The sequence below is a fragment of the Paraburkholderia edwinii genome, assembly GCF_019428685.1.
GTDB lineage: Bacteria > Pseudomonadota > Gammaproteobacteria > Burkholderiales > Burkholderiaceae > Paraburkholderia > Paraburkholderia edwinii.
The window spans coordinates 346,029-403,699 of record NZ_CP080095.1; the positions used below are offsets into that span (position 1 = coordinate 346,029).

48 protein-coding genes and 1 pseudogene (2 of these 49 cut by a window edge) are annotated in these 57,671 nt (G+C 62.2%); 40 read left to right on the top strand and 9 right to left on the bottom strand.

Annotated features, from left to right (window positions below; genetic code table 11):
• Nucleotides 1–588, bottom strand: the 5' portion of a protein-coding gene (locus KZJ38_RS01470; protein WP_074262960.1) for a response regulator transcription factor. Its footprint begins 99 nt before the window's first position; the window shows 588 of its 687 coding nt (coding positions 1–588); the start codon lies at nucleotides 586–588; its stop codon lies off the left edge, out of view.
• 108 nt (nucleotides 589–696) lie between these two features.
• On the opposite strand from KZJ38_RS01470, the gene KZJ38_RS01475 reads away from it, so the two are divergent.
• Nucleotides 697–921 (top strand): DUF3717 domain-containing protein, encoded by a 225-nt coding sequence (locus KZJ38_RS01475; protein ID WP_219800060.1) that lies wholly within the window; start codon nucleotides 697–699, stop codon nucleotides 919–921.
• A gap of 98 nt (nucleotides 922–1,019) precedes the next feature.
• Here the strand turns inward: KZJ38_RS01475 and KZJ38_RS01480 are convergent, their stop codons facing one another.
• Nucleotides 1,020–1,340 (bottom strand): 4a-hydroxytetrahydrobiopterin dehydratase, encoded by a 321-nt coding sequence (locus KZJ38_RS01480; RefSeq protein WP_425518293.1) that lies wholly within the window; start codon nucleotides 1,338–1,340, stop codon nucleotides 1,020–1,022.
• Between the two features lie 187 nt (nucleotides 1,341–1,527).
• Here KZJ38_RS01480 and KZJ38_RS01485 point away from each other — a divergent pair, with 187 nt between their 5' ends.
• Complete coding sequence (locus KZJ38_RS01485; RefSeq protein WP_219798469.1) at nucleotides 1,528–2,025, top strand: Lrp/AsnC family transcriptional regulator; 498 nt, start codon at nucleotides 1,528–1,530, stop codon at nucleotides 2,023–2,025.
• A gap of 36 nt (nucleotides 2,026–2,061) precedes the next feature.
• Here KZJ38_RS01485 and KZJ38_RS01490 read toward each other — a convergent pair whose 3' ends face one another.
• Together KZJ38_RS01490 and KZJ38_RS01495 are read right to left on the bottom strand one after the other, a co-directional pair.
• A complete protein-coding gene (locus tag KZJ38_RS01490) occupies nucleotides 2,062–2,598 on the bottom strand; it encodes a class IV adenylate cyclase (RefSeq protein ID WP_219798470.1) in 537 nt (178 codons plus the stop codon).
• A 329-nt stretch (nucleotides 2,599–2,927) separates the two neighbouring features.
• A complete protein-coding gene (locus KZJ38_RS01495) occupies nucleotides 2,928–3,827 on the bottom strand; it encodes a LysR family transcriptional regulator (RefSeq protein WP_219798471.1) in 900 nt (299 codons plus the stop codon).
• A 184-nt stretch (nucleotides 3,828–4,011) separates the two neighbouring features.
• On the opposite strand from KZJ38_RS01495, the gene KZJ38_RS01500 reads away from it, so the two are divergent.
• The 27 genes from KZJ38_RS01500 to KZJ38_RS01630 all read left to right on the top strand — a co-directional run bounded on the left by KZJ38_RS01500 (nucleotide 4,012) and on the right by KZJ38_RS01630 (nucleotide 35,540).
• Entirely contained in the window at nucleotides 4,012–5,535 is a 1,524-nt protein-coding gene (locus KZJ38_RS01500) for a CoA-acylating methylmalonate-semialdehyde dehydrogenase (RefSeq protein WP_246641602.1), read from the top strand.
• 88 nt (nucleotides 5,536–5,623) lie between these two features.
• Nucleotides 5,624–7,354 (top strand): GMC family oxidoreductase, encoded by a 1,731-nt coding sequence (locus KZJ38_RS01505; RefSeq protein WP_219798473.1) that lies wholly within the window; start codon nucleotides 5,624–5,626, stop codon nucleotides 7,352–7,354.
• Nucleotides 7,355–7,634: 280 nt separating this feature from the next.
• The gene (locus tag KZJ38_RS01510; RefSeq protein ID WP_219798474.1) at nucleotides 7,635–8,414 is read left to right on the top strand and encodes an ABC transporter ATP-binding protein; all 780 of its coding nucleotides are present in this window, start codon (nucleotides 7,635–7,637) and stop codon (nucleotides 8,412–8,414) included.
• Nucleotides 8,411–9,169 carry an ABC transporter ATP-binding protein gene (locus KZJ38_RS01515; protein WP_219798475.1) on the top strand — a complete coding sequence of 253 codons (759 nt, stop codon included), beginning with the start codon at nucleotides 8,411–8,413 and terminating at the stop codon, nucleotides 9,167–9,169. The genes KZJ38_RS01510 and KZJ38_RS01515 overlap by 4 nt, the downstream gene beginning before the upstream one ends.
• A gap of 98 nt (nucleotides 9,170–9,267) precedes the next feature.
• Entirely contained in the window at nucleotides 9,268–10,482 is a 1,215-nt protein-coding gene (locus KZJ38_RS01520) for an ABC transporter substrate-binding protein (protein WP_219798476.1), read from the top strand.
• Nucleotides 10,483–10,620: 138 nt separating this feature from the next.
• Nucleotides 10,621–11,505 (top strand): branched-chain amino acid ABC transporter permease, encoded by an 885-nt coding sequence (locus tag KZJ38_RS01525; RefSeq protein WP_219798477.1) that lies wholly within the window; start codon nucleotides 10,621–10,623, stop codon nucleotides 11,503–11,505.
• Nucleotides 11,505–12,476, top strand: a complete 972-nt coding sequence (locus KZJ38_RS01530) for a branched-chain amino acid ABC transporter permease (protein ID WP_219798478.1) — start codon at nucleotides 11,505–11,507, stop codon at nucleotides 12,474–12,476. Before KZJ38_RS01525 ends, KZJ38_RS01530 begins: the two co-directional genes overlap by 1 nt.
• Nucleotides 12,477–13,103: 627 nt before the next feature.
• Nucleotides 13,104–14,258: an ABC transporter substrate-binding protein gene (locus tag KZJ38_RS01535; RefSeq protein ID WP_219798479.1), complete on the top strand. Its 1,155-nt coding sequence runs from the start codon at nucleotides 13,104–13,106 to the stop codon at nucleotides 14,256–14,258.
• A gap of 161 nt (nucleotides 14,259–14,419) precedes the next feature.
• The gene (locus tag KZJ38_RS01540) at nucleotides 14,420–15,592 is read left to right on the top strand and encodes an ABC transporter substrate-binding protein (protein ID WP_219798480.1); all 1,173 of its coding nucleotides are present in this window, start codon (nucleotides 14,420–14,422) and stop codon (nucleotides 15,590–15,592) included.
• 337 nt (nucleotides 15,593–15,929) lie between these two features.
• Nucleotides 15,930–16,985 (top strand): branched-chain amino acid ABC transporter permease, encoded by a 1,056-nt coding sequence (locus KZJ38_RS01545; protein WP_219798481.1) that lies wholly within the window; start codon nucleotides 15,930–15,932, stop codon nucleotides 16,983–16,985.
• 4 nt (nucleotides 16,986–16,989) lie between these two features.
• Nucleotides 16,990–18,774 carry a branched-chain amino acid ABC transporter ATP-binding protein/permease gene (locus KZJ38_RS01550; RefSeq protein ID WP_219798482.1) on the top strand — a complete coding sequence of 595 codons (1,785 nt, stop codon included), beginning with the start codon at nucleotides 16,990–16,992 and terminating at the stop codon, nucleotides 18,772–18,774.
• Nucleotides 18,775–18,779: 5 nt separating this feature from the next.
• On the top strand, nucleotides 18,780–19,547 hold the full coding sequence (locus KZJ38_RS01555) for an ABC transporter ATP-binding protein (protein ID WP_219798483.1): 768 nt from the start codon (nucleotides 18,780–18,782) through the stop codon (nucleotides 19,545–19,547).
• A gap of 230 nt (nucleotides 19,548–19,777) precedes the next feature.
• A complete protein-coding gene (gene mnmG, locus KZJ38_RS01560; protein ID WP_219798484.1) occupies nucleotides 19,778–21,760 on the top strand; it encodes a tRNA uridine-5-carboxymethylaminomethyl(34) synthesis enzyme MnmG in 1,983 nt (660 codons plus the stop codon).
• A complete protein-coding gene (gene rsmG, locus KZJ38_RS01565) occupies nucleotides 21,757–22,476 on the top strand; it encodes a 16S rRNA (guanine(527)-N(7))-methyltransferase RsmG (RefSeq protein ID WP_219798485.1) in 720 nt (239 codons plus the stop codon). The genes mnmG and rsmG overlap by 4 nt, the downstream gene beginning before the upstream one ends.
• 111 nt (nucleotides 22,477–22,587) lie before the next feature.
• Nucleotides 22,588–23,358 (top strand): ParA family protein, encoded by a 771-nt coding sequence (locus tag KZJ38_RS01570; RefSeq protein ID WP_219798486.1) that lies wholly within the window; start codon nucleotides 22,588–22,590, stop codon nucleotides 23,356–23,358.
• 41 nt (nucleotides 23,359–23,399) lie between these two features.
• A complete protein-coding gene (locus KZJ38_RS01575) occupies nucleotides 23,400–24,293 on the top strand; it encodes a ParB/RepB/Spo0J family partition protein (RefSeq protein WP_219798487.1) in 894 nt (297 codons plus the stop codon).
• Between the two features lie 12 nt (nucleotides 24,294–24,305).
• Entirely contained in the window at nucleotides 24,306–25,454 is a 1,149-nt protein-coding gene (locus KZJ38_RS01580; protein WP_219798488.1) for an SLC13 family permease, read from the top strand.
• A gap of 279 nt (nucleotides 25,455–25,733) precedes the next feature.
• Nucleotides 25,734–26,327, top strand: a complete 594-nt coding sequence (locus KZJ38_RS01585) for an ATP synthase subunit I (RefSeq protein ID WP_219798489.1) — start codon at nucleotides 25,734–25,736, stop codon at nucleotides 26,325–26,327.
• Between the two features lie 155 nt (nucleotides 26,328–26,482).
• A complete protein-coding gene (atpB, locus tag KZJ38_RS01590) occupies nucleotides 26,483–27,334 on the top strand; it encodes a F0F1 ATP synthase subunit A (RefSeq protein WP_219798490.1) in 852 nt (283 codons plus the stop codon).
• Between the two features lie 80 nt (nucleotides 27,335–27,414).
• Entirely contained in the window at nucleotides 27,415–27,684 is a 270-nt protein-coding gene (gene atpE / locus KZJ38_RS01595) for a F0F1 ATP synthase subunit C (protein ID WP_007180033.1), read from the top strand.
• A gap of 143 nt (nucleotides 27,685–27,827) precedes the next feature.
• Nucleotides 27,828–28,298, top strand: a complete 471-nt coding sequence (locus KZJ38_RS01600) for a F0F1 ATP synthase subunit B (RefSeq protein WP_219798491.1) — start codon at nucleotides 27,828–27,830, stop codon at nucleotides 28,296–28,298.
• Between the two features lie 2 nt (nucleotides 28,299–28,300).
• Nucleotides 28,301–28,840, top strand: coding sequence for a F0F1 ATP synthase subunit delta (locus KZJ38_RS01605; RefSeq protein ID WP_219798492.1), 540 nt, complete (start codon nucleotides 28,301–28,303; stop codon nucleotides 28,838–28,840).
• A 70-nt stretch (nucleotides 28,841–28,910) separates the two neighbouring features.
• The gene (gene atpA / locus KZJ38_RS01610; protein WP_219798493.1) at nucleotides 28,911–30,452 is read left to right on the top strand and encodes a F0F1 ATP synthase subunit alpha; all 1,542 of its coding nucleotides are present in this window, start codon (nucleotides 28,911–28,913) and stop codon (nucleotides 30,450–30,452) included.
• A 93-nt stretch (nucleotides 30,453–30,545) separates the two neighbouring features.
• Nucleotides 30,546–31,433 carry a F0F1 ATP synthase subunit gamma gene (gene atpG / locus KZJ38_RS01615; protein WP_219798494.1) on the top strand — a complete coding sequence of 296 codons (888 nt, stop codon included), beginning with the start codon at nucleotides 30,546–30,548 and terminating at the stop codon, nucleotides 31,431–31,433.
• Between the two features lie 124 nt (nucleotides 31,434–31,557).
• Nucleotides 31,558–32,952 carry a F0F1 ATP synthase subunit beta gene (gene atpD / locus KZJ38_RS01620; RefSeq protein WP_219798495.1) on the top strand — a complete coding sequence of 465 codons (1,395 nt, stop codon included), beginning with the start codon at nucleotides 31,558–31,560 and terminating at the stop codon, nucleotides 32,950–32,952.
• 131 nt (nucleotides 32,953–33,083) lie between these two features.
• Entirely contained in the window at nucleotides 33,084–33,509 is a 426-nt protein-coding gene (locus KZJ38_RS01625; RefSeq protein WP_075155344.1) for a F0F1 ATP synthase subunit epsilon, read from the top strand.
• A 306-nt stretch (nucleotides 33,510–33,815) separates the two neighbouring features.
• On the top strand, nucleotides 33,816–35,540 hold the full coding sequence (locus KZJ38_RS01630; protein WP_219798496.1) for an AMP-binding protein: 1,725 nt from the start codon (nucleotides 33,816–33,818) through the stop codon (nucleotides 35,538–35,540).
• Nucleotides 35,541–36,352: 812 nt separating this feature from the next.
• On the opposite strand, the gene KZJ38_RS01635 is transcribed toward KZJ38_RS01630, so the two are convergent.
• On the bottom strand, nucleotides 36,353–37,222 hold the full coding sequence (locus KZJ38_RS01635; RefSeq protein ID WP_219798497.1) for a transporter substrate-binding domain-containing protein: 870 nt from the start codon (nucleotides 37,220–37,222) through the stop codon (nucleotides 36,353–36,355).
• Between the two features lie 416 nt (nucleotides 37,223–37,638).
• Here KZJ38_RS01635 and hemE point away from each other — a divergent pair, with 416 nt between their 5' ends.
• The 3 genes and pseudogenes from hemE to KZJ38_RS36330 all read left to right on the top strand — a co-directional run.
• Nucleotides 37,639–38,733: a uroporphyrinogen decarboxylase gene (gene hemE, locus KZJ38_RS01640; protein ID WP_219798498.1), complete on the top strand. Its 1,095-nt coding sequence runs from the start codon at nucleotides 37,639–37,641 to the stop codon at nucleotides 38,731–38,733.
• 478 nt (nucleotides 38,734–39,211) lie between these two features.
• Entirely contained in the window at nucleotides 39,212–41,602 is a 2,391-nt protein-coding gene (locus KZJ38_RS01645; protein WP_246641604.1) for a primosomal protein N', read from the top strand.
• A 181-nt stretch (nucleotides 41,603–41,783) separates the two neighbouring features.
• A pseudogene (locus tag KZJ38_RS36330) lies at nucleotides 41,784–41,927 on the top strand (putative sulfate exporter family transporter); the annotation flags it as partial.
• A gap of 391 nt (nucleotides 41,928–42,318) precedes the next feature.
• Here the strand turns inward: KZJ38_RS36330 and KZJ38_RS01650 are convergent.
• On the bottom strand, nucleotides 42,319–42,468 hold the full coding sequence (locus KZJ38_RS01650) for a hypothetical protein (protein WP_219798500.1): 150 nt from the start codon (nucleotides 42,466–42,468) through the stop codon (nucleotides 42,319–42,321).
• A 315-nt stretch (nucleotides 42,469–42,783) separates the two neighbouring features.
• Between KZJ38_RS01650 and putA the strand changes: the two genes are divergently transcribed.
• Nucleotides 42,784–46,800, top strand: a complete 4,017-nt coding sequence (gene putA, locus KZJ38_RS01655; RefSeq protein ID WP_219798501.1) for a trifunctional transcriptional regulator/proline dehydrogenase/L-glutamate gamma-semialdehyde dehydrogenase — start codon at nucleotides 42,784–42,786, stop codon at nucleotides 46,798–46,800.
• Nucleotides 46,801–46,889: 89 nt separating this feature from the next.
• Nucleotides 46,890–48,038 (top strand): branched-chain amino acid ABC transporter substrate-binding protein, encoded by a 1,149-nt coding sequence (locus KZJ38_RS01660; RefSeq protein WP_219798502.1) that lies wholly within the window; start codon nucleotides 46,890–46,892, stop codon nucleotides 48,036–48,038.
• Nucleotides 48,039–48,196: 158 nt separating this feature from the next.
• Here KZJ38_RS01660 and KZJ38_RS01665 read toward each other — a convergent pair whose 3' ends face one another.
• Nucleotides 48,197–49,351, bottom strand: a complete 1,155-nt coding sequence (locus KZJ38_RS01665; protein ID WP_219798503.1) for a porin — start codon at nucleotides 49,349–49,351, stop codon at nucleotides 48,197–48,199.
• A gap of 207 nt (nucleotides 49,352–49,558) precedes the next feature.
• Entirely contained in the window at nucleotides 49,559–50,494 is a 936-nt protein-coding gene (locus KZJ38_RS01670) for a LysR family transcriptional regulator (protein ID WP_219798504.1), read from the bottom strand.
• 696 nt (nucleotides 50,495–51,190) lie between these two features.
• Between KZJ38_RS01670 and KZJ38_RS01675 the strand changes: the two genes are divergently transcribed.
• Nucleotides 51,191–51,790: an FUSC family protein gene (locus KZJ38_RS01675; protein ID WP_246641605.1), complete on the top strand. Its 600-nt coding sequence runs from the start codon at nucleotides 51,191–51,193 to the stop codon at nucleotides 51,788–51,790.
• A 59-nt stretch (nucleotides 51,791–51,849) separates the two neighbouring features.
• On the opposite strand, the gene KZJ38_RS01680 is transcribed toward KZJ38_RS01675, so the two are convergent.
• The gene (locus KZJ38_RS01680) at nucleotides 51,850–52,254 is read right to left on the bottom strand and encodes a GFA family protein (RefSeq protein ID WP_219798505.1); all 405 of its coding nucleotides are present in this window, start codon (nucleotides 52,252–52,254) and stop codon (nucleotides 51,850–51,852) included.
• 210 nt (nucleotides 52,255–52,464) lie between these two features.
• Here KZJ38_RS01680 and KZJ38_RS01685 point away from each other — a divergent pair, with 210 nt between their 5' ends.
• The 5 genes from KZJ38_RS01685 to KZJ38_RS01705 form a co-directional block, all read left to right on the top strand.
• Nucleotides 52,465–53,547 carry a LacI family DNA-binding transcriptional regulator gene (locus KZJ38_RS01685; RefSeq protein WP_219798506.1) on the top strand — a complete coding sequence of 361 codons (1,083 nt, stop codon included), beginning with the start codon at nucleotides 52,465–52,467 and terminating at the stop codon, nucleotides 53,545–53,547.
• Nucleotides 53,548–53,792: 245 nt separating this feature from the next.
• Nucleotides 53,793–54,638 (top strand): hypothetical protein, encoded by an 846-nt coding sequence (locus KZJ38_RS01690; protein ID WP_219798507.1) that lies wholly within the window; start codon nucleotides 53,793–53,795, stop codon nucleotides 54,636–54,638.
• A gap of 447 nt (nucleotides 54,639–55,085) precedes the next feature.
• Complete coding sequence (locus KZJ38_RS01695; RefSeq protein ID WP_219798508.1) at nucleotides 55,086–55,976, top strand: LysR family transcriptional regulator; 891 nt, start codon at nucleotides 55,086–55,088, stop codon at nucleotides 55,974–55,976.
• 157 nt (nucleotides 55,977–56,133) lie between these two features.
• On the top strand, nucleotides 56,134–56,919 hold the full coding sequence (locus tag KZJ38_RS01700) for an SDR family oxidoreductase (RefSeq protein WP_219798509.1): 786 nt from the start codon (nucleotides 56,134–56,136) through the stop codon (nucleotides 56,917–56,919).
• Between the two features lie 33 nt (nucleotides 56,920–56,952).
• Nucleotides 56,953–57,671: the 5' portion of a ribonuclease activity regulator RraA gene (locus tag KZJ38_RS01705; protein WP_219798510.1), read on the top strand. It continues 10 nt past the right edge of the window; the window shows 719 of its 729 coding nt (coding positions 1–719); the start codon lies at nucleotides 56,953–56,955; its stop codon lies beyond the right edge, outside the window.

The window sequence follows — 57,671 nt, forward strand, 5'->3', positions numbered from 1 at the left end:
ATAGACTTCGATCGCGGTGTCGCCGAGATCGCCGCCGAAGTGCGTGAGGTGATCCTGCAGTTGCGCCTTGCTGACCACGCGGCCATGACGCAGCAGCAGCATTTCGAGCACCGCGAATTCACGCGGCGACAGTTCGAGCGGCTTGTCGTCGTTGAAGATGCGGCGATCGACACCCGACAGGCGCACGCCGCCGAGCGAGACTTCCGGACGCGGCATATCGCCGTGCGGGCCGCTGCGGCGCATCACGGCGCGGATACGCGCCTCGAGTTCGGCCGGTTCGAACGGCTTCAGCATGTAGTCGTCGGCGCCGGAATTGAGGCCTTGAACACGGTCGTTCAATTCGTCGCGGGCGGTCAGCACGATAACCGGCGTATGCCGGTTGCTCTGACGAAAACGCGACAGCAACGTCATGCCGTCGATGCCGGGCAAGCCCAGATCGAGGATCACGAGTTCGTGGCGGTTTTGCGTGAGAGCCTGTTCGGCGAAGATGCCGTCGTGGACCATGTCGACCGTAAAGCCGGCTTGTTCGAGGCTGCTTTGGATGCCGCGTGCAATCGGACGGTCATCTTCGATCAGAAGGAGTCGCATGGGTTTCGCTCAAGTACAATGGGTTAGGCATGTCAGGCACGCGGTTCGCCGGTGCGCCTGCTACACAGGAGGCCGCCGCATGCCGCGGCGGGGATGATCACGAAAGTCATGTCCGATATCACGATCAACGAACTCGAAGCCGCGATCAACTTCTGGCGTGCCCGTTCGCCTTCAGCAGGCGACGAACTCGTTCTGTGCAAGGAGGCAAGCGCGCTCTCCAAGCCGTATGCGTTGATGATTGTACAGCGACACCACACGGTATCGCAGGAAGCGCTTGATGAGTCTGCACGTAATGCGTGGAATTCTTACGTTCGCCTTAAGGATGGCCTGTAGAAGTGAAGGTTTGGTGGCCTGAATACCTCCAAAAGCCTTTCATTTCATGGGCCCGCGGGTTATTTGCTCGTTACGCTAAATAGTTCGACCGATTCGGTTCATGCGCGATTCGCGATGCTATCGATGAAGCGCGCAAGTTCGACATCGCGTTGCGTCACTCCGTTCACATCGTGCGACGACAGCGTGATTCTCACGACGTTATAGACGTTAAACCACTCGGGATGGTGATCCATTTCCTGAGCCTTGATCGCCACGCGCGTCATGAAGCCAAATGCTTCGTTGAAGTCGGCGAATTCGAGGCTGCGCTCGATCGCGTCGCGTCCGGCGACGCTTTGCCAGCCGTTTAACTCGCTCAATCGTGCTGCACGTTCGTCGGCGCTCAGTTTTCCGCCCAGTTTGCCGCTCCGTTTTTCGCTCATCGGAAGATATCCTGGGCGTGAACCCGTCATGGCCCGTCACATCACAGGCCGCGCCATTTTTCCACGGAAGAAAAGACGCTGCAGCGAGTTTGGCAGAACGCCCGCGTGGCGTGGCAGACAGCGTTTTTGGGGCTGCACCGCGTGCGATAATTGCGCGTCGATTTGCCGGAATAGGCGAGGAAAAGCTATGGTGGAGCTCGATCATTTCGATCTGGCGCTTCTCGATGTGTTGCAGCGCTTTGGTCGAGCAACGCATCAGCAACTGGGCGAGGAGGTGCCGCTTTCGCCGTCGCAGATCGGCAGGCGCTTGCAGCGGCTCGAAGCGATCGGTGTGGTCGACGGCTATCGCGTCGTGCTAAGGCCCGAAAAGCTCGGCCTGGGCGTGACGGCGTTCACAAGCCTGAAGCTGAAGCATCACGGCGATTCGATCATCGAGCAGTTCCAGCAGCAGATCGACACGCTGCCCGAGGTGCTCGAATGTCACGCGGTGGTTGGCGACGCCGACTATTTGCTGCGCATCGTTGCGCCGGATCTGACCGCGCTGTCGTCATTCGTCATGAAGAAACTGATGCGCGTGCCGGGCGTCGATAGCGTGCGCTCGAACATCGTGCTCACGACGTTCAAGCGCAATGGGCCGTTGCCGCTCGGGCATCTGTCGCCGGGCAGCGCGACTGACGCGGGATAAGCGCAAAGCGCTCCAAAGGGCGTCTTCAGCCCAATCTCAAGCGACCTTCAACGGCTCCTGCGTCGCATCGAGCAGATCCGCATACGCTACTGCAACGAGATCCGACTCCGGCACGCCAAGCTTCCTGAACATCTCGTGAGCTTCGGCCTCGCCGCCTTCCTCGTCGTCATCCTGCGCGAGCACCACTTCGAGTTCGATGAAATCGCCGAGCCCGTCGACGCGATCCAGATGAATCCGCGTGCGCCCGACGAGATAGACATGCCGCTCCTTCGAAACAACGCAACGTGTAGTCAACGCCGTTGCGAGCAGCGAGTGCATCGCCTCGGGATTGGTTACCGGGCTTCTCGTGTAATACGACACCTTCGGACCATCGCGATCGTCGCGTTGATAGAAGATCAGCTCGGCGGGCGTGCCGTCGTCGAACTGGCGCAGCTTCAGGCGGCCGCGCGGCACATCGTAGAAGCTGTCCAGCTGGCGAAAGATCAACGGAGCATCAGGCGAAAGGGCGGCGGCGCGCTCGCGAAGCTGATCGAACTGGTGGGCGCGGGCTTTGATTTCGATGTTGCGGGCCATGTAAAGCTCCTGTTGAGAGATAGAGTCGGCGAAAAACGCACCAAAAAGATACGAGCAAAGAGGCAGGCTCCCGGCGGCGGTCGACGCCACGTCAATGCAACGTCAACGCGGCGGCATGTGAAAGCGGCATACGCATCGGAATCGATGCATGACGCTTGCCGTACGAGAAAACGTAACCCGGATACAAACCCGGACGCGATACCGGACGGGAGAAACCGGGAGAGCCTTTCGACAGATGAGACAGGTGAGACAGGGGAACCGTCAATCTAGCAAAAAGCGCGTGACGGCGTGTTGACGTAGCGTACTCCTTTGTCTGACATGAGCGCCGCTCATATCGCCCACTGCATATCGATCAGCTTGAGCGCCGCGGCGATCGCGGGCTCGTCCTTGTGCGCAGCAAGCGTGATGAAGCTCAGTTCGGTCGGCACGGTCACGTCCTCGACGATCGTCAACGCATGCGCATGCGCTTCTGCAATCGCGGTTGCATCGCGCGCAAGCGAGAGCCCGACGCCGGATTTGACGAGATCGAGCATCGACGGCTCCTGGTCCACTTCGGCCACTTTCACCGGCTTGACGCCCGCTTCGGCAAAGCGCCGCGACAGCAGGCGATTGTGCGCGGATGCGGGCGGCGTCCAGATCCACGGCAAAGCCGCAAGCGCGCGCCAGTCATGCGCGCTTTTGACGCGGTCTTTCCAGCCGGCCGGCGCAAGTACGCGGTACTGGAAGCGCGTCAGCGTGACCGCGTGGAAAAGTTCGGCGTCGCGCGGATCGTCTTCGGCGGGCTGGCCGATATAAAAGCCGACATCGAGCTCGCCCGCGCGGATCTGTTCGAGCACCCAGCCCGACATGCCGTGCCGCAGCGCGGTTTCGATGTGCGGCCAGGTTTCCACCAACTGGCGCAAAAAGCCGCCGAGGCGTAGAAATTCAGGATCGAGGATCGTGCCGATGCGCAGGCGCCCACGTACTTCCTGACGGAGCGTCGCAGCGGCACGCTCGACGTCGCCGGCCGCCGCTAGCGCGCGTTGCGCGTGCGGCAGCAGCGCCTGACCGTCGCGCGTCAGCGTGAGCCCGTGCGACGAGCGCGTGAACAACGTCACGCCGAGGGCTTCCTGCAGATGTTTGATCTGCAGGCTGACGGCGGGCTGGGTCAGGTGCAATTGGGCGGCGGCGCGCGTCAAATTGCCTTCGCGCGCGACGGTCGCGAATGCCCGAAGCAGTGTCAGGTCCATCGGCTGATATTAGCGCGTCTTATATCGCAGTTGAGCATAACTCATTGGATTTCGCGGGTTGAACGCGATTACGCTTCGGTTCATCGAAGGTCATAAGCGGGTGATGCAAAGCGATTCAAAGCGTGAGTACGCCGCGAGGCGACATCAAGGCGCGACATCCATCGACTCTTTCGACGAGGAAAACATGAGCGAGACTGATCAGAACCCTTCGCGCGTGCGGGAGCTGACGCATGCGATCAACGGACGTTTGGTCAAGGGCACAAGCGAGCGCTTCGGCGACGTGTTCAACCCCGCGCTGGGCAGTGTCGCGGCGCGCGTGCCGCTCGCAAGCGCCGCCGAAGTCGATGCCGCGGTCGCTGCGGCAAAGGCTGCGTTTCCCGCATGGAGCGAGACCGCGCCGCTCAAGCGCGCACGCGTGATGTTCAAGTTCAAGGAACTGCTTGACCGGCATCACGACGAGCTTGCCGAACTGATTACGCGCGAACACGGCAAAGTGTTTTCCGACGCGAAAGGCGAAGTGACGCGCGGCATGGAAGTCGTCGAATTCGCGTGCGGCATTCCGAACCTGCTGAAGACTGATTTCACCGATCAGATCGGCGGCGGCATCGACAACTGGAACCTGCGGCAGCCGCTCGGTGTAGTCGCCGGCATTACGCCGTTCAACTTCCCGATGATGGTGCCGTGCTGGATGTTCCCGATGGCGATCGCGTGCGGCAATACGTTTGTGCTGAAGCCGTCGGAGCGCGACCCGTCCGCATCGATCCGGCTTGCCGAATTGATGAAGGAAGCGGGCTTGCCCGATGGCGTATTCAACGTCGTGCATGGCGACAAGGTTGCGGTCGATGCGCTGCTCGCGCATCCGGATATCAGCGCCGTATCGTTCGTTGGCTCGACACCGATCGCCGAATATATCCACGCGGAAGGCACGAAGCACGGAAAGCGTGTGCAGGCGCTTGGCGGTGCGAAGAATCATCTAGTGGTGATGCCCGATGCGGATCTCGATCAGGCCGTCGATGCATTGATCGGCGCCGCGTACGGTTCGGCCGGCGAACGTTGCATGGCGATTTCCGTGGCGGTGGCGGTTGGGCATATCGCCGATGAACTCGTCGAACGTCTGACGCCGCGCGTGAAGATGCTGAAGATCGCAAATGGCATGGACCCGACTGCGGAAATGGGCCCACTGGTCACGGCCGCGCATCGCACGAAAGTGTCGGGCTATGTCGATGCCGGTGTGAAGGAAGGCGCAACGCTCGTCGTCGATGGCCGCCATCACGAAGTGGCCGGACACGAGAAGGGCTTCTTCCTTGCCGGCACGCTGTTCGATAACGTGAAGACCGATATGTCGATCTATCGCGACGAAATCTTCGGCCCCGTGCTGTGCGTGGTGCGTGTGCCCGACTTTGCATCGGCTGTCGAACTGATCAACCGGAACGAGTATGCGAACGGCGTGTCGTGCTTTACGTCCGACGGCGGCATTGCGCGCGCGTTCTCGCGGCAGATCCAGATCGGCATGGTCGGCATCAACGTGCCGATTCCGGTGCCGATGGCATGGCATTCGTTCGGCGGCTGGAAGCGCTCATTGTTCGGCGATCACAACGCGTATGGCGAGGAAGGCGTGCGGTTCTATACGCGCTACAAGAGCATCATGCAGCGCTGGCCGGACAGCATCGCAAAGGGAGCGGAATTCACAATGCCGGTGGCGAAATAAATTAAGATCGGCACCGGCCAGCATAGGGCTTCAGAGTGACAAGGCGAACGCGCGGAACAAGCCGCGGAATCGCGCAAGGAGACCAGCAGTGAGCACGACTCATGCAACGTCGCAAGCGACGGGAACAGCGGGTGAAAGAACGGTCGAAGGCGAATTCGACTATATCGTGATCGGCGCGGGCACGGCGGGGTGCGTGCTCGCAAACCGTCTGAGCCAGGACCGGGACGTGTCAGTGTTGCTGCTCGAAGCGGGCGGCAAGGACGATTACCACTGGATCCATATACCGGTCGGCTATCTGCATTGCATCGGCAATCCGCGCACCGACTGGCTCTACAAGACGGCGGCGGAGCCCGGTTTGAACGGACGCTCGCTGTCGTATCCGCGCGGCAAGGTGCTGGGCGGGAGCTCGTCGATCAACGGCATGATCTATATGCGCGGCCAGCGCGAAGACTACGACGAGTGGGCGCGCGTCACGAACGATGCGTCATGGGCTTGGGACGCGGTGCTGCCGGTCTTCAAACGCAGCGAAGACCATCATGGCGGCGGCGATGAATGGCACGGTGCCGGCGGACAATGGCGCGTCGAAAAGCAGCGCCTCAAATGGAAGATTCTCGAAACGTTCGCACACGCGGCGCACGAAGCCGGCATTCCGTACACCGAAGATTTCAATCGTGGCGACAACTGTGGCGTCGGTTACTTCGAAGTGAACCAGAAGCACGGCATTCGCTGGAATGCATCGAAGGCGTTTTTGCGGCCCGCGCTGGGGCGGCCGAATCTGACGATCATCATGGGCGCGCATACGCAACGGCTCGTGTTCGAAGGCAAACGCTGCGTCGGCGTCGAATATCGCGGTAACAACGTCGACTACGTCGCGAAGGCGAAGGGCGAGGTGATCCTCAGCGCCGGCGCCGTCAATTCGCCGCAATTGCTCGAACTCTCCGGTATCGGCAATGGCGCGCGTCTGCAGAACCTCGGCATCGATGTCGTGCAGGATTTGCGCGGCGTCGGCGAGAACCTGCAGGACCATCTGCAATTGAGGATGGCTTATAAAGTGCGCGGCGTGCGGACGTTGAACACGTCGTCCGCGCACTGGTGGGGCAAGCTGATGATCGGGCTTGAATACCTGTTGATGCAAAGCGGCCCGATGTCGATGGCGCCGTCACAACTCGGCGCATTCGCGAGGTCGGATGACGGCGATGTGTCGATTACGCGCCCCGATCTCCAGTATCACGTTCAGCCGCTGTCGCTCGATCGGTTCGGTGAGCCGCTGCATCGTTTCAATGCGTTCACGGCTTCGGTGTGCCACTTGCGGCCGACCTCGCGCGGCAGCATTCATATCGGGTCGCCTGACCCGCATGCGGCGCCGTTAATCGCGCCGAACTATCTGTCGACCGATTACGACCGGCACGTTGCGGCCAACGCTCTGCGACTGACGCGGCGCATTGCAGCTGCCCCGGCGCTCGCGCGCTACTCGCCGGAAGAGATTCTGCCCGGTGTGCAATTCCAGACCGAGGAGGAATTGCAGCGCGCGGCAGGCGAGGTCGGCACGACGATCTTCCATCCGGTCGGCACATGCCGCATGGGGACCACCGACGATCCCGCTGCGGTTGTCGATACACGGCTTCGCGTGATCGGTGTCGAAGGCTTACGTGTGGTTGACGCATCGGTCATGCCCAACATTACATCGGGCAATACGAACTCGCCGACGTTAATGATCGCCGAGCGGGCAAGCGAGATGATTCGCGCCGATCGCCGCGCGCAACGCAGCACGATGCAAAACGAAGCGACGCCGGCCGCGGCGCCTGTGTCGGTGGCGTGACAGTGTCGGATGGGCGGCGGAGGCCCTTCCATAAAAGCCCGCCGCCGGCGTCGGGGTGCCCGCGCCCCGGATGCCTGCCGCATCAGTTAGTGCAAATCCCAATGAATGCGCTGCATCAATGGCGCGACAATGACAGCCATGCTGCGTAGCGCGGCATGGCTTGCCGTCTGTATTGGTGCATCACGCCACGACCGGCAACGGGGGTTTCAACGCCATCCGACCTTGCGCAACTCTGCGCGGATTACCGTAGTGCTTCGCCCTACTTCGCATGGAAGGGAACATGATTCTCGGCGATACGATACTCGAGACGCGCGGGCTGACGAGGGAGTTCAAAGGATTCACGGCGGTCAACGGCGTCAACCTGCGGGTTCGGCGCGGCTCGATTCATGCGCTGATCGGCCCGAACGGCGCGGGCAAGACCACTTGCTTCAATCTGCTTACGAAGTTTCTCGAACCGACAGCCGGGCAGATTGTGTTTAACGGCGTCGACATCACGCGCGAGCGGCCGGCGCAGATCGCGCGGCGCGGCATCATCCGCTCGTTTCAGATTTCCGCAGTTTTTCCGCATTTGACCGCGTTGCAAAACGTGCGCATCGGCTTGCAGCGCGCCTTGGGCACCGCATTCTATTTCTGGAAGAGCGAGCGCACGCTGCATCAGCTCGACGACCACGCGCTCGATCTGCTGACGCAAGTCGGTCTTGCCGATTTCGCCGACGTGCCGACGGTCGAACTGTCGTATGGCCGCAAGCGCGCGCTCGAAATCGCCACCACGCTTGCGATGGAGCCCGAACTGATGCTGCTCGACGAACCGACGCAAGGCATGGGCCACGAAGATGTGGACCGCGTCACGGCACTGATCAAAAAAGTATCGGCGGGCCGCACGATCCTGATGGTCGAACACAACATGAATGTGATTGCCGGCATCTCGGACACGATCACGGTACTGCAGCGCGGTGAAGTGCTTGCAGAAGGCACTTATGCGGACGTATCGAAGAATCCGCTCGTGACGCAGGCCTATATGGGCAGCGCCGATGCCGCGCTGGCCGGAGCTCATGCATGAGCACGGTGACCGAGAACGAGAACGTCGAAACGAACGGGGCGTTGAACGCGGAGCCCGCGCTCGAAATCGCGGGGCTGCAGGCGTGGTATGGCGAGTCGCATATCCTGCACGGCGTCGATCTGACCGTGGCGCGCGGCGAAGTCGTCACGCTGCTTGGCCGCAACGGCGCCGGTCGCACGACCACCTTGCGCGCGATCATGGGGCTCACGGGCCGCCGCACGGGTTCGATACGCGTCAGCGGCCGCGAAACGATCGATCTGCCCACGCATCGCGTCGCGCATTGCGGCATCGGCTATTGCCCCGAAGAGCGCGGCATCTTCTCGAGCCTCTCGTGCGAGGAAAACCTGCTGCTTCCGCCGCCGGTCGGCGATGCGGCGCACATGATGTCGCTCTCCGAAATCTACGAGATGTTCCCGAATCTGCAGGAACGCCGCATGAGCCAGGGCACGCGCCTGTCGGGCGGCGAGCAGCAGATGCTCGCGGTTGCGCGCATTCTGCGCACCGGCGCGAGCCTGCTGCTGCTCGACGAGATTTCGGAAGGGCTCGCGCCAGTGATCGTGCAGGCGCTTGCGCGCATGATCGTCACGTTGAAATCGCGCGGCTACACGATCGTGATGGTTGAGCAGAATTTCCGCTTCGCCGCGCCGCTCGCGGACCGCTTCTATGTGATGGAGCACGGCCGCATCGTCGAACATTTCGGCTCACAGGAGCTCGAAAGCAAAATGCCGGTCCTGCATGACCTGCTCGGGGTGTGAGCGGCGCCGGCGCTTTCGATGTCGCAGTACGGCGCCAGCCGCTCTCGCAACGCACATTGCCTCTGATAAACACAACGCAGAACGAAGGAGACACACAGATGAAAAGGAAAACTCTCGCGCGCCTTACCTCACTCTGTTTCGCGGCGGCGGCCGGTATCGCGCTGACCGCGGGCAGCGCGCGGGCAGCCGACGACGTAGTGAAGATCGGCTTTATCACGGACATGTCGGGGCTCTATGCGGACATCGACGGCCAGGGCGGCCTCGAAGCGATCCGCATGGCCGTTGCGGATTTCGGCGGCAAGGTGAATGGCAAGCCGATCCAGATTCTTTACGCGGACCATCAGAACAAGGCCGATATCGCTGCCTCGCGCGCACGCGAGTGGTTCGATCGCGAAGGCGTTGAAGCCGTGATCGGCGGCACCAACTCGGCGACCGCGCTGTCGACGAACCAGGTCGCGGGCGAGAAGCACAAGGTGTACATCAACATCGGCGCGGGCGCCGACACGCTGACCAACGAGCAGTGCACGCCGTACACGGTCCACTATGCGTACGACACGACGGCACAGGCGAAAGGCACGGGCTCGGCGATCACGAAGCAGGGCGGCAAGACGTGGTACTTCCTGACCGCCGATTACGCGTTCGGCAAGGCACTCGAAAAGGCGACGGCGGACGTGGTGAAGGCGAACGGCGGCCAGGTGCTCGGCCAGGTGCGGCATCCGTTGTCGGCATCGGACTTTTCGTCGTTCCTGCTGCAGGCGCAATCGTCGAAGGCGCAGATTCTCGGCCTTGCGAATGCGGGCGGCGACACGATCAACTCGATCAAGGCCGCCAAAGAGTTTGGCATTACGAAGAGCATGAAGCTCGCCGCGCTGCTGATCTTCATCGACGATATTCACAGCCTCGGGCTCGAAACGACGCAAGGGCTGATCCTGACCGACAGCTGGTACTGGAACAAGGACGCGAACACGCGCAAGTGGGCGCAGCGCTATTTCGACAAGATGAAGAAGATGCCGTCGAGCCTGCAGGCGGCCGACTACTCGGCAACCATGACCTACCTGAACGCCGTGAAGGCGGTCGGCTCGACCGATCCGGACAAGGTGATGGCGCAGCTCAAGAAGACGAAGATCGACGACTTCTACGGCAAGGGCTACATCCGTCAGGACGGCAGCTTTATTCACGACATGTATCTGATGCAGGTGAAGACGCCGGCCGAGTCGAAAGAACCGTGGGACTACTACAAGATCACGGCGACGATTCCGGGCGAACAGGCATTTACGACCAAGCAGGAAACGCGCTGCGCGTTGTGGAAATAAGCGCCGGCGGATAACCTGCCGCGCGTGTATGAGCGGCAGGCGCGCACGTTCCGCGTGCTGGGCGCATTGGGCTACCTTGGTTTGCAGTTGGCCTGATGCGCCCAGCGCGCTTTCGCTTTCATTTTGACGACGCGTCCAATGGATATCTTTGGCATCCCGCTGCCTGCCATGTTGAGCCAGTTGCTGCTGGGTCTCGTGAACGGCTCGTTTTACGCGATCCTGAGCCTTGGGCTGGCGGTGATTTTCGGCCTGCTCAACGTGATCAACTTCGCGCACGGCGCGTTGTTTATGCTCGGCGCCATGCTCACCTGGATGGGCTTCGCCTATTTCGGCCTGCCGTACTGGGTGATGCTCGTGCTCGCGCCGATCCTCGTCGGATTGTTCGGTATGCTGATCGAGCGTTCGATGCTGCGCTGGCTCTACAAGCTCGATCACCTGTATGGGCTGTTGCTCACGTTTGGGCTCACGCTCGTGGTGGAAGGCGTATTCCGCTCGATCTACGGCGCGTCCGGTCAACCGTACGACGTGCCCAATCTGCTTTCCGGCGCGACCAATCTCGGCTTTATGTTCCTGCCGAACTATCGCGCGTGGGTGGTCGTCGCGTCGCTGATCGTCTGCTTTGCGACATGGTTCGTGATCGAGAAGACGCGTCTTGGCGCGTATCTTCGCGCGGGTACCGAAAACCCGAAGCTGGTCGAAGCATTCGGCGTCAATGTGCCGCTGATGGTCACGCTTACCTACGGTTTCGGCGTCGCGCTCGCGGCCTTCGCCGGCGTGCTGGCTGCACCCGTTATTCAGGTCTCGCCGCTGATGGGGCAACCGCTGATCGTCACGGTGTTCGCGGTGGTCGTGATCGGCGGCATGGGTTCGATCATGGGCTCGATTCTGACCGGCCTCGTGCTCGGCATAATCGAAGGCTTCACGCGCGTGTTCTATCCGGAGGCGTCGGCCACCGTCGTATTCGTGATCATGGCGCTCGTGCTGCTCGTGCGGCCGTCCGGTCTCTTCGGCAAGGAAAAATAATGCAGAGAAAAGCGCTTTACGTGCTGCTGCTGCTCGGCCTCATCGTCGCGCCGTTCGCGGGCGCGTATCCGGTGTTCGTGATGAAGGTGCTGTGCTTTGCGCTGTTTGCGGCGGCGTTCAATCTTCTGATCGGTTATACGGGGCTGCTGTCGTTCGGGCATGCAATGTTTCTTTCCACGGCCGGCTATATCACCGGCTATGTGATCCAGTCGCTCGGCACGTCGCCGGAAATCGGCGTGCTGGCCGGCACTGCGGCGGCGACGCTGCTCGGACTGATCGTCGGGCTGTTTGCGATCCGCCGCCAGGGCATCTACTTCGCGATGATCACACTCGCGCTCGCGCAGATGGTCTACTTCGTGTTTTTGCAGGCGCCGTTCACGCATGGCGAGGATGGGCTGCAAGGCGTGCCACGCGGCAAGCTGTTCGGCCTGCTTGATCTGTCGTCGGATCTCACGCTGTATTTCGTCGTACTGCTGGTGATGGTGCTCGCCTTCATGCTGATCGTGCGCATCGTGCACTCGCCGTTCGGACAGGTGCTGGTCGCGATCAAGGAAAACGAGCCGCGCGCCATTTCGCTCGGCTACGATACGAACCGCTTCAAGCTGCTCGCGTTCGTGCTATCCGCGGGCCTGGCGGGCCTCGCGGGTTCGATGAAAGTGCTTGTGCTCGGGTTCGAGACACTGAGCGATGCGTACTGGACGATGTCGGGCCTCGTCGTGTTGATGACGCTGGTCGGCGGCATGGGCACGTTGTTCGGTCCGCTGCTCGGCGCTGCCCTGATCGTGTCGCTCGAAGACCGGCTTGGCGATATCGGCAACGTGATCGCGTCGGCAACCGGTATCGACTGGTTCCGTTCGCTCGGCGAATCGGTGACGATCGTGACAGGTCTGATCTTTATCGCGTGCGTGCTTGCATTCAGGCGCGGCATTGTCGGGGAAATCGTCGCACGGGTGAAACCGCTGCGTGCCTGAGTGGATGGAGCGCGGATCGAATCGCGGATGGAAGCGGATGGAAACGCTTCCGTTCATACGTGGTTGATTCGGTATCCGATCTAAAAATGCCGTTGCTAAACAAGCCTAAGGCGAGCTCGACAAGCATGTCAAAGTGTCGACACTGCGCGCCCCGATACGGTGCGCACCTGCACCACTAGGGTAAATGCTAGTTGTTCGAGAAAGCCCGCTTGTTTAATCTTCACACAGTTCTGATGCACCCGAATTTTGCAGGTGGAGAACGAGGAGACAATGAGGCGCTAAGCGCCCATACAAAAGCGCTGTTGGACTGGATCCAACAGCGCTTTTTACTTTTCTGCCTGCCGTTGTCGATCTCCTTTGCGGACCGGTCCGGCGCGTTCAACTTGTCGCGTCAATCGATAGAGGACCAGGCCGCATTTCATCGCAAGCCGACGGCTGCCTCCATAAGCCGACCATTCCTTCCCCAGCGATCGACACTGCGTTGAGCGCGCGGCCGCATGCCTTGCCGCGTTCGGCTACACTCGCCATTCCCTGTTATTGACGTCACTGGCATGACCTTAAAGTCATGCCATTTAATACCGGCCCTTTATATCAATGGTGTTTCGGATATGGGGCAAAAGGAGTGGAATGAAGTCGGCATTGCGATGGATGAGCGCGGCGTTTTTGTGTGTGGCATATCACGGCGCGATAGCGGCGGACGTAAAGATCGGCATCACGGTTTCGGCGACAGGCCCGGCCGCCTCGCTCGGTATCCCTGAGAAGAACACCACGACGCTGCTGCCGAAAGAAATAGCAGGGCAGAAGGTCGACTACATCGTGCTTGACGACGCAACCGATTCGACGCAGGCCGTGAAGAACACGCGCAAGCTGATTAGCGAAGATCACGTCGACGCATTGATCGGCTCGACGGTTGTGCCTAACTCGCTCGCCATGATCGACATCGCCAGCGAAGCTCAAACGCCGATGATCTCGCTCGCCGCGGCCGCCGCGATCGTCGAGCCAATGGATGCGAAGCGCGCGTGGGTCTTCAAGACGCCGCAAAACGACATCCTGATGGCAACCGCCATCGCGCAGCATATGGCGAGTCATGGCGTGAAGACGGTCGCGTTTATCGGCTTTGCGGATGCGTATGGCGAGAGCTGGTTCAAGGAGTTCTCGAAGGCGGCGGAGTTGGCGAAGATCAAGGTCGTCGCGAACGAGCGCTTCGCGCGCAATGACACGTCGGTGACAGGACAGGTACTGAAGATGATGGCGCAGCACCCGGATGCGGTGCTGATCGCCGGCGCCGGCACGCCGGCCGCACTGCCGCAGCGCACGCTCAAGGAGCGCGGCTACAACGGTAAGTACTATCAGACGCATGGCGTCGCGAACAACGACTTCCTGCGTGTCTGCGGCAAGGATTGCGATGGCACGTATCTGCCGGCCGGGCCACTGCTGGTCGCCGATCAGCTGCCGGCGTCGAACCCCGCGAAAGAAGCCGCACTCACGTATAAGCATGCGTACGAGTCCGTGTACGGCGCCGGGTCAGTGTCGACATTTGGCGGCCATATGTGGGATGCTGGGCTGCTGCTGCAGCGTGCGATTCCCGTCGCGCTGAAGAAGGGCCAGCCGGGCACGCCGGCATTCCGCGAGGCGCTGCGTGCGGCGCTCGAAAACACCAGGGACCTGCCGGCCTCGCAAGGCATCTTTAACATGAGCGCCAACGATCACGCGGGCCTCGATCAGCGGGCGCGCGTCATGGTGCAGATCGTCGACGGGAAGTGGAAGCTCGTGTCGGACTAATTTTTATCGGTTACCGATGCATCGATGCATGGATGCATCCCGAGCGAAAAAGGCGCGTGCAGTTTTGACGCGCCTTTTTTGCTGCCTGCTTGCAGGGGAACGCAGCAAAACGCATCGAAATGCAGCGCAAACAAGCCCGGAACATCTGAACAGGTCGAACAATGAACAACACGAAACCATGGATACGCGCCGCCGTCTTTGCCGCATTTGCTGCCGCATCCGCCTGCGGCGCCGGCACGGCGGCCGCGCAAGTGAAGATCGGTGTGACGCTGTCGACGACAGGGCCTGCCGCGTCGCTCGGCATTCCTGAGAAGAACACCATCGCGCTGCTGCCGAAAGAAATCGGCGGCAAGAGCGTGCAATACATCGTGCTCGACGATGCCACCGACAGCACGCACGCGGTGCAGAACGCGCACAAGCTGATCGACGAAGACCATGTCGATGCGATCATCGGCTCGACCGTCACGCCCGGCTCGCTGGCGATGCTCGATCCGATCTCCGAAAGCAAAACACCGATGATCTCGCTCGCCGCATCCGCATCGATCGTTGAGCCGATGGACGCGAAGCGCAAATGGGCGTTCAAGACGCCACAAAACGATGCGCTGATGGCCGATGCGATCGCCGCTTATATGGAGAAGCACGGCGTGAAATCGGTTGCGTTTATCGGCTTTGCAGATGCCTATGGCGAGAGCTGGTACACGGTCTTCAATGCGGCGGCGAATGCGCATCATCTGAAGCTCGTCGCGAACGAACGCTATAGCCGCACCGATTCATCGGTAACCGGCCAGGTGCTGAAGATGCTGTCGCAGAACCCGGATGCGGTGCTGATCGCCGGTTCCGGCACGCCCGCCGCGCTGCCTGCGAAAACGCTGAAGGAGCGCGGCTACAAGGGCAAGGTCTATCAGACGCATGGCGTAGCGAATAACGACTTCCTGCGCGTGTGCGGCAAGGATTGCGACGGTGAGTTGCTGCCCGCGGGGCCGATTCTGATCACCGATCAACTGCCCGATTCGAACCCGGTCAAGCAGTCGTCGCAGGCTTATAAGAACGCGTATGAAAAGGTTTATGGCGTCGGTTCGGTGTCGACGTTCGGCGGACATGCATGGGATGCCGGCCAGCTGCTGCAGCGTGCGATTCCCGAAGCGTTGAAGAAAGGGCAGCCGGGCACGGTGGCGTTTCGCACGGCGCTGCGCGATGCGCTCGAAAACGTGAAGGATATGCCCGCGTCGCACGGCATCTTCAATATGACCGCGGCCGACCACAATGGCCTCGACAATCGTGCACGCGTGATCGTGCAGATCGTCGATGGCAAATGGCAACTACAGAAAGACTAAAACACGCCATCCGTCTGCGTGCGGCGGCGACATCGGCGCGCAAGCTTCGTATCAAGCACAATGGCAGGCGCTGCTGTGTCGATGAATTGTTGCGAGTAGCCGTCGCGATCAATCATCGATGCGCTAGCGGCGGCGTATAAAGCTCAAGCTCGAGCTCGAACGCCGTGAACGCATGACGGCACGTCCGTCGCGTCTGTCGCACAAGAACGCGTGAAGCCTTCACCGCTTCGCCGCCGGTTCGAAACGCGCGACCAACGCGTTCCCGATTTCCATTTGCGCTTTTCTGCTTTTGTTTCCCCCGTTCCAGTATCCGACGTTCCAGGAAGGACGATTCTGTATGGATCTATCAATCGCAGCGATCCTCGCGCAGGACGGCATCACGACCGGTGCCATCTACGCATTGCTCGCACTCGCGCTCGTGCTGGTTTTTTCGGTGACGCGCGTGATTTTTATCCCGCAAGGGGAGTTCGTTTCGTACGGGGCGCTGACCCTGGCCGACCTGCAATCGCAGAAGTTTCCGGCCACCTGCACGATGCTCGTCGCGTTGGGCGCCGCGTGCTTTGTCGCCGAAGTCGCCGGACTCGTTCGGCGTCCAGAACGACGCGGCAATGCGCTGCGCACGCTTGCGTTACTCGCCGGCAAATATCTGCTGTTCCCGATCGCCGTGTATGCGGTCACGCGCGATCTCTTCATGCATCCGCTGCCGATGATCGTGCAGATCGCGCTTGCGCTGCTGATCGTGATTCCGATAGGTCCGCTGGTCTACCGGTTGGCCTTTCAACCGCTTGCCGAAGCGACCACGCTCGTGCTGCTGATCGTCGCGGTCGCGGTGCACTTCGCGATGGTGGGTCTCGGACTCGTGATGTTCGGCGCCGAAGGGTCGCGTACCAATGCGTTCTCGGATGCGACATTCAACGTCGGCACGCTGGCGATCTCCGGGCAAAGCCTCTGGGTGATCGGCACGGCAATTGTGCTGATCGTCGCGCTGTATCTGTACTTCGACCGCTCGATTGCCGGCAAGGCGCTGCGCGCGACTTCGGTGAATCGCGTCGGGGCGCAACTGGTCGGCATCGGCACGGCGCAGGCTGGGCGCCTCGCGTTCACGCTTGCGGCAGGCCTCGGCGCGCTGTGCGGCATGCTTGTCGCGCCGCTGACGACGATCTACTACGACTCGGGCTTTCTGATCGGCTTGAAGGGCTTCGTTGGCGCAATCATCGGCGGGCTGGTCAGTTATCCGCTTGCGGCCGCGGGCGCCTTGCTCGTCGGGTTGCTGGAGTCGTACTCGTCGTTCTGGGCCAGCGCGTACAAGGAAGTGATCGTGTTCACGCTGATCATCCCGGTGCTGCTGTGGCGCAGTCTCGCGACACCGCACATCGAAGAGGCGGAGGAGTGACGCGATGAAACGCCTCGTTCGGAATGGACCGTTCTATCTATTTCTTGTTGCGCTGTTCGCGTTGCCGGTGCTGCCGAAACCGATTCACGTGCCCGAGTACTGGATCACGCTGCTCAACTACATCGGGCTCTATTCGATCGTCGCGATCGGCCTCGTGCTGCTAACCGGCATCGGCGGCATGACGAGCTTCGGGCAGGCTGCATTCGTCGGCATCGGCGCGTATTCGACCGCCTATCTGACCACGCAATTCGGCGTGTCGCCATGGCTCGGACTTATCGCCGGCGTGTTGCTGACCGCGCTGATCGCGCTCGTGCTTGGCCTTGTGACGATGCGGCTGTCCGGGCATTTCCTGCCGCTCGGCACGATCGCCTGGGGTCTCGCGCTGTTCTTTCTGTTCGGCAATCTCGAGTTCCTCGGCAAGTACGACGGCATCAACGGCATTCCGGTGCTGAACCTGCTGGGTATCGACCTCGAGACCGGACGGCATATCTATTACCTGATCTGGCTTGTCGTGCTCGGCGCGGCCGTCTCTGTTCAGAATCTGCTTAATAGTCGGCCGGGGCGGGCGATTCGCGCGCTGCGCGGCGGCGGAGCGATGGCGGAGGCGATGGGCGTCGATACGGCGTGGATGCGCGTCGTGATTTTTATCTACGCTGCAGTGCTCGCCGCGATTTCCGGCTTTCTCTATGCGCACTTGCAGCGGGCAGTGAATCCGACACCGTTTGGGCTGAACCATGGCATCGAGTATCTGTTTATGGCTGTGGTTGGCGGCGTGTCGTACGTGTGGGGCGCCGTGCTCGGCGCCGCGATTCTGACCGTGTTGCAGGACTATCTGCAAACGCTGCTGCCGAAGCTGCTTGGCGAGAACGGCAACTTCGAAGTGATCGTCTTCGGCATTTTGATGGTTGTGCTGCTGCAGTACGCACGCGGCGGTGTCTGGCCGCTGGTCGCGCGGTTCTTTCCGCGTGGACCGCGTGCGCATGTGCCCGACAACGCGCAGCCATTGCCGATGCGCGGTAAGCCGGCGATGGGCGAACGGCTGCTGAGCGTCGACAAGGTGCGCAAGGAGTTCGGCGGGCTGGTTGCCGTCAATGACGTGAGTTTTGACGTGAAGTCGGGCGAGATTATCGGACTCATCGGCCCGAATGGCGCCGGCAAGTCGACCACATTCAATCTGGTCACGGGAGTGACGGAGCCGACGCGCGGCACGGTGATGTTCCGCGGCGAGCGGATCGACGGGTTCAGTTCGCGCGAGATCGCAAGGCGCGGGATTGGACGGACTTTTCAGCACGTCAAGCTGCTAGCGGGCATGACGGTGCTCGAGAACGTGGCGATCGGCGCGCATCTGCGCGGACGTGCCGGTGTCTGGCGCAGCATCGCGCGGCTCAATCGCTCGGAGGAAGCGCGGTTGATGGCGGAGGCCGCACGGCAGATCCGGCGCGTCGGGCTCGAGCAGCATATGAATGACGAAGCGGGAAGCCTGCCGCTCGGCCAGCAACGGATCCTCGAAATCGCGCGTGCGCTGTGCAGCGACCCAGTGCTGCTGCTGCTCGACGAACCCGCCGCCGGACTTCGTTATCAGGAGAAGCAACAGCTGGCCGCGCTGCTGCGCCGGTTGCGCGACGAAGGCATGAGTATCCTGCTCGTCGAACACGATATGGACTTCGTGATGAATCTGACGGATCGGCTCGTGGTGATGGAGTTCGGCACGCGCATCGCGGAAGGTTTGCCGCAGGACGTGCAGAAGGATCCGGCCGTGCTCGAAGCGTATCTGGGCGGAGTGGAGTGATGACGATGACTAACGTAACGTCTGCTATGCCTGCGCCGATTCTGCGAGTGGACGGATTGTCCGTGCGCTATGGGAAGGTCGAGGCGCTACACGGTGCGCGGATCGAGGTGCGGCCGGGCCAGATCGTCTCGGTGATCGGGCCAAATGGAGCAGGGAAGTCGACGCTGCTGAACGCGATCATGGGCTCGCTGCCGGTGACCGGATCCGCGCAGGGCGAGATTCTCTTTCGCTCGCGCGACGTGAGCGCGTTGCCGGTCGAACAGCGCGTCGCGGGTGGCATGTGTCTTGTGCCGGAAAAGCGTGAGTTGTTCGCGACGATGACGGTCGAGGACAATCTTGTGCTCGGAGCGTACCGGCGGAAGAAGGCGGGCGAGCGGAATTATCTCGATCAGCTCGATCCGGTGTTCGGGTTGTTTCCACGGCTGAAGGAGCGGCGGAAGCAGGCGGCCGGAACCTTGTCCGGTGGCGAGCGCCAGATGCTCGCGGTCGGTCGCGCGTTGATGGGCAAACCGGATTTGCTGATGCTCGATGAGCCGAGCCTCGGGTTGGCGCCGCTGATCGTGAAGGAGATTTTTCATATCATCAGCGCGCTGCGGGAGACCGGCGTAGCGACGTTGCTGATCGAGCAGAATGCGCGAGCGGCGTTGCAGGTTTCCGACTATGGCTATGTGCTGGAAACGGGTGAGCTTGCGCTGGAAGGGGCGGCGGCGGAGTTGGCTCAGAATCCGCGGGTGATCGAGACTTACTTGGGATTGACGAAAAAGATCGCTTGAGCAGTTTGTCCATGTTGTTGCGCTGCCGCAGATTTGCATGACTTCAGGATCTTTGTTCCGGCACTGTTCCACGGATTTCGCTCCCATCCGAGACGGCGTGTTTCACGTGAAACACGTCGTTTTTGTTCCCACGTCCAAAGCAACGTAAATCGGGCCAAAAGCGAACCCGTTATAATTCGCCCATACATTTTTCTGAAAGGCTCACGCCCACCGTCCGCGTGAGATCTCCGATGCTTTATCCCACAGAGTTTGACGTAATCGTCGTCGGCGGCGGGCACGCCGGTACCGAGGCCGCGCTGGCGTCCGCCCGCATGGGCAATAAGACGCTGCTGCTCACGCACAACATCGAAACGCTCGGTCAGATGAGCTGCAATCCGTCGATCGGCGGCATCGGCAAGGGCCATCTGGTCAAGGAAGTCGATGCGCTCGGCGGCGCCATGGCCGCTGCCACCGATGAAGGCGGCATCCAGTTCCGTATCCTCAATTCGTCGAAGGGACCGGCGGTCCGCGCGACGCGTGCGCAGGCGGACCGACTGCTGTACAAGCAGGCGATCCGGCGCCGCCTCGAAAACCAGCCCAATCTGTGGCTGTTCCAGCAATCGGTCGACGATCTGATGGTTGAGGGCGATCGCGTGGTCGGTGCAGTCACGCAGGTCGGCATCCGGTTCCGCTCACGCGCTGTGGTGCTGACGGCGGGGACGTTCCTCGACGGCAAGATTCACGTCGGGCTGAACAACTACACGGGTGGGCGTGCCGGCGATCCGGCAGCCGTGTCGCTGTCCGCTCGCCTCAAGGAATTGAAGCTGCCGCAAGGGCGCTTGAAGACCGGGACGCCGCCGCGTATCGATGGCCGGACGATCGATTTTTCGAAGACCGAAGAGCAGCCGGGCGATCTCGATCCGGTGCCGGTATTCTCGTTCCTCGGCCGCGCGGAGCAGCATCCGCGTCAGGTGCCATGCTGGGTTACGCATACGAACGCGCAAACGCACGACATTATTCGCGGCGGGCTGGACCGCTCGCCGATGTACACGGGCGTGATCGAAGGCGTCGGGCCGCGCTACTGCCCGTCGATCGAGGACAAGATCCACCGGTTCGCGTCGAAGGAATCGCATCAGATCTTCCTCGAACCGGAAGGGCTGACGACTAACGAGTTCTACCCGAACGGCATCTCGACCAGCCTGCCGTTCGATGTGCAGCTCGAGCTTGTTCGATCGATGCGCGGCCTCGAGCATGCACATATCCTGCGGCCCGGTTATGCGATCGAGTACGACTACTTCGATCCGCGCGCTCTGAAGGCGTCGTTGGAAACGAAGGCGATCGGCGGTTTGTTCTTTGCGGGACAGATCAACGGCACAACGGGCTACGAAGAAGCGGCTGCGCAAGGTCTGCTTGCCGGCATCAACGCTGGTTTGCAGGTGCAGGGCAGGGATGCATGGTGCCCGCGTCGCGATCAAGCATATCTCGGCGTGCTCGTCGACGATCTGGTTACGCGCGGCGTGTCCGAGCCCTATCGGATGTTCACGAGCCGGGCCGAGTATCGCCTGAGCCTGCGTGAAGACAACGCCGATATGCGCCTGACGGAAATCGGGCGCGAACTCGGCATCGTCGATGACGAGCGCTGGGACGCGTTTAGCCGCAAGCGCGACGCGGTTTCACGTGAAACAGAGCGTCTGCGTTCGACATGGGTCACGCCAAAGTCGCTTTCCTCTGACGAAGCGACGGCGTTGCTCGGTAAGCCAATCGATCACGAGTACAGCCTCGCTGAGTTGCTGCGCCGTCCGGGCGTTTCGTATGACGGCGTTTGCGGTCTGCGTGATGGCGCATGCGCGCCGGCCGAAGCGCTGGCCGATGACCCGGTTCTGCTGGAGCAGATCAAGGAGCAGATCGAGATCGGCATCAAGTACCAAGGCTATATCGAGCGCCAAGCCGACGAGATCGAGCGCAACGAGGCACATGAAAACACGCGTCTGCCGGAAGGACTCGACTACGCGGAAGTGCGTGGGCTGTCATTCGAAGCGCGTCAGAAGCTCACGCAACATCGCCCCGAAACGATCGGCCAGGCCTCGCGGATTTCCGGCATTACGCCTGCCGCGATTTCATTGCTGATGGTTCACTTGAAGCGCGGCCTGGGCCGCCGTCCAACGACCGCGGCTAACCCGGTCAAGGCAGGCAGCACCGACGCTGGCACCGATAGCGCGCCGGTGGTTCAATGACGGCGCGTCACGGCAGTCCGGTCGCCGCCAGTCGCGAGTCGCTGGCGGCGTTGCTGGCCGAAGGCGCCCGCACACTTGGCATCGATCTCACCGATACGCAACAAGCGAGGTTGCTCGACTACGTCGCGCTGCTCGCGAAGTGGAACGCGGTCTACAACCTGACGGCGATCCGCGATCCACGGCAGATGCTGATTCAGCACATCCTCGATTCGCTATCGATCGTGCCGCACCTGACCGCGAACCGCGGTCCGTCATCGGTGCTCGACGTCGGATCCGGTGGTGGTTTGCCTGGCATCGTGCTCGCGATCGTGCTGCCCGACTGGCGCGTCACGCTCAACGACATCGTTCATAAGAAAACCGCGTTCCAGTCGCAAGCGAAGGCGGAACTGGGGCTCGCGAACCTGTCGGTCGTCACGGGCAGGGTGGAAACGTTGCGTCCTGGTATCGAAGTGCGGGAAAAATTCGATGTGATCGTGTCGCGCGCATTCGCAGAGCTCGCGGATTTCGTTACACTGGCCCGGCATCTGGTCGCGGACGACGGTGCGATCTGGGCGATGAAGGGTGTGCGCCCCGACGCCGAGATCGCGCGCCTGCCGGCCGGCGCGGAAGTGAAGCAGGTCATCCGGCTCGATGTGCCCTCGCTCGACGCCGAACGGCATCTGCTGGAAATTCTTGTCGAAGAACCTGGTGCGGCAGCCGCGCCTGCGTCAAACTAAGCGCACGCGACGATCGGACAACGCGACGACGCAGGTAGCAAAGCAGGCACAGCACGGCGCACAAAGCGAACCCATACCAAACACTCAAGGCTGCAAAGGGACACATCCAAGATGGCAAAAATCTTCTGCGTTGCGAACCAGAAGGGTGGAGTCGGCAAAACGACGACAGCTGTCAATCTCGCCGCGAGCCTCGCATCGCAGGGACAACGGGTTCTGCTTATCGATCTCGATCCGCAGGGCAACGCGACGATGGGCAGCGGCATCGACAAGGCCGCGTGCGAGAACACCGTCTATGAAGTGCTGTGCGACGGAGTGGCCGTGGCTGACGCCCGCATCAAATCCGAAGCCGTTTCCTACGACGTGCTGCCGGCGAACCGCGAACTGGCGGGCGCCGAGATCGAGCTGGTCGGCGTCGAAAACCGCGAACGTCAATTGAAGGAAGCGCTGCAGCACGTCACCGAAGACTACGACTTCGTGCTGATCGACTGCCCGCCGGCGCTGTCGCTGCTGACGCTGAACGGCCTGTGCGCCGCGCACGGCGTCGTGATCCCGATGCAATGCGAGTATTTCGCGCTCGAAGGTCTGTCGGACCTCGTCAATACGATCAAGCAGGTGCACGCGAACATGAATCGCGACCTGAAGGTGATCGGCCTCCTGCGCGTGATGTTCGATCCGCGCATCACCTTGCAGCAACAGGTCTCCGACCAGCTGAAAGAGCACTTCGGCGACAAGGTGTTCGACGCGGTGATTCCGCGCAACGTGCGCCTTGCCGAGGCGCCGAGCTATGGGTTGCCGGGCGTGGTGTTCGATCGCGCGTCGCGCGGTGCGCAAGCCTACGTGCAGTTCGGCGCGGAAATGATCGAACGGGTGCGCGCGCTATGAGCACACAACGCCAATCGTCGAAATCGGACCGAGGAAACACGATGAACGCAGTAGCAAGAAAGAAAGGGCTGGGCAGGGGGCTGGAGGCGCTGCTTGGCGGAAGTGCGGACATCACCGAAGCGGTCAAGATCGATAGCGCGCCGCATACGCTGCCGCTGACGCGCATGCAGGCGGGCAAGTACCAGCCGCGTACGCGAATGGACGAGGGCGCGCTGCAGGAGCTGGCGGCGAGCATCCGCGCGCAGGGCCTGATGCAACCGATTCTGGTGCGGCCGATCGGCGGCGATAAATTCGAGATCATCGCCGGCGAGCGCCGCTATCGCGCCGCGCATATCGCGGGCCTCGAAGAAGTGCCGGTGCTCGTGCGCGATGTGCCCGACCAGGCCGCCGCGGCGATGGCGCTGATCGAGAACATCCAGCGCGAAGACCTGAACCCGCTGGAAGAGGCGCAGGGTATTCAGCGTCTGCTCGACGAATTCAAGTTCACACACGAGCAGGCGGCCGAATCGGTCGGCCGCTCGCGCAGTGCGGTATCGAACCTGCTGCGTCTCCTGAATCTCGCGGCGCCCGTGCAGACGATGCTGCTCGCCGGCGATCTCGATATGGGTCACGCACGCGCGCTGCTCGCGGTCGATTCGGCGACGCAGATTACGCTCGCCAATCAGGTGGTCAACAAGGGCATGTCGGTGCGCGAGACTGAAAAGCTCGTGACCGCGACCAACAAGGCGACACCCGCGCCGAAGAAAGTGCGCGTCGATCACGATGGCGGCCGCGACACGCGGCGCCTCGAAGAAGAGCTGTCGGACCTGCTCGCTGCGACTGTGAAGATCAAGCTCGGCCGCCGCGGGCGCGGCCAGGTGACGGTCGACTTCGGGGATCTCGACGCGCTCGAGGGCATTCTCGCGCGTCTGCGCGGCACCAACGCTACCGTTTAAGCGCGTTTGACTGTGCCGTCAGCGGAACGCGCTTCGACGCCCGCGCACCACGTGCTGCGGGCCATCTGGCTATTCGTCGCAAAGGAACCGGTGCTTGCGATTCTCGCGCTCGCACTGATTCTGCTGCAGATTTTTCACCCGCGCGCATGGATGTCGCTGCCGTCGCTCGTCGACTGGCAGACCGTGTCGACGCTGACCGGTTTGCTGATATTGACGAAGGCTGTGGAACGATCAGGATTCCTGATGTGGTCCGCGCATCGCGTCGTTCACCACATTCATACAGAGCGCGCGCTCGCGTGTCTGCTGATCGGTCTCGCCGCCGCATTATCAACACTCCTGACAAACGACGTCGCGCTGTTCGTCGTCGTGCCGCTTGCGTTGTCGTTGCACAAGCTGACGCCGTTGCCGCTCAGACGTCTCGTCATCTTCGTTGCGCTCGCCGTGAACGCAGGTTCGATTCTGACGCCGCTCGGCAATCCTCAGAATCTGTTTCTCTGGCAAACAAGCGGCGTATCGTTCGGCCGCTTCGTCTGGGCGCTCGCGCCATTGTGCGCATTGCTGATGGCGATGTTGTATGTGATGACAGCAGTGTCCTTCCGCGGCGTACCGCTCGATCTGTCGAAGGACGTCGAGCCGCATCCGGTCGACCGGCCGCTCGTCAGCGTGGCCGCGCTGCTGTTCGTCGCATTCGTCGTGCTCGCGGACGCGCATCGACCGGGTATCGGCCTTGCGGGCGTCGCGCTCGGATTTCTGATCTGGCGCCCGTCGATCGTGCTGAAGATCGACTGGCTGCTGCTGATGATCTTCGTGCTGATGTTTATCGTTCTGCGTAGCGTTGCCGCCTTGCCGTTCGTCCATCAGTCGGTCAGCGCGTGGCACCTCGCGACACCATTAAGAACCTACGTAGCAGGCGCAGTGTTGTCGCAGGGCATCAGCAACGTTCCCGCTGCGATCATGCTCGCTGAATTTTCAAAAGACTGGCGCGCGCTCGCGTTCGGCGTCAGCGTCGGCGGCTTCGGTTTCGCGATCGGCTCGCTCGCCAATCTGATCGCGATGCGGCTCTCGAACGAACGCGGCATGTGGACGCAGTTTCACCTTTTTTCGGTCCCGTTCTGGCTGGTCGGTGGCGCGCTCGGCGCATGGGTTTTGCTGCATTTCTGACACCGACTCACGCTACATATCGCGTGTGCAGGATGGTGAAAAAACTTCGAAAAGCGCCCGGCTTCGGGGCATCCGCAGGTCGCTTACAATCGCCAGCCGATTCATTCAAAAGAAGCATATTTTCGTATCGCGAGACAGGTTCCCGCGGTATTTATTGAGCACCCTAAAGTCTTGAATTGGTTGCAACTATCGCTTACAATCGCCCGGATTTATTTGCTAGGCACCCCCGTAAGCGGTGAGTAAGCTCGCGGGCTGAACAGAACTTGGCGGGACACTGCAATGGCGGTACAAAAGTCGGGCGCGGCGTCGCATCAAGCGCCGAAGCAAAGCGACGACGAACACCGTACTGAGCATGGCGTCTCTGAGACGGCTTCAGATTCATCTAAAGTTCAGCGCGTTGTCGAGGATACTGAGCGGCGCACTGAGCACCACGATGCGTGGGATGTCGAGCAGCAAGATAACAATATCGTTCCGCTCACTCGGGCAGAGGCAGAGAAGCTATTCGGCCCGAACGTGAGTCGTCCATCGCGCGTCACGCCTTACAAGGTCGTGGCGGCGCAAATGGTTTTGTCCCTGGGTGCGACGCTGCTGTGGTGGCTGTTCTACAAGCCGCCGGGCGATGCTGCGCTGTCCGCATTTCTCGGGGGAGCGATTTGCTGGGTGCCGAGCGCGTTGTTCGCGGCACGTCTGAAGAAGTTGAGCGGCGCTGAGACAGTGATGAGCTGGATGATCGGCGAAGCGCTCAAGATGGGGGCGACGATCGCGATGTTCGTCGCCATCGCGTACGGGTATCACGGCGTGCAGTGGGTTCCGCTGCTCGTGACTTACCTGGTCGCGCTCAAGACGTACTGGATAGCACTAGCCTGGCGGTAACGAAGGTCAAGCGAAGGTAAAGAACACTGGCTGACGCGGCAACGCGTCGCCGAATGGCGTGCGGGCTCGAGACGGTCCGCACCGGGTCGGCCTGCGACGCGAACGGCGGCGGGCGGCCTGGAACGATTTTCGACAATTTGGGTGGCAATAAAGATATGGCAGCTAGCGAAGGAACGCGCGCTCTGGATCCGTCCGAGTACATCGCGCATCACTTGCAGAACTTCTCCACCGAGCATCAGACGTCGATTTTCGACATTCATGTCTGGAATCTGGACACGCTCTTCTGGTCGATCGTCTGCGGCCTCGTCACCATCCTCATCCTGCGCCTCGCTGCGCGCAAAGCCACGCCGGGCGTGCCGGGCCGCTTCCAGTGCGCGATCGAGATGCTGGTCGAAATGGTCGAAGACCAATCGAAATCGATGATCCACGGCAATCGCCGTTTCATCGCGCCGCTCGCGCTTACGGTATTCGTTTGGGTCGCGCTGATGAATGCGCTCGACTTCATCCCGGTCGACCTGCCGGGCCGCGTGATCGGCTGGCTGGGCCTGTCGGAAATCATTCCCCATCATCGCATCGTGCCGACGGCAGACCTGAACGGCACGCTCGGCATCGCGCTCGGCGTGTTCGTGCTGATGATTTACTACAACTTCAAGATCAAGGGCGCAGGTGGCTTCGTGCACGAGCTGCTGTCGGCCCCGTTCGGCGCGCATCCGCTGCTGTGGATCCCGAACCTTGCACTGAACATCATCGAGTTCGTCGCCAAGACGGTTTCGCTCGGCATGCGGCTCTTCGGCAACATGTACGCGGGTGAACTGCTGTTCCTGCTGATTGCCCTCCTGGGCAGCATCTGGAACTTCGGTGCGGACACGACGGTGCTTGGCTTCATCGGCCATGTGATCGCGGGCAGCGTGTGGGCGATCTTCCACATCCTGATCGTTCTGTTGCAGGCGTTCATTTTCATGATGCTGACGCTGGTGTATATCGGCCAGGCACACGACAGCCACTAACCCCGGTCCTGTCGGCTAAAAGAATCGCTTTAATTTTTCTAAATCCCAGTTCCAAAAAGACTTTTCACAAAGGAGTGATCATGCAAGCTTTCATCGCCAACATCCAGGGTCTGACCGCCATCGGTATCGGCATCATCATCGGCCTGGGTGCAATCGGCGCCTGTATCGGTATCGGCCTGATGGGCGGCAAGTACATTGAAGCGTGCGCCCGCCAGCCGGAACTGATGAACCCGCTGCAAACGAAGATGTTCCTGCTCGCAGGTCTGATCGATGCGGCGTTCCTGATCGGCGTTGGTGTGGCCATGCTGTTTGCGTTCGCGAACCCGCTGCTGTCGAAGCTGGCAGGCTGAGGTTCCTCGGAACTGCGCGCCTGACCTATAACAGGAATGGCGCTAAGCGGAACGGGTACTGGGCGCTGATCGAGCACTGATTCGATGAGCGCCTTGCCATTTCCCGTCTCCCCGTCCGAACTAGCAACATTTAAGGAAACACCGTGAATCTCAACGCAACTCTGTTTGCGCAAATGGTCGTGTTCCTGATCCTCGCGTGGTTCACGATGAAGTTCGTGTGGCCGCCGTTGGTCAATGCCCTCGACGAGCGCGCGAAGAAAATCGCCGATGGCCTGTCGGCCGCCGAAAAGGGCAAGGCGGAACTCGAAGCCGCGCACAAGCGCGTCGGCGAAGAGCTTGCGCAGGCTCGCAACGACGGCCAGCATCGTATCGCCGAAGCCGAAAAGCGCGCCGTAGCAGTCGCTGACGAAATCAAGGCGCAGGCGCATGCCGAAGCCGCCCGGATCATCGCTCAGGCGAAGGCCGATGCCGACCAGCAAATCGTCAAGGCGCGCGAAACGCTGCGCGGTGAAGTGGCGGCGCTTGCGGTGAAGGGTGCCGAACAGATCCTGAAGCGTGAAGTGAACCAGTCGGTTCACGCCGATCTGCTGAATCAACTCAAAACCGAGCTCTGATCATGGCCGAACTTGCCACCATCGCCCGTCCGTACGCTGAAGCGCTGTTTGCCGTCGCGCAAGCGGGCGACGTCAACGCCTGGTCCACGCTCGTGCAGGAACTGGCTCAGGTTGCGAGCTTGCCGGAAGTCGAATCGATCGCGACGAGCCCGAAGGTGGGCCGCGCGCAGGTCGTCGACCTCGTGCTGGCCGCGGTGAAGTCGCCGCTCAAAGACGACGCGCAGGCAAAGAACTTCGTGCAGATGCTGGTCGACAATCACCGGCTGCCGCTGTTGCCGGAAATCGCGACGCAGTTCGAAGCGCTGAAGAACGCACGCGAAGGCGCGGCTGACGCGCATATCGTGAGCGCATTCCCGCTCGAAGGCCAGGCACTGAACGAACTCCTCGCGGCGCTCGAACGCAAGTTCAAATGCAAGCTGAAGCCGACCGTCGAAGTGGATTCGTCGCTGATCGGCGGCGTGCGCGTGACGGTGGGCGACGAAGTGCTCGATACCTCGGTCCGTGCGCGGCTCGCCAGAATGCAGACGGCGCTTACCGCGTGATTTTGCAGACGTCGGCGCGTGGATCGCAGAGCCGCTGGCACGCAACAGAATTGACTATCAGGAGCGAATAATGCAACTCAATCCCTCTGAGATCAGCGAGCTGATCAAGAGCCGGATCCAGGGCCTTGAAGCGAGCGCAGACGTTCGCAACCAGGGCACTGTGATCTCCGTGACCGACGGCATCGTGCGCATTCACGGCCTGTCGGAAGTGATGCAGGGCGAAATGCTCGAATTCCCGGGCAACGTGTACGGCCTCGCGCTGAACCTCGAGCGCGACTCGGTCGGCGCGGTTATTTTGGGCGAATACGAAAGCATCTCGGAAGGCGACATCGTCAAGACGACGGGCCGCATTCTCGAAGTGCCGGTCGGCCCGGAACTGGTCGGCCGCGTGGTCGATGCGCTCGGCAACCCGATCGACGGCAAGGGCCCGGTCAACGCGAAGTTGACCGACGCGATCGAAAAGATCGCCCCGGGCGTGATCTGGCGTAAGTCGGTGTCGCAACCGGTGCAAACGGGTCTGAAGTCGATCGACTCGATGGTGCCGATCGGCCGTGGCCAGCGCGAGCTGATCATCGGCGACCGTCAGTGCGGCAAGACCGCGGTGGCCGTCGACACGATCATCAACCAGAAGGGCAAGGACCTGATCTGTATCTACGTCGCGATCGGCCAGAAGGCTTCGTCGATCATGAACGTGGTGCGCAAGCTCGAAGAAACGGGCGCGCTCGAATACACGATCGTGGTCGCCGCTTCGGCGTCGGAATCGGCCGCGATGCAATACCTCGCACCGTATGCCGGCTGCACGATGGGCGAATACTTCCGCGACCGCGGGCAAGATGCGCTGATCATTTATGACGACTTGACCAAGCAAGCGTGGGCATACCGTCAGATCTCGCTGCTGCTGCGCCGTCCGCCGGGCCGTGAAGCGTATCCGGGCGACGTGTTCTATCTGCACTCGCGTCTGCTCGAGCGCGCCGCGCGCGTCTCGGAAGAGTACGTCGAGAAGTTCACGAAGGGCGAAGTGAAGGGCAAGAGCGGCTCGCTGACGGCACTGCCCGTGATCGAAACGCAAGCCGGCGACGTGACCGCGTTCGTTCCGACGAACGTGATCTCGATTACCGACGGCCAGATCTTCCTTGAAACCGACCTCTTCAACGCAGGTATCCGCCCGGCGATTAACGCCGGCGTGTCGGTGTCGCGTGTCGGCGGTGCAGCACAGACGAAGGTCGTGAAGAAGCTGTCGGGCGGTATCCGTACCGACCTCGCGCAGTATCGTGAACTGGCAGCGTTCGCGCAGTTCGCGTCGGACCTCGACGAAGCAACCCGCAAGCAGCTCGAGCGCGGCCGCCGCGTGACGGAACTGCTGAAGCAGCCGCAGTACCAGCCGCTGCAGGTGTGGGAACTGTCGGTCGCGCTGTTCGCCGCGAACAACGGTTACCTCGACGATCTGGACGTGAAGGACGTGCTCGCATTCGAGCGCGGCCTGCGCGAATACCTGAAGACGAGCCACGCCGATCTGATCAAGCGCATCGAAGATAACAAGGACCTGTCGAAGGACGACGAAGGCGCGCTGCACGCGGCCCTCAAGGACTTCAAGAAGTCCGGCGCTTATTGATCCGATCCGCGCGAGACATAACCGGACCTCGAAGCAGCGCGGGCAACTGAAGCAATGAAGTAAGCCCGCGCGGTTTCGATCAAGGAGCAAGCAATGGCTGGAATGAAGGAAATTCGCGGCAAGATCAAGAGCGTGCAAAACACGCGCAAGATCACCAAAGCGATGGAAATGGTCGCCGCATCGAAGATGCGCCGCGCCCAGGAGCGCATGCGCGCTGCCCGTCCGTACGCCGACAAGGTCCGTGACATCGCCGCGCACATGAGCCGTGCGAACCCCGAGTATCGCCATCCGTTCATGGTGGCGAACGAGGGCGCGAAGACGGCCGGCTTCATCCTCGTCACGACTGACAAAGGTCTGTGCGGCGGGATGAACACGAACGTGCTGCGTGCGTCGCTGCAGAAGTTCAAGGAACTCGAAGCTGAAGGCAAGACGATCGACGCAACGGCGATCGGCAGCAAGGGCCTCGGCTTTCTGAACCGTCTGCGCGCGAAGGTCGCATCGAACGTCGTGCAGCTTGGCGACACGCCGCACCTCGAGAAGCTGATCGGCGCGGTGAAGGTGCAGCTCGACCTGTATTCGGAAGGCAAGGTCTCGGCGGTGTACCTCGCGTACACGCGCTTCATCAACACGATGAAGCAGGAGCCGGTGATCGAGCAGTTGCTGCCGCTGTCGGCCGAACGGTTCGAAGCGACCGAAGAAGGCGACAAGACGACGCCGAAGACGTCGTGGGACTACATCTACGAGCCGGACGCGCAGACGGTAGTCGACGAACTGCTCGTGCGTTATGTCGAAGCGCTGGTCTATCAGGCCGTCGCGGAAAACATGGCGTCGGAACAGTCGGCACGCATGGTCGCGATGAAGGCCGCTTCGGACAACGCGAAGACGGTCATCAACGAGTTGCAGCTGGTGTACAACAAGAGCCGCCAGGCCGCGATCACGAAGGAACTGTCGGAGATCGTCGGCGGCGCCGCGGCAGTCTGAGCGTAGCGACGACCGGCGCAAAGCGACCGTAAGCAATCGAAAGCGACCGCGCAAAGAAAACAGGCTGCGGGCAACCAACCGCGCCGTAGCGCGAGTGAAGAATTGAGTATCTAAAGGAAAAGCGATGAGTACAACTGCTTTGGTAGAAGGCAAGATCGTACAGTGCATCGGCGCGGTGATCGACGTGGAATTCCCGCGTACGCACATGCCGAAGGTGTACGACGCGCTCATTCTCGAAGGTTCGGAGCTGACGCTCGAAGTCCAGCAACAGCTGGGCGACGGCGTGGTCCGCACCATCTGTCTGGGTTCGTCGGATGGTCTGCGCCGCGGCGTCGTGGTGAAGAACACCGCGAAGCCGATCAGCGTGCCAGTCGGCAAGCCGACGCTGGGCCGCATCATGGACGTGCTGGGCCGCCCGATCGACGAAGCGGGCCCGATCGCGAGCGACACGATGCGCTCGATCCACCAGAAGGCGCCGGCGTTCGACGAACTGTCGCCGTCTACTGAGCTGCTCGAAACGGGTATCAAGGTTATCGACCTGATCTGCCCGTTCGCAAAGGGCGGCAAGGTCGGTCTGTTCGGCGGTGCAGGCGTGGGCAAGACCGTCAACATGATGGAGCTCATCAACAACATCGCGAAGGAGCACGGCGGTTACTCCGTGTTCGCGGGCGTGGGCGAGCGTACCCGTGAGGGCAACGACTTCTACCACGAAATGAAGGACTCGAACGTTCTCGACAAGGTCGCGCTGGTTTACGGCCAGATGAACGAGCCGCCGGGCAACCGTCTGCGCGTCGCGCTGACCGGCCTGACGATGGCCGAGCACTTCCGTGACGAAGGCCTCGACGTGCTGTTCTTCGTCGACAACATCTACCGTTTCACGCTGGCCGGTACCGAAGTGTCGGCACTGCTCGGCCGTATGCCGTCGGCAGTGGGCTATCAGCCGACGCTGGCTGAAGAAATGGGCAAGCTGCAAGAGCGCATCACGTCGACCAAGACCGGTTCGATCACGTCGGTGCAGGCCGTGTACGTGCCTGCCGATGACTTGACCGACCCGTCGCCGGCAACGACCTTCGGCCACCTGGACGCAACGGTCGTGCTGTCGCGCGATATCGCGTCGCTCGGTATCTACCCCGCGGTGGACCCGCTCGACTCGACGTCGCGCCAGATCGACCCGCACGTGATCGGTGAAGAGCACTACGGCATCACGCGTTCGGTGCAGCAGACGCTGCAGCGCTACAAGGAACTGCGCGACATTATCGCGATTCTGGGCATGGACGAACTGTCGCCGGAAGACAAGCTGTCGGTCGCGCGCGCTCGTAAGATCCAGCGTTTCCTGTCGCAGCCGTTCCACGTCGCGGAAGTCTTCACGGGCTCGCCGGGCAAGTACGTGCCGCTGAAGGAAACGATTCGCGGCTTCAAGATGATCGTCGAAGGGGAATGCGATCACCTGCCGGAGCAGGCGTTCTACATGGTCGGCACGATCGACGAAGCCTTTGAAAAGGCCAAGAAGATCCAGTAACGGTTGACGCGTCGGCAGGAAGGCGCGGTTTGATGGCAGTGGCGGGCGTGAGTGGGTTTGCATTGCACACACACCGCCGCAAAACCTGCATCGCGCCGTACGCATCACGCTCAACCAGGAGTCGAGACTTTATGGCAACTATCAAGGTAGACGTCGTCAGCGCGGAAGAGGAAATCTTCTCGGGCCAGGCGAAGTTCGTTGCGCTGCCGGGCGAGGCGGGCGAGCTCGGCATTCTGCCGGGCCACACGCCGCTCATCACGCGGATTCGTCCGGGTGCGGTGCGCATCGAGGCTGAGAACGGCGAAGAGGAATTCGTGTTCGTCGCCGGCGGCATTCTCGAGGTGCAACCGGGCGCAGTGACGGTTCTGGCCGACACCGCGATTCGCGGCAAGGATCTCGACGAGGCGAAGGCCGAGCAGGCTCGCAAGCGTGCTGAAGAGGCGCTGCAGAACACCGGCTCGAACCTTGAATACGCGACCGCGCAAGCGGAGCTTGCGTATGCGACGGCTCAGCTCGCGGCGATCCAGCGTCTGCGGAAACTGCGCGGACAGCACTGAAGTATCGAAAGCAGCAACGTCGTCGAGTAACGCGACGAAGGTGAAAAAGCAGCCCTTGGGGCTGCTTTTTTATTTGGGCCGCGTATCGGTGTTTCAGCGTATCGGCGCTCCGGCATCTTCGGCGCATGCCCGAAAGGTGAGGGAAAGCCTCGATGCCGCGTACGGTTCGCCCGGCGCACAATCTTTTCGCCGCCGATTTCCCTGAGCGGGCATCCCTTCCAGCATTCACGTTGCACGAGACCGAACGAGGCGCCAACGCGCAAACGTCGGCATGAGCTTCAGTCGACTCAAAAGCAGGAGGCAATCATGCAAGCGGCAGGCACCCCCGCGCAGATCGCGCCCAAAGACGGCCTTTCCTACGTTCGCGGTTCGACCGATGCCCCGCTTAGCACCGCGACCGTCGGCCAGTTCCTGCTCGACACCGCGCGACGCTTTCCCGACCGGCCCGCCGTCGTATTTCGCGAGCAACGCATCCGTTGGAGCTGGCAGGAGTTCGCCGACGAAGTCGACATTCTGGCGTCGGGTTTCACAGCGCTCGGCATCGGCAAAGGCGACCGCGTCGGCATCTGGTCGCCGAATCGCGTCGAATGGGTGCTTACGCAGTTCGCCACCGCGCGGATCGGCGCGATCCTCGTCAACATCAATCCGGCCTACCGGCTCGCCGAGCTCGAATACGCGCTGAACAAGGTCGGCTGCAAGGCGATTGTCGCGGCGGAGCGCTTCAAGTCGTCGATGTATCTCGACATGCTTGCTCAGTTGGCGCCGGAACTCGCGACGCAACCGCCCGGCGACTTGCGAATAGCGCGCTTGCCCGACCTGCGTATCGTGATTCGCGTATGCGACACCGAAACGCCGGGCATGCTGTGCCTCGCCGAGGTGATCGAACTTGGCCGCGAGACGCTCGATACCGCGAAGCTCGACGCCATCACTGCAAGCCTGTCGCCGCACGACCCGATCAACATCCAGTTCACGAGCGGCACGACGGGCAGCCCGAAAGGCGCGACGCTGACGCATAGCAATGTGGTGAACAACGCGCGCTATATCGCGATGGCGATGCGACTCTCGGAGCAGGATTCGCTGTGCATTCCCGTGCCGCTTTATCACTGCTTCGGCATGGTGCTGGCGGTGCTCGCGTGCGTGTCAGTCGGCGCGAACATGGTGTTTCCGGGCGAAGCATTCGACCCGGCAGCGACCTTGGCCGCCGTCTCCGAAGAAAAATGCACCGCGCTGCACGGCGTGCCGACGATGTTTATCGCCGAGCTCGACCACCCCGACTTCGATAGCTTCGACCTCTCGCATCTGCGCACCGGCATCATGGCCGGCTCGCCGTGCCCGATCGAGACGATGAAGCGCGTGGTCGCGAAGATGCATCTGTCGGAAATCACGATCGCGTATGGGATGACCGAGACGAGCCCCGTGTCGTTCCAGAGCTCGACCACCGACCCGCTGGAAAAACGCACAACGACGGTCGGCCGCGTGCAGCCGCATCTCGAGGTGAAGGTCGTCGATCCGGCGGGCAACACCGTGCCGGTTGGCGAAACCGGCGAGTTGTGCACGAAGGGCTATTCGGTGATGCGCGGCTACTGGAACGACGAGGCGAAAACGCGGGAAAGCATCGTCGACGGCTGGATGCATACGGGCGATCTTGCCGTGATCGATGCCGACGGATACTGCAATATCGTCGGCCGCCTGAAGGACATGCTGATTCGCGGCGGCGAAAACATCTATCCGCGCGAGATCGAGGAATTCCTATTCCGCCATCCGAAGATTCAGAGCGTCCAGGTGTTTGGCGTGCCCGATCCGAAATACGGCGAGGAAGTTTGCGCGTGGATTGTCTTGCGCGCGGGCGAGCAGATGACCGCGGACGATGTCCAGGCGTTCTGTCGCGAACAGATCGCGCACTACAAGGTGCCAAAGTACATCCGCTTCGTCGACGAGCTGCCGATGACGGTGACCGGCAAGGTCCAGAAGTTCGTGATGCGCGACCGGATGATCGAAGAATTGAAGCTGACGGCCGGCAAGACCGCCTGAATGAGCACGGCGGCAAGCACGAGAAGAGAGCGACGGGAGGACTGCCGGAGCCGCAGATGCAAAAAGCGCGTCGGGACACGACGCGCTTGAGATACCGCTTGAAAACGCCAACCGCTGCAGCGCGCAAACGTTTAGCGAGGCAAAAAAAAAGCGGGCCTGGAGCCCGCTAAAAACCACACGCTACGGGGTTAGCGCGAGGAGACCAAAGGAGGAATCGACTGGACGACGAATTTCGGTCGACCACGACTCCAACAGGGATGCCCCTTCTCAGGGACCCGGCAATCTGCCGACCGGCTTGATGAAAGATGTCCGCTCACACCACACAACAAGCCACATCCGTGTTGAACCCGTGAGAGGCATTGTGGGCGAATTAAACCAGGAACGCGGTAACAAAGTGTTTCAGGTTGTAACGCCCGCCAGATAAGGCTCTCCGGGATTTTTTGCCGTTATTTTCCGGATAAAAGATCATTTTTACCGAACGACCGAAAGCGATTAAATCGCTATTTGCTAATTTGAGTTGCGCCGCATATTGCACTGCTACATGGCGCATGCGCGGCGGGCATTTTTGCCGTGAATGAGAAGGTCTGCGTGGGGAGTTGGTTGAAGCGTAGTCGCTGCAATACGTTTTGCAAGGTCGGAAACGGCCGTTCGTGAAAAATGATGCAACGCAACCGCGCCTTTAGCCGACGGCGGTGGCGGCAGAAGACCCCTGAACTCAAGACAATGAAGCGCTCAATAACGAGCGCCCCACGGTTACAGGTCCACCGGGCAGGTTCGACCCGCTACCGACGACACACCGCGCCCTATCGGAGTTACTTCAACCATTTATCGGAAATGGCCTGATATTCACCGCTTTCTCGCCCAAGATGCAGCCATTGGTCGACATATTGCTGGAAAACGACGTCGCCGCGCGGCACCATCCACGCTTTTTCTCCGTATTGGAACGGCTTGTCCGGGTGGACGGAGCAGAGGCCGGGATTGAGCTTCTGCTGCAGCAACGTCTCGGATGCATCGGTGACCATCACGTCCGCCTTGCCCGCGAGGATCTGCTTGAACACCGTCACGTTATCCGGATAGACGGTCAGCGCTGCGTGCGGGAAGTGCTGCTTGGCAAACCGCTCGTTCGTGCCACCCGGGTTCACGATGACGCGCGTCGACGGCTGATCGATCTGCTCGACCGTCTGGTATTTCCTGACATCGTCGCAACGCACGATCGGCGTTTTGCCGTCGACCTGATACGGCCGCGTGAAGAACGCGCGCTTCTGCCGGTCGAGCGTCGTCGATACACCGCCGATCGCGATGTCGCACTTGGCGACGAAGTCGTTCGTCAGGTTCGGCCACGTCGTCTTGATGAACTCCGCCTTCACACCGAGCGATTTCGCGAGCGATTCGGCCATGTCGATATCGATGCCTTCGAACTGGCCGTCCTGCCTGTAATACGAGTAGGGTTTGTAATCGCCGGTCGTGCATGCGCGCAGCGTGCCGCGCGCGATGATTTCATCGAGCCGCGACCGCGACTGCGGCGAACCGGCGGCCGCGACCGTCGACGGTGCTGCCGCCTGGGAAGTTGCTTGCGCATACACCGGACTCACACCTGACAATGCGCCGGACAGCACACAGGAAAGCGCGCCTGCGAACGTGTACGACAGCGCGCGCTGCGAAAGGGAAAACGCCTTGCTCATGGGATCTCCTCAATAAGGCCCGCTCATTCTACGTAGCGGGCGCTGAAAACCGTCGCCGGCGCGGCAAACTCGTCAGTGCCGGGCAAAAGATGCTCCGTTCAGACAACCGACGGCCGGCTTGCGCGATGCAAACGCCGGTGCACAGACCGGCGCAACAACGACGCTAGTACGCGCTCGCCCGGCGCACATCGAAACAGGCATCGATACAGAGGCATCGCGCGGAAATCGATACAGACGCATCGATGCACGGGCGTCGATACACAGGTATCGACACACCCATCAGCACACGCATCAGCACAGGCATCGACAAGCGGAAGCGCGCGTTGCCACACCTCAAGGCAACCGACAGCTGACGCCAGCCCAACACCCTGTCCGGTAGAATGGCTCTTTGCTTTAAGCCTTAAGGCGCACGCGACGTGGCTCAACAACTGATCAATGACACCTTTCTGCGCGCGCTGCTGCGCGAGCCTACCGACTACACGCCGATCTGGCTGATGCGACAGGCTGGCCGCTATCTGCCCGAATACAACGCGACACGCGGTCGTGCCGGCAGCTTCCTCGGCCTCGCCAAGAATCCCGATTACGCAACCGAAGTGACGCTGCAGCCGCTCGAGCGCTATCCGCTCGATGCCGCGATCCTGTTCTCCGACATCCTGACGATTCCGGACGCGATGGGCCTCGGCCTCGAGTTCGCCACCGGCGAGGGCCCCAAATTCGCCCGCCCGGTGCGCACCGAAGACGACGTCGCGCGCCTTGCGGTGCCCGATATCGACGCGACGCTGCGCTACGTCACCGATGCGGTGAGCCAGATCCGCCGCGCGCTGACCGATGCGCAGGGGCGCCAGCGCGTGCCGCTGATCGGCTTCTCGGGCAGCCCATGGACGCTCGCGTGCTACATGGTCGAGGGCGGCGGTTCGGACGACTTCCGCACGGTGAAGTCGATGCTGTACGCGCGGCCGGATCTCATGCATCGAATTCTCGATGTAAACGCGCGCGCGGTTACCGCATACCTGAATGCTCAAATCGAAGCCGGCGCGCAGGCCGTGATGATTTTCGACACGTGGGGCGGCGCGCTCGCGGACGGAATCTATCAGCGCTTTTCGCTGCATTACATCGAACAGATCGTGAGCGCGCTCAAGCGCGAACACGACGGCCGGCGCGTGCCCGTCATCGCGTTCACAAAGGGCGGCGGCCTGTGGCTCGAAGAAATCGCCGCGTCGGGTGTCGATGCGGTCGGTCTCGACTGGACCGTGAACCTCGCGCGCGCGCGTGAGCGCGTCGCGGGCAAGGTCGCGCTCCAGGGGAACATCGACCCGTCGGTGCTGTTTGCGCCGCCGGCCACGATCCGCGTCGAGGCGCGCGCCGTGCTCGACAGCTACGGCAATCACCCGGGCCACGTGTTCAACCTCGGGCACGGTATTTCGCAGTACACGCCGCCGGAGCACGTCGCGGAACTCGTCGACGAAGTGCATCGGCATAGCCGGGCACTGCGCGCGGCGGGTCAGATGTAGGCAATCAGGACTGCGTCAAAGTGATGACAGTTTTGTTGCGTCGCAATGACCTGGGCTCTCGCCTTAAGGGGAAAATTACATTCCACACGCCGTCGAATGGCGTTCTGCTGGTTGTCAAGGCTTGACTTATACACATTAATCACGCTGCGGCGCGGTAGAAGTCGACGACGCCAGATTGTGCTTGCCAAACGTCCGAACTTCGTGTGAATGCCTTAGCCAGTAAGGGTTTGACCGGGGCCGGAACAAATGTGCGGGAAACCACAAAAAGCGCGTGCGGACGCCGTTTGCGGGCATGCAAGGCGAAGTTCTCAACAAAGTTATCCACAGGACCCGGAAGCAGCCAATTGTTCTGCCGAATCCAAAACTTAGCGCCAAATGTGATGTTTCACTTTAAGTTCGGTGAGCCCGGCCGCGCGTGTCCATTGTCTGTGCTGATTCCCGCATCGGCGTCATCGCGGCGCATCGGCTGGTGAGCCAGATGTTCGTCCGGGTCGCGCTCGACCACCCGCTGCCCACACTTTTCGACTACCGCTGCGAGACCGAGGCTGTCCCGCAGCCCGGCATGCTTGTCAGCGTGCCGTTTGGCAAACGGATGGTGGTCGGGCTCGTCTGCGAAGTGGCCGCCCACAGCGAGGTGCCGGAGGATCGGCTGCGCTCGGTGGATAACTTATGCACCGCATGTCCGCCGCTGTCGGCGCAATGGCTCGAGCTCGCGGCGTTTGCCGCCGATTACTATCAGCGCGGCCTCGGCGAAGTCGCGTTGCCGGCACTGCCGCAGGCACTGCGCGATGCGTCGCGATGGACGCGATTGCTGGCGCCTGAAGAGCGTTATCGGCTGTTGCCCGCGGGGCGAGATGCGTTGCCCGATGCGTTGCCGGCGCGCGCAAGTGCGCTGCGGCGGCTGGCGGATGAACTTGTCAGCGCAGGATGCCTGTCGGCGGCCGATGCGCGGGCGCTGCATCCAAAGGCGGTGGCGACCCTCGACGCGTGGCGGGAGAAAGGCTGGGTTCAGCTCGAGGTGATCGAAGCGGCCGCGGTGAGTATTCCTGTGCCGACAACCGCGTCGACCGAGGAGACCGAGGCGACTGGCGCGACCCCGCCAGTCGGAACGCACGCAACAAAATCGGCGACTACAACAATAGCGACCGAATCGCCCATGGCGGCGGCGCAATCGACGCTCGACACCCAGTCCCCCAACGCATCAATCGACGCGGTCCAGGCGTCCGGCGCACTCCCGGTCCTGACCGACGAACAATCCGCGGCCGTCTCCGCGATCCACGACGCCCACGGCTTCGCCGCATACCTGCTGCACGGCGTAACCGGCAGCGGCAAAACCGAGGTCTATCTGCGCGCGTTGGCCGCGTTGCTCGCTGTGGACCCCACCGCACAAGCACTGGTGCTGGTGCCCGAAATCAACCTCACGCCGCAATTCGAGGCCGCCTTCCGCGCCCGCTTCGCCGCGCTCGACGAGGGCGCGATCGTCACGCTGCACAGCGGCCTTGCCGAAGGCGAACGCGCGCGCAACTGGTTTGCCGCGCATACCGGACGCGCGCGCATCGTGCTCGGCACGCGTCTCGCGGTGCTCGCGTCGTTGCCGCGCCTCGCGATCATCTGCGTCGACGAGGAGCACGACCCCGCGTACAAGCAGCAGGAAGGTCTGCGCTATTCGGCGCGCGACCTCGCGATCTGGCGTGCGAAGCAACTGGGCATTCCGGTCGTGCTCGGTTCCGCGACACCATCGCTCGAAAGCTGGTGGCAAGCCGACCAGGGCCGCTACAAACGGTTGACGCTTGCGCGTCGCGCAGTCGCCGATGCCACGCTACCGGCCGTCAAACTGATCGATCTCGAAGACGAACGGCGCCGCGGCCGCGCATCGACCGAAGGCCTGTCGGGTCCGCTGATCGCCGCGCTGAAAGCGCGTCTGGAGCGCGGCGAACAAAGCCTCGTGTTCCTGAACCGGCGCGGCTACGCACCGCAACTCGCCTGCGATGCATGCGGCTGGGTCGCAGGCTGTCCGCGCTGCAGCGCGTACGTCGTGCTGCACAAGCCCGAACGCGCGCTGCGCTGTCATCACTGCGGCTGGGAGTCGCGGATCCCACGCGCGTGCCCCGAGTGCGGCAACGTCGATATCGCACCGCTTGGACGCGGCACGCAACGCGTCGAAGAAACGCTTGCGACGGTGGTGCCCGGCGCGCGCGTGCTGCGCATCGACGCCGACAGCACGCGTCGCAAAGGCAGTGCTCAGGCGCTGTTTTCGGATGTACACGCGGGCGAAGTCGATATCCTCGTCGGCACGCAGATGGTCGCGAAGGGTCATGATTTCCGCCGCGTGTCGCTGGTCGGCGTGCTGAACGCGGACATGGCGCTGTTCTCACACGACTTTCGGGCGGGCGAGCGCCTCTTCGCACAACTGATGCAGGTCAGCGGCCGCGCGGGCCGCGCCGGTCTGCCCGGTGAAGTGCTCGTGCAGACGCGCTATCCGCGGCACGCGCTTTATCACGCGCTCGCGCGACACGACTACATCGGCTTTGCGAACGCCACGCTTGCCGAGCGACGCGATGCGCATCTGCCGCCGTTCGTCTACCAGGCGATGCTGCGTGCCGAAGGCCGCACGCTTGAAGCCGCGTTGGCGTTCCTGCAGCAGGCCGCCGAGGCGCTGCATGAGATTCCCGCCGCCGAACGCGTGACGGTGTACGACGCCGTGCCGCTAACAATCGTCAAGGTGATGCATGTGCATCGCGCGCAGCTGCTGATCGAAAGTGCGTCGCGAGCCGCGCTGCAAGCGACGCTCCGTGCGTGGCAGTCGATGCTGCGCACGCTCAAAGGCGTGCTGCGCTGGAGCATCGAGGTCGATCCGCTCGATATTTAGGTGTCGAAAACGCGCGAAACGCAGCGCGAAACGCAGTGCGAAACGAATGCGCATAGGCGTGAGAAAAAGACTGTGCTTAAGCGCGCGGACGATCAAGCGCACAATCGCATGCGCTCCGTCAATCCCTTCCGATGTCCGCGAAATCTGGGGCGCTTCCGCAAATTCGTGATTGGTTTTCTGATCGCGTCTGCGCACACTGACGGCGACCGGCGTCAAACCGTTCATCGCCTTCACAGCGGGTGTCGCGGTCAATATCGCGATCGGTTACGCGCTGTCCGCGCACGTGTTCGCGCCGTACTGGAACAGCCCGGGGCAGGGTTCGTGAGCGTCGTGGCGCCCGATCGATCCGAGCCGAGCGCACAACTGCCCGCGGAGGCTGCGAGCGCGCCTACAGACCTGACCACGCGCCGGCCGCGATGCGCCGGTTGCCGATACCGCGCCGACGATCGGCATTCCATCGAACAAAGCATTCCCGGCCTCGCTGTCTTCAGTTCAGGCTCTGGCGCGAGCGTGGCCACGACGCGGCTGTGCACGCTGCACGACCGCTTCGTGTCGCCCGACGACGCCTGCAATCAGTTCGCGCAACGGCACACGCCTTCGCGCTGACACCCGGGCCGGCCGCCTGCGCAAGCGCGCATGGCGGACCGGCACGGCACGACAGACCCCCGCGCTACCCCCGCACTACAACCTCTAATTGCAGCGAACCTTACGCGTCGTTAGCCGCGAACCCGCGCCTGGCCGGAACGGATATTCCGGCTCGGCTTACGCTCGCCACGCGCCGCGCCGCCTGCTGCGCCGCGGATAAACAGCACCGCGCACATCGCGCACATCGTCCAGATTGCTGCCACTACCCACCACTTTTCCATTTCACTTCTTCCCTGATTACCGGTCGTTTTTACTTGTCCGAAGCCACAACGTGTATTGCTTTCCTGTATAACGGCGCGCGGTGGAAATCACTTAGGGTGTCGCGCAAAGTTTCTCGCCAGGGAAAGTACCGAGCGTCGCCGGCGTGCAACCCGCACCCCGCGATTCCCGCAAACCCTTGCCTGGTAAGCGTTTGACGAAGGTGCAACCAAGCTTGCAAATTGGTTGCACCTTTTTATTGGGAGAGGTACGATGCGCCAACTTTTCAGTCTCTGGCCGGTGCCCGCGCGCCGGCGCTTCAGCATCAAGAAGGAAACATGGCGAGCACTACCCTCGGTGTCAAAGTCGACGACCTCCTGCGTTCCCGGCTCAAAGACGCCGCCACGCGCCTCGAACGCACTCCGCACTGGCTGATCAAGCAGGCGATCTTCGCGTACCTCGAAAAGATCGAGCACGGCCAGCTTCCCGCCGAACTGTCCGGCAGCCACGGCGCAGTCGACCTCGACAGCGTCAACGGCGCCTCCGACGAAGACAGCGCATCGCATCCGTTCCTCGAATTCGCGCAAAGCGTGCAGCCGCAGTCGGTGTTGCGCGCGGCGATCACGGCCGCGTACCGCCGGCCCGAACCTGAATGCGTGCCGTTTTTGCTCGGCCAGGCGCGTCTGCCGGCGAACCTCGCCGACGACGTCCAGAAGATGGCCGCGAAGCTCGTCGAAACGCTGCGCTCGAAGAGCAAGGGCGGCGGCGTCGAAGGGCTGATCCACGAGTTTTCGCTGTCGAGCCAGGAAGGCGTCGCGCTGATGTGCCTCGCCGAAGCGCTGCTGCGCATTCCCGATCGCGCGACGCGCGATGCGCTGATTCGCGACAAGATCAGCAAGGGAGACTGGCGCTCGCATGTCGGCCACGCGCCGTCGCTATTCGTGAACGCGGCGACGTGGGGCCTGATGATCACGGGCAAGCTCGTCACGACCAATAGCGAAACGGGACTGTCGTCGGCGCTGACGCGCATGATCGGCAAGGGCGGCGAGCCGCTGATCCGCAAGGGCGTCGATATGGCGATGCGCCTGATGGGCGAGCAGTTCGTGACAGGCGAGAACATCTCGGAAGCGCTCGCGAACAGCCGCAAGTACGAAGCGCGCGGCTTCCGTTACTCGTACGACATGCTCGGCGAAGCGGCGACCACCGAAGCGGACGCGCAGCGCTACTACGCGTCGTACGAGCAGGCCATCCATGCGATCGGCAAGGCCGCGGGCGGCCGCGGCATCTATGAAGGCCCGGGCATTTCGATCAAGCTGTCCGCGCTGCACCCGCGCTATTCGCGCTCGCAGCAGGAGCGCACGATGAGCGAGCTGCTGCCGCGTGTGCGCGCGCTCGCGATTCTCGCGCGCCGCTACGACATCGGCCTCAATATCGACGCCGAAGAAGCGGACCGCCTCGAAATCTCGCTCGATCTGCTTGAAGCGCTGTGCTTCGATCCGGAGCTCGCGGGCTGGAACGGCATCGGTTTCGTGGTGCAGGCGTATCAGAAGCGCTGCCCGTTCGTGATCGATTACATCGTCGACCTCGCGCGCCGCAGCCGTCACCGCATCATGGTGCGGCTTGTGAAGGGCGCGTACTGGGACACCGAAATCAAGCGCGCGCAGGTGGACGGCCTCGAAGGCTATCCGGTGTACACGCGCAAGATCTACACGGATGTGTCGTATGTCGCGTGTGCGAAGAAGCTGCTCGGCGCGCCCGATGCGGTGTACCCGCAGTTTGCGACGCACAACGCGCACACGCTGTCGGCCATCTATCACCTCGCGGGCCAGAACTACTACCCGGGCCAGTACGAGTTCCAGTGTCTGCACGGCATGGGCGAGCCGCTGTACGAAGAAGTGACGGGCCGCGACAAGCTGAACCGTCCGTGCCGCGTCTACGCGCCGGTCGGCACGCATGAAACGCTGCTCGCGTACCTCGTGCGTCGTCTGCTCGAAAACGGCGCGAACACGTCGTTCGTCAACCGCATCGCGGACGAAACCGTGCCGGTGAAAGAGCTCGTCGCCGATCCGGTGGAGGAAGCATCGAAGATCGTGCCGCTCGGTGCGCCGCACGCGAAGATTCCGCTGCCGCGTCAGCTGTACGGCTCGGAGCGCGTCAATTCGATGGGCCTCGATCTGTCGAACGAGCACCGGTTGGCGTCGCTGTCGTCGGCGTTGCTGGCGAGCGCGCATCATCCGTGGCGCGCCGTGCCGATGCTGGCCGACGACGCCGTGAACGGCGGCGCCGCGCGCGATGTGCGCAACCCAGCCGATCACCGCGATCTGGTCGGCACGGTCGTCGATGCGACGCCGGAGCATGTGAGCGCGGCGCTCACGCACGCGCTGGCCGCCGCGCCAATCTGGCAGGCAACGCCTGTCGACGCGCGCGCCGATTGCCTCGCCCGCGCCGCCGATCTGCTCGAAGCGCAAATGCATACGCTGATGGGCCTTGTCGTGCGCGAGGCGGGCAAGTCGCTGCCGAACGCGGTATCGGAGATCCGCGAAGCGATCGATTTCCTGCGCTACTACTCGACGCAAATCCGCGGCGAGTTCTCGAACGACACGCACCGGCCGCTGGGCCCGGTGGTCTGTATCAGCCCGTGGAACTTCCCGCTCGCGATCTTTATGGGCCAGGTGGCCGCGGCGCTGGCAGCCGGCAATACGGTGCTGGCGAAGCCGGCCGAGCAGACCTCGCTGATCGCCGCGCAAGGCGTGCGCATTCTGCGCGAAGCGGGCGTGCCCGCTGGCGCGGTGCAACTGCTGCCCGGTGACGGCGAAACGGTCGGCGCGGCGCTCGTTGCCGATGCGCGCACGCGCGGCGTGATGTTCACGGGTTCGACCGAAGTCGCGCGGCACATCAATAAAACGTTGTCCGAACGGCTCGACGCGGACGGCAAGCCGATTCCGCTGATCGCCGAAACGGGCGGCCAGAACGCGATGATCGTCGACTCATCGGCGCTCGCGGAGCAGGTCGTCGCGGACGTGCTGCAGTCGGCATTCGACTCGGCCGGTCAACGGTGTTCGGCGCTGCGCGTTCTTTGTCTGCAGGACGATATTGCGGACCGCACGCTCGAGATGCTGACCGGTGCGATGAAGGAACTGGCCGTGGCGAACCCGGACCGTCTGTCGACCGACGTCGGTCCGGTGATCGACGCGGAGGCGAAGCGCGGCATCGACGCGCATATCGCGGCGATGCGCGAGAAGGGCCGCAACGTCGTGCAGCTGCCGACGCCGGACGGCTGCGCGGCCGGCACCTTCGTGCCGCCGACGCTGATCGAACTCGACAGCATCGACGAATTGAAGCGCGAGGTGTTTGGGCCCGTGCTGCACGTGGTGCGGTATCGCCGCAGCGCGCTCGATAAGCTGCTTGAGCAGATTCGCGCGACCGGCTACGGGCTCACGCTCGGCATCCACACGCGCATCGACGAGACGATCGCGCATGTGATCGGCCGCGCGCACGTGGGGAACATCTACGTGAACCGCAACGTGATCGGCGCGGTGGTCGGCGTGCAGCCGTTCGGCGGTGAAGGTCTGTCGGGCACGGGGCCGAAGGCAGGTGGCGCGTTGTATCTGCAGCGTCTGCTGGCGAAGCGTCCGGCGGGCTTGCCGAAGTCGCTCGCGCAAACGCTGATCGCAGATGCGCCGGTTCAGCAACCTGCGGCTGCGTCCACGTCCGCATCGGCACAAGGCGGTGGTGCAACCGCCGGCGCGATGGCTAACGGGGCGGGCGCGGGCAACGGCGCAGCAGCGCATGACAAGCCATCCGCCGCGCTCACCGCCCTGCGCGACTGGCTCATCGCCGAACGCGAGCCCGCGCTCGCTGCACGCTGCGACGGCTACATCGCGAACGTGCCGGCCGGCGCGACGGCGGTGTTGCCGGGCCCGACCGGCGAGCGCAATACGTATTCGCTCGGCGCGCGCGGCACGGTGTTGTGTATCGCGTCGACGGCAAGCGGCGCGCGCGTGCAACTCGCCGCCGTTCTGGCGACGGATAATCACGCGCTGTTCGAAGGCGCGGCGGGCGAAGCGCTCGTGGCGTCACTGCCCGCATCGCTGAAACGCTATGCGAGCGTGAAGAAGAGCGCCGAGGCCTCGTTCGACGCCGTGCTGTTCGAAGGCGACAGCGACGAACTGCTCGCGTTGACGAAGGAAATCGCGAAGCGCCCGGGCCCGATCGTCTCGGTGCAGGGCGTCGCGGCAAGAGCGCTGGAAAACGGCGACGAAGATTACGCGCTCGAGCGTCTGCTGACGGAACGCTCGGTCAGCGTGAACACGGCAGCGGCAGGCGGTAATGCAAATTTGATGACGATCGGCTGAGCGAACCTTCGCCAATCGATTCAAAAAAACGGAAGCGGCACGGCGACCCCGACATCCGCTCCATCCACACCTGGTACCAAGGAGATGATATGCAACACACGATGAAAAAGCTGGCAGGCGCAACGCTGGTTGCCGCTATGTCGCTTGCGGGGGCCGCGCACGCTCAGCAGGTTGAAGAAGTGAAGATCGGTTTCGCGGGCCCGATGACCGGTGCGCAGGCACACTACGGCAAGGATTTCCAGAACGGCATCACGCTCGCGGTCGAAGACTTCAACGCGACGAAGCCGACGATCGGCGGCAAGCCGGTTCGCTTCGTGCTCGACGTCGCCGACGACCAGGCCGACCCGCGCACGGGCACCACGGTCGCGCAGAAGCTCGTCGACGACGGCATCAAGGGCATGCTCGGTCACTTCAACTCGGGCACGACGATTCCGGCTTCGCGCATCTACGCGAACGCGGGCATTCCGCAGATCGCGATGGCGACCGCGCCTGAATACACGCAGCAAGGCTTCAAGACCACGTTCCGGATGATGACGTCCGATACGCAACAAGGTTCGGTGGCCGGCACGTTCGCGGTGAAGAACCTCGGCATGAAGAAGATCGCGATTATCGACGACCGCACCGCATACGGCCAGGGTCTGGCCGATCAGTTCGAGAAGGCGGCGAAGGCGTCGGGCGGCAAGATTGTCGACCGTGAATTCACGAACGACAAGGCCGTCGACTTCAAGTCGATCCTGACCAAGCTGAAGGCGATGAACCCGGACCTGATCTACTACGGCGGCGCCGATTCGCAGGCCGCGCCGATGGTCAAGCAGATGAAGTCGCTCGGCATCAAGGCGCCGCTGATGGGCGGCGAGATGGTGCGCACGCCGACGTTCCTGAGCGTCGCCGGCGATGCGGCGAACGGCACGGTGGCGTCGCTCGCGGGCCTGCCGCTCGAAGAAATGCCGGGCGGCAAGGACTATGTCGAGAAGTACAAGAAGCGCTTCAACGAAGACGTGCAGACGTACTCGCCGTACGCGTACGACGGCGCGATGGCGATGTTCGACGCAATGAAGAAGGCGAACTCGACCGATCCGGCGAAGTACCTGCCGGTGCTCGCGAAGACCAACATGCCGGCTGTGACGACGAAGGATCTGGCGTACGACAGCAAGGGCGACCTGAAGAACGGCGGCATCACGCTGTACAAGGTTGTCGATGGCAAGTGGACGACGCTGGAGAGCGTGGGCGGCAAGTAAGCCGCTCTCGCCAGAGCCGGTGCACGCTTCAGAGCCGGTGCACGCTTTGCACCGGCAACCGGCAACCGGTGACGTAGACGTAAGCGAAGGCCCCGCGAGCGGAAACGCGCTCGCGGGGCTTTTTTTTGAACCGTTGCCGTGGGCGGGCCAACCGGCGGCTAGAAGCGGTGAATCATGGCCACGCGGTACACGAGCTGATTCGGCGATGAAGAGGCGCCGGGGGCGAGGATGCTCTGGGCATCGTCGAACTGCGTGCCGGTATGCGCGCTCTCGACGTGCTGATAAGCGCCCTGAACGTAGACGGATGTGCGCCCGCTCAAGTCGTAGTCGAGCATCAGCGCGAGGCTATGCCAGCGCGGAGCGAAGTCGCCTTCCGTGGACGACAGGTTGCCCCATGTGTACGTGTACGAGGCCGCGATCCACAGGTCGGGCTTGAAGTAGTAGTCGCCGTTCACCTGAAGATTGTCGAACCGCCAGCCTGTCCAGGTGCCGCCGTTGGCGGGATTCTGATCGCCGCTCAGGAATGCATTGTTCGTCGGATCGTCGATTTTCGTATGCGAGTACGCCGCTCCCACCTGCAGATTGCTGAACTTGTATGCGACGCCCGCGTCGATGTTCTCCTGTGAAGACCCGCTGAACACGGAATCGTCCGTGACCGCGCCGGCCGTGCCGTTGCCCGGATGATCGATGCGCATATAGGCAGCCTCCGCGGTCAGACCGCCGTGCTGGTATTGCCCCGCCGCGCTGAACATCCGGTTATTCTGGAAGCCGCCCGCGGTATTGCTGAAGCCGTACATGGCCTCACCGGAGAGACCGCGGTAATTCGGCGTTGCGTACTTGATCGAGTTATTGACGCGGAAATCCCAATCGGCGTTGTCGTTGTCGAATGGGACCGCGCCGACGTCTCCGCCCCAGCTGCCTGCCGCGGTAATCGAACTGAACAGGTCGACGGTCGGATCGTACTGACGCCCGAGCGTGAGCGTGCCGTATCGGTCCGACTGCAATCCGACATAAGCCTGACGCCCGAACAGGCGTCCCTCCTGGCCGAATTCACCGTTACTGGCGTTGAAGCCGCCTTCGAGACGGAAGATAGCGGAAAGACCGCTGCCCAGGTCCTCGCTGCCCCTGACTCCCCAGCGGCTGCCTGCGGCATTGCCGCTGCGCATCTGCACGGCGGACCCCGATCCGGCGTTGTTCGTGAAGTTGACGCCTTCGTCGATCAGGCCGTACAGGGTGACGCTGTTTTGCGCGTGGGCTGCGCCGCACAGCATCATCAAGGGGAAGGCCAATACAGTCCATCTGGATCTCTTCATTGTGCGGGTTCTCAGCTTCTATTGACGAATCATGACTTTGGATGCCTAAGCATGTGACGTGACTTTCACAGTCATTGCTATGACGATGTGCTAAATGAATGTGAAGCCAGGTGCAGTCTATGAAGCCAATTTCCGCTGAATGCGGCGCAATCGAAAACTGAGAATTTCAGGAAGCCCCCACAATGCGCGGTCCGCGACGGCGCCGGCTCAGGCGACCGCGCGCAGCGGCAATGCGGCTCCCGACAGGCCGGCGGGCGATTGCCGAAACTGCTCGACCGTGAAGTCGATGAAATTGCGAACCTTCGTGGTCAGATAGTTGCGGCCCGAATAGACGATGGAGACGTAGCGGGTTCCGCCCGTGACCTCGTATTGCGGGAGAACGGTTTTCAGGGCGCCTGCTGCAATCTCGTCGGCGACAAAATGATAAGGAAGCAGTGCGATGCCCATGCCAGCCAGTGCCGCGGCGCGGACCATCGAATAGCCGGTCGCGCTGAGCGGGCCGCAAGCATCGATCCGCTGGATGCCGTCGATACCGGAGAACTCCCAGACGCGCGACTGCTCCGATAGCGTGAGCCGGTCGTGCTGGGCAAGCTGAGGCGGCGAGAGCGGCATGCCGCGTTCGGCCAGATAAGCGGGGGATGCGACCGCAACCTCCTGAACCGCGATCAGCTTGCGGCTGACGAGCGATGCGTTGACCGGATGACGGTTGGTCGCAAAGCAGATGTCGAAGCCGCCTTCGATCATGTCGATCTGTGTGTCGTAGGACGTCACCTCGAATTCGACGCGAGGATTGGCGACACGATAAGCGCGGAACAGCGGCGCGAGCTCGGTATTCGCAAAAGGAACCGGCGCGGCGATGCGCAGCATGCCGCTGGGATTGCGCGTCGCCCGCAAAAGATCGGACTCGACCTGATCGAACTTTTCGATCACGGCGCGGCAACCTTCGAGGTACAGACGGCCGGTTTCGGTGAGCGAAAGACTGCGCGTCGAGCGGTTCAGCAAGCGCATGTTCAGATGCGCCTCCAGCATGCTGACGCTTCGCGTGACCGCCGCAGCGGACATGCCGAGCTGCCGCCCGGCGACGCTAAAGCTGCTCAGTTCGACGACGCGCATGAACACGCGCATGGCTTGTAGCTGATTCATTTTGCAGGCCTTGCGAACGAAGTCGCGCTGGTGATCGCGGCAAGGATCGTAAGCCGGTCGTGCAGGCGGCACACATCGTTTGCACGCGGGTTGTTCCGTAAACGTCAGCGATTATCGGATCGCGCGAGACGCGCCTATTTAAAAAGACATGAACCGAACATGAAAATTAATTTACCTGGGGCGCCCGCGTGCACGGGCGGCGGGCCATCCCGATCGCGTTAAATTTCTCTTCATGTTTGTGTTCGCGTAACGGAACCCTTGCGTCTCTATGCTGGCTTCCACGGGCTCGCGCGAAGAAGCGACGCCCGGCCCCGATCCGGGTGAACGAGGGATTCGCCGCGCGACGGCAAGTCCAGTGTTTCGATATGAAGGGACGTGAACGGACATGAAACGACACATCATCGTGAAGACTTGGCGCGCCGCTCTAGGCGTCGCGGCTGCGGCGGCGCTATCAGGCTGCGCCGGCTTACATGGACAGCCCAATGGTCCCGGCGACTGCGTTGGGCCACCGGGATTCTGCGTGCCGTATTTCGGTGCGAACGCAATCGTTCCCGATATGCAGCCGGCGCGCGCCTATGCGGCTTTTCACCGGTTATCGCCGGCAACCGGTCGAAGCGTTGACGCATAATGAAGCGCATTTGAAGCGCATCGCTTGCGTGCGCGGCATGGCAGATGCTGCGCATCGGGAACCCGCCTATGACCGACGACCACACCAAAACGATGAACGACACGAGGCAAACGCGACACGAAGCGCGAACTCGCGCTGCCGATCTACTGGTCGGCCTGGTGAAAAGCCTGCCGTTTCGCGAGCGCGTCGTCGAGGGGTGCCTCGTCGCTTTGCAAGCGGTCTGCGGCGCGTGTCTTGCCTACGGTGCATCGATTGCGCTGCATACGCAGCAGCCGTTCTGGGCCGCGATTACCGCGATCGCGGTCACGCAGCATACCTACGCGGACACGCGCAATCTGTCGCGCGATCAGTTTATCGGCGCGATGGCGGGCGGGCTGTTCGGCTTCGTCGGCGCGTCGCTTGGAGCGGGCGCGCATGAGCTGCTCGGCTATGCGACGACGGTCGCGGCGGTCATCGTCGCGTGCTGGTGCGTGAATGTGGGCAGCGCCGCGCGTCTTGGGGCGATCACCGCGACGATCGTGCTACTCGTACCGATGCAAGGGCCGTTGTGGGATGTGCCCCTGTTTCGGCTGATCCAGGTCGTGATCGGTACGCTGTCGACGCTCTTCGTCAGCTGGCTCTTTGGTTGGGGGCAGCGCAGGATTACGCAGATGCGTAGCTCGCAATGAGCGCGTCGAGTCATGCGGAGTCGCGTCGGATCGGGTCGCCCGGTCGCTTTGCCGGCCGATCACGGACTTCGTGAAAAAAGTGTCGCGCCCGCGACCGGATCGAGCCACTCCGGTGCGTGATCGGTGTAAATCTCTCTTTGCGGCTGCAGGCCTTCCATGCTGTCGAGTGTGCCCGCCTTCACGATGGCCATGCCGGGCATTACGACAGACTTCGTGACGACAGGCGATCCGCATTCCGCGCAGAAATGACGGAATGACGGCTGTCCGCTATCGCCGGTCGTGACGTAGAACTTCGTCTCGCCGAACTGCTCGTAGTCGGCCTCCTTGACGATAAGGTTGAACGAGAATGCGCTTCCGCTCTGCTTCCGGCAGAGCGAGCAATGGCATATCGCGGCAGCTTGCGGTTCGCCTTTCAAGATGTAGCGGACCGCGCCGCACGCGCAGCCTCCTTTGCGTTCCTGCATGATGGGTTTCCTGAACGATGATGAAATTTATCGAAAACGATTTCGATAAAAAGATAGCAGTGGACTCCGAAAAACTCAAGGGAATTTGCCGGAAGTGCGAAATCGTTTTGTCCTATGAGGGTAATAGAGCGCGCCCGATACGGTGAGCCGTCGTAGAATGTCGAATCGTTTTCGATGCCACGATCGAAGCGGACTTCACGAAAACTTCGAATGAACATCCAGGAATTTGCAGCGAGGCTCAAGCTTTCGGTCAGTACCGTGTCGAAAGCATTGAACGGCCGGGAGGACGTCAGCGCCGCGACGCGTCAGCGGGTGCTTGAGGCCGCCGAGCAATACGGCTTCTCTCCGGACCCGGCCGCGCGCCGCTTGCGGCGGCAAACGGCCGACACCATCGCGTTCGTCGTATCGGCTCCGCAGACCTCGTTCGCGCATCCGTTTTTCCTCGACATGCTCGCCGGCGTGAACGAGGCGATGGACGACAGCGGCTTGCAGGTGATCGTGGCGTCCGCGCGAAGCGTGGAGGGCGAGCTCGATGTGTTCAAGCGGCTGATCGAGCGCCAGCGAGTCGATGCGTTATTGTTCGGGCGCACGCGCCGGAAGGATGAGCGGATCGCCTATCTGCTCGAGCGCGATATTCCGTTCGTCGCTTTCGGCCGAAGCGAGACGTCCGACCAATTTCCGTTTGTCGATATCGATCACAGCGTGGTTGGGCGCACCGGTTGCGGGCGCTTTATCGCGCTCGGGCATCGTCGCATCGCGCTTGTTCATGCGCCGGAATACCTGATGTTCAGCTATCTCGAGCGCGTCGGTTACGAAGAGGCGTTGCGTGCTGCCAGCATCCGGTTCGACAAGGATCTCTGCGTCGAAACGGCGATTTCCGAAGAAGGTGGCGCGGATGCGGTCCGAAGACTGCTCGCGCTGCCGAACCCGCCGACCGCGATCGTCTGCGGTCACGATCTGCTTGCATTGGGCGTGATGCGCGGCATCTCGGAGACGGGGCGCGTGCCGGGCCGCGATATCGGTGTGATCGGTGGGGACAATCATCCGATCGGGCGCTACGTGCAGCCCGCGCTGACTACCTTCTCGGCGGAGACGCATCGCGCGGGCAAGCGGATGGCGCAGATGCTGATCGAGCGGATCAACGGCACGGCGCCGCAGGAACTGCAGGAGATCTGGGCGCCCGAACTGATCGTTCGCTCTTCCGATGGGCCGAAACGCGTTGCGGAAGGGGCGGCGGCTGAAAGCAAAAGTAAAGCCGCGACGCCCAAACGAGCGCGCGCCGTGCGGACTTAGTAACCCGTATCGCCTGCTTTTAACCCACTACGAATAGCTTCCTTGTCGCGCTTGGTTCGCAATTCTGAACTTTTGTGAATTGTCGCCAAAGCGGAATCCCAAGGCTCTACGATCGGATGCGTTTATCGGTCTGATCTCACGAAGCAGCCTTCGATACGGGGATTCACATGCGCAAACTGGATAGGGCGGAGATTTGTCGGCGAACCGCCGTGGAACGGCCGTATTTCGCGTTCGACGAGCTATCTTTGAGCGCTGACGGAGCCGTGATCGGCGAGGTCCGACGCGAGCATGGTTTGGGCTACGAATGCGGTCCGCTGGGCGCTGCGGAAATTGGCCGGCATCTTGCGATTCTCGGCTCGTGTGCGGCAGCGGCCCATGCGATTAGCGATGAACGCCTGTACTACCTGGCCACGCATGCCGAGTTGCGAAGACATGGCGTTGCTCACGGAAGCCTTCCTTCGGCGCGCGCCACATGCCGCGGCACCGCGACCATCGTCGAACGCACTGCGCGGACGCTTTCCGCGCAAACGACCATGCAGATCGGCGACGATGCGCCGTTCGTTTCGCTGTTCGTGCAATACCGCGTATTGAGCGAGCTGCTTTTCGCGCGGTTGTTTTCGCATCTCGCGGTGGGCTCGGACCATACTGGCATCACCTCACCGTACGTTGAACCGATTCCGCTTGTGTGGTCCGAACCGCGCGGTCATTCGATCGTTGCGCGAAATCACGGACTCTCCGCGCGCGAGTGCGCGGGGCACTTCAGAGGTTATCCGGCTTGGCCCGTTGCGATAATCGCTTCGTGCATGCTGAGAACCGTCGAGCGGTTGCTGCATTACGCGCTGCATTTTCCGGTTCAGTGGGTGATGGATAGCTGCGAACTCGATGCGCTCGAATTGATTCCGGCTGCTGCGTCGGTGGTGTTTTCAACGAGGTATCGTGGTGCAGTAGCGGGTGAAATGCAGCATGCGTTCATCTGCGAAGCGCACGTAGGCGACAAACTCTGCGCGCGGATGTCGACGGTGGTCAGCGTGCAAGGAGCAGCGCGCGATGTCGCTGCCTTTGAAACTGCCAGCAGCTTGACGGTATCGTGAAGTCAAAATGAGAGGACCGGGGGCTCGCCCCGGTCCGCATCGGTACTACGCAGTCGCGACCCTGTCTGGCTCGCGGAGCCCGTCTTGCGCCGCGATTTACAGCGCGTGCTTGACGGCGTTGGCAGAGTCCGTCAGATCCTTGCCCGCCCCTGCGACCGTGTTGCAACCCACCAGGGCCAGCAGGCCACCCATCAACAACGACATAGCGATTAAGCGCTTAAACATACTCACCGACCTCCGACTTGTTTCATTAACCACGAGTGTGAATCTACCGCTTTTCCTTACAATCAGGAACGGATCGATGCGGGGCGAGTATAAACGATGCGGCCTTGCGGGCGGCTTAAGGGCGCGCGGCGGCGGATTGCGGGCGACGCGGTTTGCCAAGCGGCTATAAGATCGTCAGGTTGACCATTTCAACCGCTTCAAGACGGGACAGAAAACCGCATCATGATCCGCTACCTTCGCACCTTCGTCGTCGCGGCCGAGGCCGAGTCGTTCTCGGCGGCCGGTAATCGGCTCGGGCTCACGCAATCCGCTGTCAGCACGCAGATTCGACGGCTCGAAGACGAGCTCGGCTTTCCGCTATTCGATCGCAAGGCCAAGTCGGTCACGCTGTGCAACGAAGGGCGACATGCGCTCGAACAGGCGACGCAGATTCTCGATCTGTTCGACGGCATGAAGCAGCAGCGCGGTTTTCCTGACCCACGCGGCTTGAACATCGGCGCGATCTCGACGGTTCAGGCGAGCCTGTTGCCGAAGGCGCTGCAGCATTTTAGACGCGCGCAGCCGGCGGCGTCGATCAATATCGCACCGGGTGTGTCGACCGAACTGCTCGCTAAAGTCGACTCGCACGAACTCGATCTCGCGGTGATGCTCAAGCCGCGCCTCGGCTTGCCGCCGGACCTCAAATGGATTCCGCTGATTCAGGAACGCTATGTCGGCATTGCGCCGAAGGGCACGCCCGGCGATCTCGCCGAAGTGTTGCGCACGCAACCGTTTATTCGCTACGACCGACGCTCGCCTGGTGGCCAGCTTGTCGACCGCTATCTGAAGCAACACGGGCTCGCAACGATGGACACGATGGAGCTCGACGAACCCTCGGTCATCCTGAATATGGTCAGCGAAGGGCTCGGTTGTTCGATCATTCCGGGCGACCTCGTTCCGGTGAGCAAAGTGCGCGGCATCAGGACGCTGCGATTGCCTGGCAGTCCGCTGATTCGTGAGATCGGCATACTCGCGCGTCTCGAAGTATTCGACCGCCCATCGACGCAAACTTTCGTCGACAGCCTCACCGTGCAGGCCGCGAAAATCGGCAAGCGTTCCAGCCGGTCCAACTGACGAGCTATCTAATTTTCTTAGGCTCAGCCCCGTAAATTTCCGTTTTACAGGCAAATTCGCTCGTTCCTATACTGGCTTTCAACTTCGATCGTGACGCGGGCCTCAAGGAGACGAGGTCCGTGCAGTCGTCCGGTCGACTGCCTAAGTGAGGACCTCAGTGGATTTGCAACTGAATGGCAAAGTGGCGCTCGTACTCGGCGCCGGTGGCGGCCTGGGCGGCGCAATTGCGCGCGCGCTCGCCGGCGAGGGTGTGCGCGTCGCAGTGGCCGATGTCGATCTGGCCGCAGCGGAAAAGACATCTCACGCGATCAACGATGCAGGCGGCCGCGCGCTGTCCGTGCAATGGGATCTCGCCGATCTCGCGAGCATCGACGGGCATGTGAGCAAGATCGAAAGCGAACTGGGCCCCGTCGATATCCTCGTGAACAACACGGGCGGACCGCCGCCGACGCCGGCGAGCGGACAGGATCCGGCGCTCTGGCGCAAGCATTTCGACAGCATGGTGCTGTCCGTGGTCGCGATTACGGACCGCGTGCTGCCGGGCATGAAGAGCCGCAAATACGGCCGGATTATCACAAGCACGTCGTCGGGCGTGGTTGCGCCGATTCCGAATCTTGGTCTTTCGAATGCGCTGCGGCTGTCGCTGGTCGGCTGGTCCAAGACGCTCGCGAAAGAGGTTGGCCGTGATGGCGTGACCAGCAACATCGTGCTGCCGGGCCGCATCGCGACCGATCGCATCCGCTTCCTCGACGAAGCGAAAGCGAAGCGCGAAGGCCGTTCGGTTGAAGACGTGTCGGCCGAAAGTACAGGTTCGATTCCGGTCGGCCGCTACGGCGAGCCGCGCGAATACGGCGACATGGTTACGTTCCTCGCGAGCCCGCGTGCGTCGTACATCACGGGGTCGACGATCCGCATCGATGGCGGACTGATCGCGAGCGTCTGACTCCCTCCCTTCCTTCAAATACACAAACGAACTATGACAACCGAATTCAAGCCTCTCGAAGCAGGCGTGATCTCTGCGCTTGCAGGCGTGTCGACTGCCACGCTGACGACGGTGTTGCTCAAGCACGGCCTGCGCAATGTGTGGCTGCGCGGCACGCGGCCGATCGCGCCGGGCCAGCCGCGACTCGTCGGACGCGCGTTCACGTTGCGCTTTGTACCGGCCCGCGAGGACCTCGCGACGCCGGCCTCGTGGGGCTCGCCGATTTCGACGCGCGCTGCGATCGAGGCGATGCCCGACGGTTGCATCGCGGTGGTTGACGCGATGGGTGTGACCGATGCCGGCATCTTCGGCGACATCCTCTGCTCGCGCATGCACAAGCGCGGCGTGGCGGGGCTCGTGACGGACGGCGTGGTGCGCGACGTGGAAGGCGTGCTGCAGAGCAAGCTGCCGGTGTGGTGCCAGGGGACGGCGGCGCCGCCTTCGGTGGCGAGCCTCACGTTCGTCGGCTGGCAGGAGCCGATTGCGTGCGGTGGCGTGGCGGTGTTCCCGAACGACGTGATCGTGATCGATCAGGACGGCGCGGTCGTGATTCCGGCCGCGATGGTGGACGAGGTGGTCGCGGCGTCGGTGGAACAGGAGCAGCTCGAGGGCTGGATCATGAACGAGGTCAATAACGGCGCATCGCTGCCGGGCCTGTATCCGCCGAATGAGGCGAATAAGGCGCGCTATGCCGAGTGGGCGAAGAAGAAGGG

Excerpts from the sequence above, each read along its gene's own strand:
- atpG (WP_219798494.1), top strand. The coding sequence starts at position 30,546 with ATGGCTGGAATGAAGGAAATTCGCGGCAAGATCAAGAGCGTGCAAAAC.
- KZJ38_RS01625 (WP_075155344.1), top strand. The coding sequence starts at position 33,084 with ATGGCAACTATCAAGGTAGACGTCGTCAGCGCGGAAGAGGAAATCTTC.
- KZJ38_RS01480 (WP_425518293.1), bottom strand. The coding sequence starts at position 1,340 with ATGAGCGAAAAACGGAGCGGCAAACTGGGCGGAAAACTGAGCGCCGAC.
- KZJ38_RS01535 (WP_219798479.1), top strand. The coding sequence starts at position 13,104 with ATGAAGTCGGCATTGCGATGGATGAGCGCGGCGTTTTTGTGTGTGGCA.
- atpB (WP_219798490.1), top strand. The coding sequence starts at position 26,483 with ATGGCAGCTAGCGAAGGAACGCGCGCTCTGGATCCGTCCGAGTACATC.
- atpD (WP_219798495.1), top strand. The coding sequence starts at position 31,558 with ATGAGTACAACTGCTTTGGTAGAAGGCAAGATCGTACAGTGCATCGGC.
- KZJ38_RS01575 (WP_219798487.1), top strand. The coding sequence starts at position 23,400 with ATGAACGCAGTAGCAAGAAAGAAAGGGCTGGGCAGGGGGCTGGAGGCG.
- KZJ38_RS01490 (WP_219798470.1), bottom strand. The coding sequence starts at position 2,598 with ATGGCCCGCAACATCGAAATCAAAGCCCGCGCCCACCAGTTCGATCAG.
- KZJ38_RS01685 (WP_219798506.1), top strand. The coding sequence starts at position 52,465 with ATGAACATCCAGGAATTTGCAGCGAGGCTCAAGCTTTCGGTCAGTACC.
- KZJ38_RS01605 (WP_219798492.1), top strand. The coding sequence starts at position 28,301 with ATGGCCGAACTTGCCACCATCGCCCGTCCGTACGCTGAAGCGCTGTTT.
- KZJ38_RS01515 (WP_219798475.1), top strand. The coding sequence starts at position 8,411 with ATGAGCACGGTGACCGAGAACGAGAACGTCGAAACGAACGGGGCGTTG.
- KZJ38_RS01550 (WP_219798482.1), top strand. The coding sequence starts at position 16,990 with ATGAAACGCCTCGTTCGGAATGGACCGTTCTATCTATTTCTTGTTGCG.
- KZJ38_RS01670 (WP_219798504.1), bottom strand. The coding sequence starts at position 50,494 with ATGAATCAGCTACAAGCCATGCGCGTGTTCATGCGCGTCGTCGAACTG.
- KZJ38_RS01510 (WP_219798474.1), top strand. The coding sequence starts at position 7,635 with ATGATTCTCGGCGATACGATACTCGAGACGCGCGGGCTGACGAGGGAG.
- atpE (WP_007180033.1), top strand. The coding sequence starts at position 27,415 with ATGCAAGCTTTCATCGCCAACATCCAGGGTCTGACCGCCATCGGTATC.
- KZJ38_RS01645 (WP_246641604.1), top strand. The coding sequence starts at position 39,212 with ATGTTCGTCCGGGTCGCGCTCGACCACCCGCTGCCCACACTTTTCGAC.
- KZJ38_RS01555 (WP_219798483.1), top strand. The coding sequence starts at position 18,780 with ATGACTAACGTAACGTCTGCTATGCCTGCGCCGATTCTGCGAGTGGAC.
- KZJ38_RS01475 (WP_219800060.1), top strand. The coding sequence starts at position 697 with ATGTCCGATATCACGATCAACGAACTCGAAGCCGCGATCAACTTCTGG.
- KZJ38_RS01650 (WP_219798500.1), bottom strand. The coding sequence starts at position 42,468 with ATGGAAAAGTGGTGGGTAGTGGCAGCAATCTGGACGATGTGCGCGATG.
- KZJ38_RS01545 (WP_219798481.1), top strand. The coding sequence starts at position 15,930 with ATGGATCTATCAATCGCAGCGATCCTCGCGCAGGACGGCATCACGACC.
- KZJ38_RS01675 (WP_246641605.1), top strand. The coding sequence starts at position 51,191 with ATGACCGACGACCACACCAAAACGATGAACGACACGAGGCAAACGCGA.
- KZJ38_RS01500 (WP_246641602.1), top strand. The coding sequence starts at position 4,012 with ATGAGCGAGACTGATCAGAACCCTTCGCGCGTGCGGGAGCTGACGCAT.
- putA (WP_219798501.1), top strand. The coding sequence starts at position 42,784 with ATGGCGAGCACTACCCTCGGTGTCAAAGTCGACGACCTCCTGCGTTCC.
- KZJ38_RS01680 (WP_219798505.1), bottom strand. The coding sequence starts at position 52,254 with ATGCAGGAACGCAAAGGAGGCTGCGCGTGCGGCGCGGTCCGCTACATC.
- KZJ38_RS01585 (WP_219798489.1), top strand. The coding sequence starts at position 25,734 with ATGGCGGTACAAAAGTCGGGCGCGGCGTCGCATCAAGCGCCGAAGCAA.
- KZJ38_RS01495 (WP_219798471.1), bottom strand. The coding sequence starts at position 3,827 with ATGGACCTGACACTGCTTCGGGCATTCGCGACCGTCGCGCGCGAAGGC.
- KZJ38_RS01525 (WP_219798477.1), top strand. The coding sequence starts at position 10,621 with ATGGATATCTTTGGCATCCCGCTGCCTGCCATGTTGAGCCAGTTGCTG.
- KZJ38_RS01630 (WP_219798496.1), top strand. The coding sequence starts at position 33,816 with ATGCAAGCGGCAGGCACCCCCGCGCAGATCGCGCCCAAAGACGGCCTT.
- KZJ38_RS01660 (WP_219798502.1), top strand. The coding sequence starts at position 46,890 with ATGCAACACACGATGAAAAAGCTGGCAGGCGCAACGCTGGTTGCCGCT.
- KZJ38_RS01665 (WP_219798503.1), bottom strand. The coding sequence starts at position 49,351 with ATGAAGAGATCCAGATGGACTGTATTGGCCTTCCCCTTGATGATGCTG.
- KZJ38_RS01520 (WP_219798476.1), top strand. The coding sequence starts at position 9,268 with ATGAAAAGGAAAACTCTCGCGCGCCTTACCTCACTCTGTTTCGCGGCG.
- KZJ38_RS01485 (WP_219798469.1), top strand. The coding sequence starts at position 1,528 with ATGGTGGAGCTCGATCATTTCGATCTGGCGCTTCTCGATGTGTTGCAG.
- KZJ38_RS01570 (WP_219798486.1), top strand. The coding sequence starts at position 22,588 with ATGGCAAAAATCTTCTGCGTTGCGAACCAGAAGGGTGGAGTCGGCAAA.
- KZJ38_RS01635 (WP_219798497.1), bottom strand. The coding sequence starts at position 37,222 with ATGAGCAAGGCGTTTTCCCTTTCGCAGCGCGCGCTGTCGTACACGTTC.
- KZJ38_RS01695 (WP_219798508.1), top strand. The coding sequence starts at position 55,086 with ATGATCCGCTACCTTCGCACCTTCGTCGTCGCGGCCGAGGCCGAGTCG.
- rsmG (WP_219798485.1), top strand. The coding sequence starts at position 21,757 with ATGACGGCGCGTCACGGCAGTCCGGTCGCCGCCAGTCGCGAGTCGCTG.
- mnmG (WP_219798484.1), top strand. The coding sequence starts at position 19,778 with ATGCTTTATCCCACAGAGTTTGACGTAATCGTCGTCGGCGGCGGGCAC.
- KZJ38_RS01540 (WP_219798480.1), top strand. The coding sequence starts at position 14,420 with ATGAACAACACGAAACCATGGATACGCGCCGCCGTCTTTGCCGCATTT.
- KZJ38_RS01530 (WP_219798478.1), top strand. The coding sequence starts at position 11,505 with ATGCAGAGAAAAGCGCTTTACGTGCTGCTGCTGCTCGGCCTCATCGTC.
- atpA (WP_219798493.1), top strand. The coding sequence starts at position 28,911 with ATGCAACTCAATCCCTCTGAGATCAGCGAGCTGATCAAGAGCCGGATC.